Source organism: Arthrobacter sp. BK1 (assembly GCF_056680055.1).
Genome location: NZ_CM155263.1, coordinates 3,247,109 through 3,304,312, shown reverse-complemented (window position 1 = coordinate 3,304,312; position 57,204 = coordinate 3,247,109). Strand labels below are relative to the sequence as shown.

The 57,204-nt window shown below is 61.1% G+C and carries 51 protein-coding genes and 4 pseudogenes (1 of these 55 running past the window's edge); 22 read left to right on the top strand and 33 right to left on the bottom strand.

The genetic code is table 11. From position 1 onward, the window contains the following. Window positions 1-94: 94 nt before the first annotated feature. The 4 genes from AC1MCA_RS15075 to AC1MCA_RS15060 form a co-directional block, all read right to left on the bottom strand. A complete protein-coding gene (locus AC1MCA_RS15075) occupies window positions 95-1,243 on the bottom strand; it encodes an acyltransferase family protein (RefSeq protein ID WP_479798780.1) in 1,149 nt (382 codons plus the stop codon). Window positions 1,244-1,428: 185 nt separating this feature from the next. Next, the gene (locus AC1MCA_RS15070; RefSeq protein WP_479798778.1) at window positions 1,429-2,859 is read right to left on the bottom strand and encodes a dihydrolipoamide acetyltransferase family protein; all 1,431 of its coding nucleotides are present in this window, start codon (window positions 2,857-2,859) and stop codon (window positions 1,429-1,431) included. Between the two features lie 2 nt (window positions 2,860-2,861). Continuing rightward, on the bottom strand, window positions 2,862-3,974 hold the full coding sequence (locus AC1MCA_RS15065; RefSeq protein WP_479798773.1) for an alpha-ketoacid dehydrogenase subunit beta: 1,113 nt from the start codon (window positions 3,972-3,974) through the stop codon (window positions 2,862-2,864). Beyond that, complete coding sequence (locus AC1MCA_RS15060) at window positions 3,971-5,188, bottom strand: thiamine pyrophosphate-dependent dehydrogenase E1 component subunit alpha (protein ID WP_479798769.1); 1,218 nt, start codon at window positions 5,186-5,188, stop codon at window positions 3,971-3,973. Before AC1MCA_RS15060 ends, AC1MCA_RS15065 begins: the two co-directional genes overlap by 4 nt. A 160-nt stretch (window positions 5,189-5,348) precedes the next feature. Between AC1MCA_RS15060 and AC1MCA_RS15055 the strand changes: the two genes are divergently transcribed. From AC1MCA_RS15055 to AC1MCA_RS15035, 5 genes are all read left to right on the top strand, one after another. After that, a complete protein-coding gene (locus AC1MCA_RS15055; protein WP_479803416.1) occupies window positions 5,349-5,813 on the top strand; it encodes an Lrp/AsnC family transcriptional regulator in 465 nt (154 codons plus the stop codon). 1,109 nt (window positions 5,814-6,922) lie between these two features. Further along, entirely contained in the window at window positions 6,923-8,176 is a 1,254-nt protein-coding gene (locus tag AC1MCA_RS15050; protein ID WP_479798766.1) for a polysaccharide biosynthesis protein, read from the top strand. Between the two features lie 164 nt (window positions 8,177-8,340). Continuing rightward, window positions 8,341-9,549 carry a hypothetical protein gene (locus AC1MCA_RS15045; RefSeq protein ID WP_479798760.1) on the top strand — a complete coding sequence of 403 codons (1,209 nt, stop codon included), beginning with the start codon at window positions 8,341-8,343 and terminating at the stop codon, window positions 9,547-9,549. A 430-nt stretch (window positions 9,550-9,979) separates the two neighbouring features. Then, on the top strand, window positions 9,980-10,213 hold the full coding sequence (locus AC1MCA_RS15040) for a hypothetical protein (protein WP_479798756.1): 234 nt from the start codon (window positions 9,980-9,982) through the stop codon (window positions 10,211-10,213). A 252-nt stretch (window positions 10,214-10,465) separates the two neighbouring features. Next, window positions 10,466-11,167 carry a transposase gene (locus AC1MCA_RS15035; protein ID WP_479798753.1) on the top strand — a complete coding sequence of 234 codons (702 nt, stop codon included), beginning with the start codon at window positions 10,466-10,468 and terminating at the stop codon, window positions 11,165-11,167. Window positions 11,168-11,573: 406 nt separating this feature from the next. On the opposite strand, the gene AC1MCA_RS15030 is transcribed toward AC1MCA_RS15035, so the two are convergent. Further along, window positions 11,574-11,678 carry a transposase gene (locus tag AC1MCA_RS15030; RefSeq protein WP_479798750.1) on the bottom strand — a complete coding sequence of 35 codons (105 nt, stop codon included), beginning with the start codon at window positions 11,676-11,678 and terminating at the stop codon, window positions 11,574-11,576. Then, a pseudogene (locus AC1MCA_RS15025) lies at window positions 11,672-12,085 on the bottom strand (transposase). Before AC1MCA_RS15025 ends, AC1MCA_RS15030 begins: the two are co-directional and overlap by 7 nt. Before the next feature lie 590 nt (window positions 12,086-12,675). On the opposite strand from AC1MCA_RS15025, the gene AC1MCA_RS15020 reads away from it, so the two are divergent. The 5 genes and pseudogenes from AC1MCA_RS15020 to AC1MCA_RS15000 all read left to right on the top strand — a co-directional run. Beyond that, window positions 12,676-14,280, top strand: coding sequence for a tyrosine-protein kinase domain-containing protein (locus AC1MCA_RS15020; RefSeq protein ID WP_479803414.1), 1,605 nt, complete (start codon window positions 12,676-12,678; stop codon window positions 14,278-14,280). Window positions 14,281-15,030: 750 nt separating this feature from the next. Continuing rightward, window positions 15,031-15,429, top strand: coding sequence for a hypothetical protein (locus AC1MCA_RS15015; RefSeq protein WP_479798746.1), 399 nt, complete (start codon window positions 15,031-15,033; stop codon window positions 15,427-15,429). Next, window positions 15,426-16,664, top strand: coding sequence for a glycosyltransferase family 4 protein (locus AC1MCA_RS15010; RefSeq protein WP_479798744.1), 1,239 nt, complete (start codon window positions 15,426-15,428; stop codon window positions 16,662-16,664). The genes AC1MCA_RS15015 and AC1MCA_RS15010 overlap by 4 nt, the downstream gene beginning before the upstream one ends. 283 nt (window positions 16,665-16,947) lie before the next feature. Then, window positions 16,948-18,235: pseudogene (locus tag AC1MCA_RS15005) on the top strand (ISL3 family transposase). A 732-nt stretch (window positions 18,236-18,967) separates the two neighbouring features. Next, window positions 18,968-20,065: pseudogene (locus AC1MCA_RS15000) on the top strand (IS110 family RNA-guided transposase); the annotation flags it as partial. Here AC1MCA_RS15000 and AC1MCA_RS14995 read toward each other — a convergent pair. After that, complete coding sequence (locus AC1MCA_RS14995; protein ID WP_479798740.1) at window positions 20,044-21,333, bottom strand: ISL3 family transposase; 1,290 nt, start codon at window positions 21,331-21,333, stop codon at window positions 20,044-20,046. The pseudogene AC1MCA_RS15000 and the gene AC1MCA_RS14995 overlap by 22 nt on opposite strands. A 115-nt stretch (window positions 21,334-21,448) precedes the next feature. Between AC1MCA_RS14995 and AC1MCA_RS14990 the strand changes: the two are divergent. Further along, a pseudogene (locus AC1MCA_RS14990) lies at window positions 21,449-21,658 on the top strand (IS110 family transposase); the annotation flags it as partial. A 437-nt stretch (window positions 21,659-22,095) separates the two neighbouring features. Here the strand turns inward: AC1MCA_RS14990 and AC1MCA_RS14985 are convergent. From AC1MCA_RS14985 to AC1MCA_RS14965, 5 genes are all read right to left on the bottom strand, one after another. Further along, window positions 22,096-23,301: a glycosyltransferase gene (locus AC1MCA_RS14985; protein WP_479798738.1), complete on the bottom strand. Its 1,206-nt coding sequence runs from the start codon at window positions 23,299-23,301 to the stop codon at window positions 22,096-22,098. Then, on the bottom strand, window positions 23,288-24,202 hold the full coding sequence (locus AC1MCA_RS14980) for an aldo/keto reductase (RefSeq protein ID WP_479798736.1): 915 nt from the start codon (window positions 24,200-24,202) through the stop codon (window positions 23,288-23,290). Before AC1MCA_RS14980 ends, AC1MCA_RS14985 begins: the two co-directional genes overlap by 14 nt. A 49-nt stretch (window positions 24,203-24,251) precedes the next feature. Further along, complete coding sequence (locus tag AC1MCA_RS14975) at window positions 24,252-25,676, bottom strand: GMC oxidoreductase (RefSeq protein ID WP_479803412.1); 1,425 nt, start codon at window positions 25,674-25,676, stop codon at window positions 24,252-24,254. A gap of 118 nt (window positions 25,677-25,794) precedes the next feature. Next, on the bottom strand, window positions 25,795-26,595 hold the full coding sequence (locus AC1MCA_RS14970) for a glycosyltransferase family 2 protein (protein WP_479798733.1): 801 nt from the start codon (window positions 26,593-26,595) through the stop codon (window positions 25,795-25,797). Window positions 26,596-26,655: 60 nt separating this feature from the next. Then, window positions 26,656-27,225: an LbetaH domain-containing protein gene (locus AC1MCA_RS14965; protein WP_479798730.1), complete on the bottom strand. Its 570-nt coding sequence runs from the start codon at window positions 27,223-27,225 to the stop codon at window positions 26,656-26,658. On the opposite strand from AC1MCA_RS14965, the gene AC1MCA_RS14960 reads away from it, so the two are divergent. From AC1MCA_RS14960 to AC1MCA_RS14925, 8 genes are all read left to right on the top strand, one after another. Further along, window positions 27,203-28,540 carry a glycosyltransferase family 4 protein gene (locus tag AC1MCA_RS14960; protein ID WP_479798727.1) on the top strand — a complete coding sequence of 446 codons (1,338 nt, stop codon included), beginning with the start codon at window positions 27,203-27,205 and terminating at the stop codon, window positions 28,538-28,540. The genes AC1MCA_RS14965 and AC1MCA_RS14960 overlap by 23 nt on opposite strands. Before the next feature lie 35 nt (window positions 28,541-28,575). After that, the gene (gmd, locus tag AC1MCA_RS14955) at window positions 28,576-29,604 is read left to right on the top strand and encodes a GDP-mannose 4,6-dehydratase (protein ID WP_479798725.1); all 1,029 of its coding nucleotides are present in this window, start codon (window positions 28,576-28,578) and stop codon (window positions 29,602-29,604) included. Then, window positions 29,604-30,578 carry a GDP-L-fucose synthase family protein gene (locus AC1MCA_RS14950; RefSeq protein WP_479798723.1) on the top strand — a complete coding sequence of 325 codons (975 nt, stop codon included), beginning with the start codon at window positions 29,604-29,606 and terminating at the stop codon, window positions 30,576-30,578. Before gmd ends, AC1MCA_RS14950 begins: the two co-directional genes overlap by 1 nt. After that, window positions 30,542-32,041, top strand: coding sequence for a sugar transferase (locus tag AC1MCA_RS14945; protein ID WP_479798720.1), 1,500 nt, complete (start codon window positions 30,542-30,544; stop codon window positions 32,039-32,041). The genes AC1MCA_RS14950 and AC1MCA_RS14945 overlap by 37 nt, the downstream gene beginning before the upstream one ends. Window positions 32,042-32,090: 49 nt before the next feature. Continuing rightward, window positions 32,091-33,404, top strand: coding sequence for a UDP-glucose dehydrogenase family protein (locus AC1MCA_RS14940; RefSeq protein ID WP_479798716.1), 1,314 nt, complete (start codon window positions 32,091-32,093; stop codon window positions 33,402-33,404). Between the two features lie 103 nt (window positions 33,405-33,507). Then, entirely contained in the window at window positions 33,508-35,277 is a 1,770-nt protein-coding gene (locus tag AC1MCA_RS14935) for a DUF4012 domain-containing protein (protein WP_479798711.1), read from the top strand. 176 nt (window positions 35,278-35,453) lie between these two features. Then, the gene (locus tag AC1MCA_RS14930; protein WP_479798709.1) at window positions 35,454-36,083 is read left to right on the top strand and encodes an LPXTG cell wall anchor domain-containing protein; all 630 of its coding nucleotides are present in this window, start codon (window positions 35,454-35,456) and stop codon (window positions 36,081-36,083) included. A 110-nt stretch (window positions 36,084-36,193) separates the two neighbouring features. After that, window positions 36,194-36,691 (top strand): VanZ family protein, encoded by a 498-nt coding sequence (locus AC1MCA_RS14925; RefSeq protein ID WP_479798707.1) that lies wholly within the window; start codon window positions 36,194-36,196, stop codon window positions 36,689-36,691. A gap of 20 nt (window positions 36,692-36,711) precedes the next feature. Here the strand turns inward: AC1MCA_RS14925 and galU are convergent, their stop codons facing one another. The 14 genes from galU to AC1MCA_RS14855 all read right to left on the bottom strand — a co-directional run bounded on the left by galU (window position 36,712) and on the right by AC1MCA_RS14855 (window position 48,989). Beyond that, window positions 36,712-37,602, bottom strand: a complete 891-nt coding sequence (gene galU, locus AC1MCA_RS14920; protein ID WP_479798705.1) for a UTP--glucose-1-phosphate uridylyltransferase GalU — start codon at window positions 37,600-37,602, stop codon at window positions 36,712-36,714. 39 nt (window positions 37,603-37,641) lie between these two features. Continuing rightward, a complete protein-coding gene (locus AC1MCA_RS14915) occupies window positions 37,642-38,421 on the bottom strand; it encodes an enoyl-CoA hydratase/isomerase family protein (RefSeq protein WP_479798703.1) in 780 nt (259 codons plus the stop codon). A gap of 32 nt (window positions 38,422-38,453) precedes the next feature. Next, window positions 38,454-39,680, bottom strand: coding sequence for a 1,2-phenylacetyl-CoA epoxidase subunit PaaE (gene paaE / locus AC1MCA_RS14910; protein WP_479798701.1), 1,227 nt, complete (start codon window positions 39,678-39,680; stop codon window positions 38,454-38,456). A 10-nt stretch (window positions 39,681-39,690) separates the two neighbouring features. Beyond that, window positions 39,691-40,221 carry a 1,2-phenylacetyl-CoA epoxidase subunit PaaD gene (gene paaD, locus AC1MCA_RS14905; RefSeq protein ID WP_479798699.1) on the bottom strand — a complete coding sequence of 177 codons (531 nt, stop codon included), beginning with the start codon at window positions 40,219-40,221 and terminating at the stop codon, window positions 39,691-39,693. Continuing rightward, window positions 40,218-41,093: a 1,2-phenylacetyl-CoA epoxidase subunit PaaC gene (paaC, locus tag AC1MCA_RS14900; RefSeq protein WP_479798697.1), complete on the bottom strand. Its 876-nt coding sequence runs from the start codon at window positions 41,091-41,093 to the stop codon at window positions 40,218-40,220. The genes paaD and paaC overlap by 4 nt, the downstream gene beginning before the upstream one ends. Beyond that, entirely contained in the window at window positions 41,090-41,476 is a 387-nt protein-coding gene (gene paaB / locus AC1MCA_RS14895) for a 1,2-phenylacetyl-CoA epoxidase subunit PaaB (RefSeq protein ID WP_479798695.1), read from the bottom strand. Before paaB ends, paaC begins: the two co-directional genes overlap by 4 nt. After that, window positions 41,473-42,447, bottom strand: coding sequence for a 1,2-phenylacetyl-CoA epoxidase subunit PaaA (gene paaA / locus AC1MCA_RS14890; RefSeq protein WP_108599344.1), 975 nt, complete (start codon window positions 42,445-42,447; stop codon window positions 41,473-41,475). Before paaA ends, paaB begins: the two co-directional genes overlap by 4 nt. A 301-nt stretch (window positions 42,448-42,748) precedes the next feature. Further along, window positions 42,749-43,114, bottom strand: a complete 366-nt coding sequence (locus AC1MCA_RS14885) for a hypothetical protein (protein WP_479798691.1) — start codon at window positions 43,112-43,114, stop codon at window positions 42,749-42,751. A gap of 384 nt (window positions 43,115-43,498) precedes the next feature. Continuing rightward, window positions 43,499-44,404 (bottom strand): nucleotidyltransferase family protein, encoded by a 906-nt coding sequence (locus AC1MCA_RS14880; RefSeq protein ID WP_479798689.1) that lies wholly within the window; start codon window positions 44,402-44,404, stop codon window positions 43,499-43,501. Between the two features lie 8 nt (window positions 44,405-44,412). Continuing rightward, complete coding sequence (locus AC1MCA_RS14875; RefSeq protein ID WP_479798687.1) at window positions 44,413-46,011, bottom strand: tyrosine-protein kinase domain-containing protein; 1,599 nt, start codon at window positions 46,009-46,011, stop codon at window positions 44,413-44,415. 90 nt (window positions 46,012-46,101) lie between these two features. Next, window positions 46,102-47,292 carry an ATP-binding protein gene (locus AC1MCA_RS14870; protein WP_479798681.1) on the bottom strand — a complete coding sequence of 397 codons (1,191 nt, stop codon included), beginning with the start codon at window positions 47,290-47,292 and terminating at the stop codon, window positions 46,102-46,104. 36 nt (window positions 47,293-47,328) lie between these two features. After that, window positions 47,329-47,607, bottom strand: coding sequence for a PqqD family protein (locus AC1MCA_RS14865; RefSeq protein ID WP_479798678.1), 279 nt, complete (start codon window positions 47,605-47,607; stop codon window positions 47,329-47,331). A 2-nt stretch (window positions 47,608-47,609) separates the two neighbouring features. Beyond that, window positions 47,610-48,194, bottom strand: a complete 585-nt coding sequence (locus AC1MCA_RS14860) for a hypothetical protein (RefSeq protein WP_479798672.1) — start codon at window positions 48,192-48,194, stop codon at window positions 47,610-47,612. A gap of 576 nt (window positions 48,195-48,770) precedes the next feature. Then, entirely contained in the window at window positions 48,771-48,989 is a 219-nt protein-coding gene (locus AC1MCA_RS14855) for a three-helix bundle dimerization domain-containing protein (RefSeq protein WP_479798669.1), read from the bottom strand. 341 nt (window positions 48,990-49,330) lie between these two features. Here AC1MCA_RS14855 and AC1MCA_RS14850 point away from each other — a divergent pair, with 341 nt between their 5' ends. From AC1MCA_RS14850 to AC1MCA_RS14840, 3 genes are all read left to right on the top strand, one after another. Further along, window positions 49,331-49,564, top strand: coding sequence for a hypothetical protein (locus tag AC1MCA_RS14850; RefSeq protein ID WP_479798668.1), 234 nt, complete (start codon window positions 49,331-49,333; stop codon window positions 49,562-49,564). Window positions 49,565-49,726: 162 nt separating this feature from the next. After that, window positions 49,727-49,984: a hypothetical protein gene (locus AC1MCA_RS14845; RefSeq protein ID WP_479798665.1), complete on the top strand. Its 258-nt coding sequence runs from the start codon at window positions 49,727-49,729 to the stop codon at window positions 49,982-49,984. Then, window positions 49,984-50,433 carry a hypothetical protein gene (locus tag AC1MCA_RS14840; protein WP_479798662.1) on the top strand — a complete coding sequence of 150 codons (450 nt, stop codon included), beginning with the start codon at window positions 49,984-49,986 and terminating at the stop codon, window positions 50,431-50,433. The genes AC1MCA_RS14845 and AC1MCA_RS14840 overlap by 1 nt, the downstream gene beginning before the upstream one ends. A 389-nt stretch (window positions 50,434-50,822) precedes the next feature. On the opposite strand, the gene AC1MCA_RS14835 is transcribed toward AC1MCA_RS14840, so the two are convergent. The 7 genes from AC1MCA_RS14835 to AC1MCA_RS14805 form a co-directional block, all read right to left on the bottom strand. Then, window positions 50,823-51,503, bottom strand: a complete 681-nt coding sequence (locus AC1MCA_RS14835; RefSeq protein ID WP_479798659.1) for a class I SAM-dependent methyltransferase — start codon at window positions 51,501-51,503, stop codon at window positions 50,823-50,825. 13 nt (window positions 51,504-51,516) lie between these two features. Then, window positions 51,517-52,560 (bottom strand): NAD(P)-dependent alcohol dehydrogenase, encoded by a 1,044-nt coding sequence (locus tag AC1MCA_RS14830; protein ID WP_479798657.1) that lies wholly within the window; start codon window positions 52,558-52,560, stop codon window positions 51,517-51,519. Window positions 52,561-52,602: 42 nt separating this feature from the next. Further along, window positions 52,603-53,442 (bottom strand): DeoR/GlpR family DNA-binding transcription regulator, encoded by an 840-nt coding sequence (locus tag AC1MCA_RS14825; protein WP_479798655.1) that lies wholly within the window; start codon window positions 53,440-53,442, stop codon window positions 52,603-52,605. A 46-nt stretch (window positions 53,443-53,488) separates the two neighbouring features. Further along, a complete protein-coding gene (locus AC1MCA_RS14820) occupies window positions 53,489-54,277 on the bottom strand; it encodes a triose-phosphate isomerase family protein (protein ID WP_479798653.1) in 789 nt (262 codons plus the stop codon). Between the two features lie 30 nt (window positions 54,278-54,307). Continuing rightward, window positions 54,308-54,778 (bottom strand): ribose-5-phosphate isomerase, encoded by a 471-nt coding sequence (locus tag AC1MCA_RS14815; protein WP_479798648.1) that lies wholly within the window; start codon window positions 54,776-54,778, stop codon window positions 54,308-54,310. Continuing rightward, on the bottom strand, window positions 54,771-56,504 hold the full coding sequence (locus tag AC1MCA_RS14810; protein ID WP_479798645.1) for a dihydroxyacetone kinase family protein: 1,734 nt from the start codon (window positions 56,502-56,504) through the stop codon (window positions 54,771-54,773). The genes AC1MCA_RS14815 and AC1MCA_RS14810 overlap by 8 nt, the downstream gene beginning before the upstream one ends. Before the next feature lie 111 nt (window positions 56,505-56,615). Next, window positions 56,616-57,204, bottom strand: partial view of a substrate-binding domain-containing protein gene (locus AC1MCA_RS14805; protein ID WP_479798641.1) — the 3' portion only. Its footprint extends 395 nt past the window's final position; 589 of the gene's 984 nt are visible here — the last part of the coding sequence; its start codon lies off the right edge, out of view — the gene reads right to left on this strand; the stop codon is at window positions 56,616-56,618.

Genomic DNA, 57,204 nt, shown 5'->3' with positions numbered 1-57,204 from the left:
ATTCGAGCAACCCCCGCAGTCCCATGGCTCCAACCTACATGGCCTTGTGGGGTGTCAGGGCTGACGTCGTCTCGGCGCTGCCTTGCATCTCGCGTCAGCGGGAGTGCTCAAGCCGTCCAGCTATCTCCGCCTCCTGCTCCCGTTCGGGGACGGAACGGCCGACGGCGGGCTCAAGCCTTTCGGAGGCCCAGCGGCGGAGGGGCCGTTCCACGAACCGGAAGGACAGGTAGGCCATCAGCACCGTCAGGTCTGCCGCCAGCGGCACGCGGACCCAGAGCGACGGGACAAGCGGCTTCAGCAGGAGGTAGACGGGCAGGTGCCATAGGTAGGCGGCGTAGGAGAGGTCGCGGCCGGGGTTGGCCAGCCAGGGGTGGCTCAGGATTCTAGAGGCGGGACCGGCCGGCCGAAGGACAAGCGATCCGATGACCACCCCTGCCAGCAGTGCCAAAACGGTGGGGCCAAAGGTCCAGAAGACGCTGAACCACGTCCCGGGCGTACCCGGCTCGTGGAGGGCGAACACTGCGGCCGCCAATGCCAGCCCGGCGACCGGACCGGCCCAGCGCGCGGCGGATTGCAGGGAAGCATGGGCCCGGGAACCGGGAGTGACCGAGGCGAACACGAGGGCCAGGGTGCACCCCAGCAGCAGCTGGTCTGCCCTGGTGTCCGGCCCGTTGTACAGCCGGGACAGGGGCGCACCCGTTGATACCAGGACGAACCGTGACACCAGGAACCCTGCCGCCAGGGCGGCGGTCAGCCATGCCACTGTGCGGACCTTCCAGAACCGCAGCATGCCCAGCAGCAGCACCGGCCACACCAGGTAGAACTGTTCTTCAACGGCCAGGGTCCAGGTGGGGCTCAGCGCGTTGCCGCCGGTGGAGGAACCGAAGACGCCGAAGTTGGCCAGGTTCATCACGTAGGACGCGGCAGGGATGGCGTTGGCTTCCTGGCCTCCCCACCCCGACCGCGGGAAGACAAAGCCCACAGTCACCACCACGGCGCAGACAGCCAGCAGCGCCGGCCAGAGACGGGCGAGCCGCTTGGCGTAGAACACGCCCAGGCGCAGCTGGCCCGTTGCTTGGTATTCCTTCATGATCAGCAGGGTGATCACGAACCCGCTGAGGGTGAAGAACACGTCCACGCCGATGGACCCGCCGGGGACCAGCTCCGTCACGGTATGGAAGAGGAAGACGAACGCCACCGCGACAGTCCGCAGTCCGTCGAGGGCGTGCTTCCGCCCTGACATGAGCCCGTTTCGGGGCGCAGCAGGGCGGTCCGATTTCGTTAAGGTTCCGCTACTTGACCAAGAATTCACCCACCCAGCTTACATAACGTTTCTATAACCCCGCTGGGCGCAGGCTGGGAAAACGCTTGGTCTATCGCCTCCTAAATCCACAGAAAGGGCGTGAAAACCAGCGGGAACTCGGGCCCTTAGATGTCCACGAACAGCGAGCTGGGGTTCTCGATCGCATCAGCAACGAACCGCAGGAACCCGGCAGCTGTGCCGCCATCGCACACGCGGTGGTCGAAGGTTAGAGTGAGTTCGGTGACTTTGCGGACAGCCAGTTCGCCGTCCACCACCCACGGCTTGTCCATGATCCGCCCCACCCCGAGGATCGCCACCTCTGGGTGGTTGATGATGGCTGCGGAGCCGTCCACCCCGAAGACGCCGTAGTTGTTCAGCGTGAATGTGCCGCTGCCCAGTTCCTCGGGCGTCGCTTTGCCGTCGCGTACGCCGGCGGTGAGCCGGCGGATCTCCCCGTCCAGCTCGCGGGCGCTGAGTCTGTCCGCGTTCCGGATGGAGGGAACCATCAGCCCGCGGTCGGTCTGGGCCGCGAAGCCAAGGTTGATCCCCGCGAAGGCGACGATCTCCTGAGATCCGTCCGATGTTGTTTCGATACGGGTGTTCAGCTCCGGGAAGCGTTTTAACCCGGCCGTGACAAAACGGGCGATGAACGCCAGCAGTCCGGGGGTCTTGTGCGGATCGGACTTCTTGAGCCCGGCCCGGAGCTCAACCAGTGCGGTAGCATCGACGTCCACCCAGACGGTAGCTTCGGGGATCTCCGAACGGCTCCTGGCCATGTTGGCGGCGACAGCTTTACGGACACCCTTCACCGGCGTCCGGGCCGAAATGCTTAGGCCGGTGCGGGAGTCAGTTCCTTCGGCGCCCTGCGTCAGCTTGGGTGCCTGAGCCTGAACGGTTGCTGGCGTTTCGACGTCGGTTGAGCCTGCCGTAACCGGCGCCGGGCTGCTGATGGCAGCCTCCACGTCCTTTCGCATGATCAGCCCGCTGTCGCCGGAGCCGTGCACCGCGCCGAGGTCAACGCCGTGTTCCCGGGCCATCCGCCGGACCAGCGGGGAAATGACGGCGCCCAGTTTTCCCGGGACCCTGGTGCGGAGCAGCAGCAGGTCGTCGGCAGCTTTCTCTGCGTCACCCACCGGAGATGCGCTGTCGTTGCCAGAGCTCAAAGAGGCCGCCCGCCGTGGGGCTCGTGTCCGGCCGGTACTGCCACTGCCGCCCAGCGTCCCGTAACCGATCAGCACATTCCCTGAACCGGCTTTCTCCTCTTCGCGGTACGTATCGGCGGCGGCTTCAGCCGCAGGAGCCGGCGCCCCCAAAGGTGCCACCGAGATAAACGGCTTGCCCACCTCGAGCGTCTGCCCGGGTTCGCCATGGAGCACGGTGACAGTGCCTGCGTACGGCGACGGCACTTCCACCACGGACTTGGCCGTTTCCACTTCGGCGATGGGCTGGTCCACCCGGATCTCATCGCCCACCGCCACCAGCCAGTTGAGCAGTTCGGCCTCGGTGAGGCCTTCGCCCAGGTCGGGAAGCATAAATACTTGCAGTGCTGAGGTCATGGTCAGTTCTCCCACTGGAGGTCGTCAACGGCGTCGAGGATGCGGTCCACGCCGGGCAGGTAGTAATGCTCGAGCTTCGGTGCCGGATAAGGGGTATCGAATCCAGTTACACGGCGGATCGGCGCCGCGAGGTAGTGGAAGCAGCGCTCCTGGACCCGGGCCACAATTTCGGACGAAACGGAGGCGAAGCCGTGCGCTTCGGCGATCACCACGGCCCGGCCGGTCTTGCGGACGGACGCGCAGACGGTCTCGTCGTCGAAGGGGACAATCGAGCGCACGTCGATGACTTCCAGCGAGCGGCCTTCTTCCGCTGCCGCCGCTGCAGCAGCCAGTGCCGTGGGAACCGACGGTCCGTAGGCAATCAGCGTCGCGTCGGTCCCGGGACGGGCGACGGCGGCCCGGCCTTCGGAGGAAGTGCCGGCTTCCGTATTGGCTGCGTGCTGTGCCCGGAGGTCCGCCAGGTCCACCACGTCCTTGGACCAGTAGAGCTTCTTGGGTTCCATGAACATAACCGGGTCATCCGAATCGATGGCTTCCCGCAGCATGCGGTAGGCATCGGCGACGGTGGCCGGAGTGAACACCTTTAGGCCGGCGGTGTGCGCGTAGTAGGACTCGGAGGAGTCGCAGTGGTGCTCCACTCCCCCGATCCCGCCGGCGTACGGGACCCGGATGACCATGGGCAACTTCAGGGCGCCCTTGGTGCGGTTATGCATCTTGGCCACGTGGCTGACGATCTGCTGGAACGCCGGATAGGCAAACGCATCGAACTGCATCTCCACCACGGGACGCATCCCGTTCATGGCCATGCCCACGGCCATGCCCACAATGCCCGACTCGGCCAGCGGGGTGTCAAAGCAGCGTTGCTGGCCGAAGGTTTTGGTCAGGCCGTCGGTGATGCGGAAGACTCCGCCCAGGAGGCCCACGTCCTCGCCGAAGACCAGAACGGATGGGTCTGCCTGCATGGCATCGGCCAGGGCAGTGTTGAGGGCTTTGGCCATGGTGATGGCCTGTGGTCCGGTTGCTTCTTCGGCGGCAGCGGCGGATGCAGCGGCCCGTGCGGTTGCGGCGCTGACGTTGCCGTTCGCCTCTGAGGACGTGGTCACGGTGGGACTCATTTGGTGGACTCCTCAGATGACGCTTCGCGGGCCAGTTCATCCGCCAGCATGGCGGACTGTTCCTTCAGCTGGGGTGTGGGTACGGAGAAGACGTGCCGGAACAGTACCAACGGGTCCACGGGGACATCCTCGCTCAGGCCCTCACGGAGCTGGGTGGCAACGGCTTCCGCCTTCGCGGCGATCCGGTCGCTGCCATCATTGTCCAGAATGCCGCGGTCCGTCAGGTAGGTCTTCATTCGGCTGATCGGGTCCTTGGCCAGCCACTCGGCCACTTCACTGTCCGGCCGGTAGCGCGTGGCGTCATCGGCGTTGGTGTGGGCCTGCATCCGGTAGGTGTTTGCTTCCACCAGGAGCGGCCCCGAGCCGTCCCTGGCAAGCTTGACTGCCCGGTCCAGGACGGCAAGAAGAGCCACCACATCGTTGCCGTCCACGCGCTCGCCTGCCATGCCGTAGCCCACAGCCTTGTGGGCGAGCGACGGCGCCACGGACTGCTGCGACAGCGGTACCGAGATGGCGTACTTATTGTTCTGGACGAAGAAGATCACGGGCAGGTGGAAGACTGCGGCGAAGTTCAGGGCTTCGTGGAAGTCGCCTTCACTGGTGGCGCCGTCGCCGCACATCGCCAGCACCACGGTGTCCTCGCCGCGGAGCTTGGCCGCATGTGCCACGCCCACGGCGTGAAGGAGCTGGGTGGTGAGCGGGGTGCATTGGATTCCCACCTTGTGCTTGGCAGGATCGTAGCCGCTGTGCCAGTCGCCACGGAAGATTGTCATGGCCTCCACGGGATCGACTCCCCGTGCCATGACTGCCACTGCGTCCCGGTAGGTGGGAAAGATCCAGTCGCCCTCGGAAAGGCAGAGCGCTGCTGCCACCTGGCATGCTTCCTGGCCGTGGCTGGACGGGTAGACAGCCATTCGCCCCTGGCGGACGAGGGCCGAATTCTGGTCGTTGACCCGGCGCCCCACGACGAGCTGCTCGTAGGCGGCCAGCAGTTCTTCGTCGGCAGGCAACGGGTATTCGTGGCCGGGTTCGGTGCCCTGCTCACTTTCTGCTTTGAGCTGTCCGTCCGGGCCCACCATCTCAATCTGGTGGTGGGCGGGAAGCATGTAGTCCTCGGCAGTGATGCCGAATTTCCGCACCGCTTCCGATACTGCGTTTTCAGCTGGCAGCCGTTGGGCTTGGTCCGGCGCAGAGTGGTCCGCGGAGATCGTCATTGGTCCGTCCTTCTGTAGCCATTAGTCATTCCCAGTATCGTCCCGCAGCACGTTTCGTATCCACTACTTCGTCGAATCGTGGAAGCTACCGCTAAATCGGCCTAGTCTGGAAGACAAATCGTAAGTGCGATCTGGACAACGAGTGGGAGCAGTGGACGAATTGGCAGGACGTGAAGGAGACAGCACCGAGGTGCCGCTGGACGAAGTCGACCGCAGGATCATTGCTGAACTCACTCGGGACGGCAGAATGTCCGTCACACAGGTGGCCGAGAACGTCCATATTTCACGGGCGCACGCCTACACACGCATCGCCAGGCTGACCGGCGAAGGTGTGCTGACCAAGTTCACGGCCCTAGTAGACCCCATTAAGGCCGGCCTGAAGTCCTCCGCCTACGTGACGCTTAAGGTGAGCCAGCATTCATGGCGCGAACTGCGCGAAGAGCTGAAATCGATCCCGGAGGTGCACCACATAGCCCTCGTGGGAGGAGACTTCGATGTAATCCTGCTAGTCCGCGCCATCGACAACACCGACCTGCGCCGGGTGATCTTCGACCAACTGCAGTCAATGCCGGGGGTGCTGGATACGCAGACGTTTCTCGTGTTTGAGGATGTCGATACGCGGTAGAGGATATGACGCCGGCGGTGGCAGCCGGGCGAATCCCGGGCCCCGGCCGTCTGCCGGCAGTTGTCGTGCCGAGATCTTACGCCTTCTGAGCGCCATCCAACCAAGCCACGTGGACGCCCGAACGGCCGCTCGACAGAATAAGACATCAATACAGATAGAGCTGCAGCGCATCGAGACTAGCGGCCCCGCTTCGCCTCGCCTCGCCTCGCCTCGACCACCGAGCTGAGCCAAGACGGCTGCGTTTCTCAAGGCGTAAAGACACTATGCGCCCGCCACTCTTCCATTGTTCGTCGATTGCCTCCAGGCCTACCCCGAAGCAACGCCACGTCTTGATACGCGAGCCCAACCGACCGCGCCGCGTTGCACAGTCCACCTAGCGACGTAATCGCCTTCGTGCAAGTATCAGCGCGCTCCCCTCGAAGAGGATACCGCCGCCCTGCTATGTTGCAGAGAGACCATCATCACCACGGATGCCCTCTGAAACCTGGTCTAAGGCCGTCGCTGCAACCGGCGCGGTGAACGCCACCCTAACGCAAGCAGGGTACATTTATACAGCGGTCGGTCTCCAAAACTGTTCGGGAGTGAACTGATCGCCCTGTCGGCCAAATTCCACAAGGTCACACCGACTGGCTCTCGCCCGGCACGAACGCCGGGGTGATCCTGACGGGCAATGTAGCCGCCTCTGAGACCGCCGGCACCGTGTGGCTCTGGGCTGACCAGGTTGTCTAACGATCACACGATAAGGGAGCAGGCTGGCCCAGCCAGACTTGCTCTGGGGGGAAAATGAGTCAGCAATGGGTATCGGCCGCCGTGGCGGCCAAGCGCACGTCGAGACGTGCCGGACGCGAAGTGTATGTCTCCCGTCGCGCCATCACGAGAGCACAGTATGCGGCCGATTGCTACTGCAGCGGGAATTGGTCGATGATCGGCGAACTCGTCCTTTCTTGGCGTGCATCGACAGCATTCACTGTTGTCCAAGGTGCGCTTCAGTTTCTAGGGATGCGACCTGCGCTGACACGCGGCGACCGAACGCTCGATGCGCCAACTCTCAGGGCTCTACCCGACCGCGGCCGTGAGATTTCATGAGTAAGTTGTGGAGCCCAAAGCAAATGAAGTGGTTAACCCAACTCCTGCGCTACGCATCAGTTCAGGGGCTAAGTCAAGTGATTGCGTTCGCAACCGGGGTATTGGTCGTACGTTCATTTGCCAAAGTCGAATACGCGCACTACTCGTTGTCGATATCGATGATCGCGGCAGTGACGTTCTTAGCGGATTCGGGCATCAACGCAGTCCTCATGTCTCGGGGTGGCGCGCTACTTGACAATCGGAAGGAGCTTGGCGGGCTATTTTCTGACGGGCTCACCTTCCGTCGTAAGTTTGGGTGGATCGTAGTCGCATTTGGAATGCTTGCTCTCGCATGGCTGCTGACTCTCAACGAAACCTCTCCGGCTGAAACCGCAATCTATTGCGCCTTGGTAGTGTTGAACTTTGTGCCAATACTAACTATCGGCATACTGCAGGCCTATCACCGCCTGTCGCTGGACTTCGTTTTGCTTCAACGGACAACCATCGTGGTCGCAATCCTGAGACTTGTTCTGGTGCTCGGCTTCGTGTTATCAGGTCACCTGTCAGTCGTAAGCCTGCTCCTGGCAAATATCGCGTGTTCGTGCCTAACGGCATTTATCCTATTCAGATCGGGTCGCCGAAGCGTCGATCTGCGCTCCGGTCGCGGAGACAATACTTCCGCCTTCCTTGCCAACGTGAAGAGAACATTTCCTATGGTCCTTCTAGTGGTGTCTGGTGAGCAGATATACCTAGCTATCCTGTCGATACGAAGTACTACAGAAATCCTCGCGGAAGCGGCTGCACTGTCTAAGTTCGCTGTTGCCTTCGTGGTTATTAATGCCATTGTGAGCGATATAGCGGCTCCTCTCTTGTCGAGAACCGCACCTTTGCGCTTTCTCTTGGCAAAGAGGATGACGCTAGTGATTGGAGCGTATTTTGCGGCGGGCGCCCTTGTCGTCGTTGCGGTGGCGCTTGTATCCAGCCAGTTACTTGCTATTCTTGGGCCTGATTACAAAGGACTGGAACTTCCCTTAGTGGTCTTTTCTGCTGGGTACGCACTTTCGTATGTGGGATATGCATTTGACACCATGAACCAAGCACGAGGCTGGCTATCACACTCGTGGGTCTACATACCGCTTCTCGGGTTGTGGGTCATCTTTGGCCTGTCTGGACTTGATCTCCTCAAGGTTGAGAACGCGGCTCTACTATTCGCCGCAATGCCACTGCCGATGCTGATCACTCAAGTCGTCAGATTCGGAACTGGCCTGCGATCAATTCCCCAGGGAAAACCAGCGTGAGCAAGCTAGGAGGACCCAGCCTCCGGGGCTCTTGGAGGTCTACGCCCAAAGGTGAGCAAGCAACGCCTGCTCGGCGAATGTTCGCAATTGCGGCAGCCGTCTTCGTGCACCTTTGGATTTTGGAAGGTGCACTACGGAAGTGGGTACCGGGGACAGAGAGCCTGATGTACTTCGCACGCGACATTGTGATCATTCTCGTGCTTATCTTGCTCGGTCTGTTTTTCGCAAAGGGTGAAAAACGCAAGCCGTTCATTGCATTTTGGCTAATTCTTGCCGCACTTACGCTGCTGTCGGTGGTTCAAGTGATCGCCATACCAATTGATGTGCGGGTTGCGATTGTTGGCCTCCGGAGCTATCTGGCTCCGCTTTTTCTCCTTTACGGTGCATTGCGGTATGGCTTTCCGGAGTTATCCACGAGGCTCGCACGCATCATCGTGGCGTACGGACCAGTGCTTGCGCTCCTAGCGATCGTCCAAGTATTGAGCCCCCCGACGAGCGTCATTAATCGGCAGGTGGGATCGGACGAGGCATACTTCATCAACTTTGGCGTAGTGCGAGCGAGCGGCACATTCAGCGCCCCTGCTGGTCTCTCAACGTTCGCGCCGCTCTGCCTAGCCCTTTCGCTCGCTTTGATGAGCCAACCTGCTAGAAGCAAGGACTTCAAAATTGGCGTAGTCGGGTTGCTTTCCAGCCTTGGCATCGTGGCTTTGGGCGGTAATCGTCTCGCAGTTCTTGGTGCCCTCATCGTTGCGGCGATCTATTGTCTTCGCCAACTTAGTTTCGGAAGTTCTCGGGAGACTCGCCGTCTTGCTGGGTTTCTACTTATCATCACATTAGTTGCTGTAGTCGCAGTTGCTGCGTTCCCCTCCGTCCTGAATGCCTTTTCACAGCGCTTCGAGAACGCGTCTCAGTCGGAAGACTCCTCGGCGCGATTAGTCGAGCAGACGTTCGGCTTCCTCACTTATCCGATGTCGTTCTTCGGGCACGGCATAGGAGTCCATAGCCAAGCCGGCATCAGCCTCGGCTCAGGCCGCGCGTGGGTTGAATGGGACACGGAAAAATGGGTGGCAGAACTTGGGATAATTGGGTGGTTTCTCGCCGTTCTTCGCTTGGCGCTTTCGACAGTCCTGATCGGGCGAGTCATGATCGCCCTACACCGGCTGCCGTTACTCGCGGTCATGTCCTTCGCGGCGGTAATTCCAACGCTGTTGTACGGGCAGATAACTCAATTTCCCTCCAATCAGGCGTTCGTGTCGATTGCCGTGTCAATCTTGGTGCTGAGCTGGCCCACCCACTCGGCACACGCCAACGGACAAGAATCTGCTCATGTCTCAGCTCAACTCCCCGTGCGTACGAAATTGGGTGAGTACTGAGGCCCGCTTTGAGCGGCTTGTATCTTTGTAGTACCCCTGTTGAGGAGGGGTGGTCGTCGTTTGCGGTGGCCTTGGGAGGGGCCGGGGTGGTTCCGGTTTTTCGGATGAGCGTCATGGCCCCTGAAAGAGATCGTCGCCCCCGGTCTGTCTTCCAAGCAGACCCGATTGAGGGAATTGGTGGCCGGAAGAGAACGGCGCGCAGCACCGGGTTTCGTCCGGGCGGGCACCGGATCACTGACAAGCGCGGGAACTGTATCCGACGCTTCCTCAGCAGTCGTGGGCGTGTGAGGGAGGTCGCCGCCGGCGCTCAGAATAGTGCATGACGGTTCTCCCCAAGGATGGGGAAGCCCGGCCTGGTGACTCGGCTGGTGGGACCGGCAAAGACGGCTTGTCCCCATCGCCCGTATTCGATGCGGGGAGGAGAACCATCATGCAAAATCAGGATAAACCCGCCGGAGTCGTGCGCGCAGTGGCGGGCATCGACGCGGCCGTCACGGCACGCCACCACATTGCGGTGCGGGAGTTCTTCGACGACGGAACAGAACACCTAAGCCGTTTCACGGTCGACCCGACACTGGCCGGGTTGGAGAGACTCTCGTCGCGGCTAGCGCAGTTCTGGCGCTGGCCCTCGCGGTCGAACGGGCCGGCAGCAATATGGAAATGATCGGTGCCCGGCACTCTGCACGGCTGCGCGGAGCCATCATGGGCAAGAACAAATCCGACGTCATAGACTCCGAAGTCCTCACCCACGCCGAAGAGATCTTCGACCCGCCACCCCTGATCCTTGCATCCTCGGGACAGCTGGCGCTGCGGCGGGCCGTGGTCCGCCGGGCCGGCACCGTGGTTGACGGGAACCGGTACTGGCGGCGGGCGCCGTGCTGGGCCGCTGGCCTCCGTTCCCTGGCATCGGCGCGCGGTGCGACCCGCTGCTGTCGCTGGCGCGAGCTGGGCCTTTCCCGAGGGTGTGGACCGCGTTCGCCGGATCCGAATCGACAGCCCTCTGACGGCTGTGGTCGCCGAGCACACCCGCGATGTCGCCGACACACCCGCCCGCGCCACGGCGATCAAGACCGCAGCCCTAGGATGGGCCGACTTCTGGGACGGTCACCTGGACCTGGACGCGCTGGCCATCGACGTCACCGAACACCTCACCGACCTGCAGGAATCCCGGGCCAGGGTGGATCACTTCACTTCCCACGCACGTCCGTGGTGGGAGCATCTCTACGGCGATGACCCGCTGATCCTGTTCCTGCCAGGTGTTGGCCCGGCAACCGGTCCCTGCATCCGCGCCTACTTCGGCGACGGATCCGGGTTTCGACAGTGCCAAAAAGAAGCCAATTACGCTGGCATTACCCCGTCCAACTGGTCCTCCGGGACGATGAACCAGTCGCGCCGGGCCATCAGCAAGGAAGGACCGGCACCCCTGCGTCTGACTTTCTACCAGGCCGGCAGCGTCGCCCGGACCATGGATCCCCAGCTGGCCGCGTTATATCACCGGCTCATGACCGAACACGGCCACTGCCACACACAGGCCACGATCGCTGTCGCCAGGAAACTGGCCGAAAGAACCTGGAAAACCCTCACCACCGGGCAAATGTATGAGCGGCGGGACCCCTAAGGACAGCCCGTCACCAAACGGGCCGCGAAAGAACTCATGGCCTCCAACTACACCGTCACACCCAAGCAACGCAGCCAGTCGCGGTCCCACACGATCGAAGCGAACCGGGCCCGCCTGACAGGGTAAACACCGATCACCGCCACCCGTTTCTGAGGCCGCTGGCGATCTCCCCGCCCCACCAGCCCGGGGTGCAAACCAGCGACCCAACGACCCGGTCCCGTCCCGATGGACGCACTTCCCGTCACCGCGGAACACAGGTGACGGTGCACTCACCCTGCCTGCCGTGCAGAGCTAAAATGCATTGACAAGCTTTAGGGAATCTCTTCACGGTTCGTGGGGAAATGAATCCCTGCAATGAGCGCCATGCCTCCGTCCGGACGGCACTTCTCAAGAGAATATCCGATTTTTAGTTGGCGGCGTTGCGATAGCCACGGGCCGTGCGCTTGATGTTCTTGACCGCTGTGTCGCTGGCCTCGACCTTGCCGGTCGTAGCGCCGGTGATGATCAGCACCTCGATCTCTTCCCATTACCGGCAAACGGTGCGTAGAGCCTGTTCGTCTCCGGCCGGGCTGCCTTCTTCACCGATTCCTCGAGTTCGTTCTTCGCCGCCGCGGCGTCTTCCAGGGAGCCGGTGCGCAGGAGAACCCGCAGCTGTTCCTTGACGTTCCAGACGGCCTGGAGGGTGCCGGTAGGGTCGTCCGCGTTGAACACTTCCTCGAGCCGGAGGGCGGCCCTGCAGCTGAGGGTGTCGTCGCCGCGCAACAGGAGCATCCGGTGGGCCCAGACTTTACCAACGGCCCGGCCTCGGCGGGCCTTGACCTGCTGGGAGAGGTTCTGCCGGGTCTCGGTCATGGCCTAGTTGGCCAGCGAGATCAGGTGGAAGTGGTCCACCGCGACAGCGGTGCGCGGCAGCCACATCCGCAATGCCTTACGGAACGCCGCGGAGGGGTCGATCGCCAAACCTGCACCCCGAGGCGCCAGGCCAGTGGCCGGGCGAACAGCCAGTCCCCGACGCCCTTGTGGTCACGGCCGTCGACCACGCCAAGGACCTGTCCGGTATCCAGATCCACGATGGTAGTCATCCACGGTTCGAACCGGGTCCACACCCCCGTGGCGGTGTCCTGGAAGAACCGCACGGACCGGGAACGGTGTTCATCAAATACCCCAATCCGGGCTTGTATTTGTTGCTTAGCCTTGGCCAGCGCCCGGGCTTCCTCAAAGGGGAGCATACGGGTGTAGCGAACCAGGATCCGGTGCGGTCAGGAGCGCTTGTCCAGAGCCTACCCCAGGTAGGACTTCCCGGATCCGGTGAGTCCCTGAGACACAACGTTCTGCTGCAGTTCCGTGAAAGAACACGCACCGAGCTGGCCACCGCCCTTATCAAATCAGACATGACAACCACGCCTAGGGCGAAGGTGTCATTGGCCTTATCGGGGCGAAAGAATTCTGCGTCAAAGTCTGCCGATAGATGGTCTAGGGCGCGGGTCGGAAGTGTGACGGTGTCCCTCATGCTGGTCGGCGGGAACACCTTCAAACGCTACAATGGCTGTAAGCAAGCAGACATAGTCGTTCTGGCGGCACGCCAGCCCGGCTGCCCCCGGAAAACGACAGATGGGGGACAAGCCATGGACTTACGGGACTACTTTCAGATTTTGCGCCGCAGCTGGATATTGGTTGTTATGTTCACCCTCGGAGGTTTACTGGCTGCGGGGTTAGCCTCTGTGCTCATCAAGCCAACATACACGTCGGAAACTCAATTGTTTGTCGCGGCTCAAACGAGCGGCACCCTAGCTGAACTCCAACAGGGAAACACGTTCAGCCAGGCTAGGGTGCAGTCGTATGTGAGAACGGTGACAACCCCGATTGTGCTGCAACCGGCTATTGATAGCCTTGGACTCAGCGTTTCGCCCGAGGATCTAGCATCACGGATAAAAGTTAGTGCCGACACTAATACCGTTCTCATTTATATTTCCGTGTCGGATACTTCCCCAGTTCAAGCAGCGGCTATTGCCCAAGCAGTCGCTGTAAGCCTCATTGACGTTGTGGATTACCTAGAAAAGCCAAAATCGGGTGGTGCTTCGGCGGTCACCCTGTCGGTAATTACACCTGCGCAGGCGCCTACTGCTCCTTCTGCACCCAACACGCGCTTAAACCTTATCCTCGGATTACTGCTCGGTCTGGCTCTGGGCGTCTCGGCGGCAATTCTGAAGACGTCCCTCGATAGCCGAGTTCGGAGCGAGGCAGACTTCCGGGGGATGTCCGAAGCGCCGGTTTTGGGAGGCATCGCATTTGACGCAGATGCAACCAAGAAACCGCTTCTAACGCAGGCCCCCACGCAGGGGCCGAGAGCTGAGTCGTACCGCCAGCTGAGAACAAATTTAGGCTTCACGAACCTTTCAGGTAAAGCAAAAACGCTTCTGGTGACATCGTCTCTGCCTGGGGAGGGTAAGACGACCACTGCTACGAACTTGGCCATCGCATTAGCACAGGCTGGTCAGACTGTTTGTTTGATTGACGCCGACCTGCGGAGGCCTATGGTCAGTGAATACCTTGGACTCGATAGGACAGTCGGACTAACAACTTCCTTGGTCGGTGATGCCGACGTTCATGACATATTGCAGCCGTGGGGGGATGACAACCTTTATGTCCTTACATCGGGTAATGTGCCGCCCAACCCGAGCGAGTTGTTAGGCTCTGAGGAGATGCGGCATCTGCTATCCAGGCTTGAGCCCTCGTTTGACACCATCATAATTGATACGCCGCCGCTGCTGCCGGTCACGGATGCTGCTGTACTTTCGCAGCATGTAGGGGGTGTCGTTTTGGTCGTGGGTGCACAAAAACTCAAGACTCAGGATTTGGCAAAATCATTCAAAGCTCTTGAGATGGTGGAGGCGAACTTGTTGGGAGTCGTACTGAACCAGCTTCCCACTAAAGGTTCGGATGCATATGCCTACACTTACTACAACAGGGAGGATTCCTCAGGGAATCGAAATCGTCGGGGTGCAAATTACGATACAGCGGTCGGCGAACCGGAGGCGCTGCCCCAGACGGAATATGATAATGGACTAACGGACGCGGGCATGCGGCCTCCGAAGTCATTTCCGCGTCGTTAGCACTCGACGTTGCGGGGAGGTCCCCTGTCCGGACGACATGTCGCTAGCTCCGATAGGCGAATGTCTTGTTGCGAGAGCGAAAGCTGCAGTGTGACGCCCCGCTGTATCGGCTCTGACAATGATGACTTCAGTCTTGAACAGACTGAAATGCATGAGGCCGCCATCAAGGGCATCCCGTTTACTTGGAGGCACTAACCTGATGGCGATTTACGACTTGATATTTAGTCTGTCGAGGAATGTGCAAGCATCGGCGCGCGGTGTCCGTTCCTTTCCCGGGATAAATATAGAGCCGGGGTCTGGCTGATAAGGTCATGGCATGCAAGGGCATACGACTTCAAACGTCAGACTCTACTGCCACCGGACGCAGACCTCGGATGCCGGGTTTGACAATATTCTGCAATGTGAAGGGCGAGGGCTTTGAGTAAGGGGAATTTGACTCTCTTTGGCGATTCGATCGCGAGCGGGCTGGGCGCGCGCGGACGGTCATATGGTCATCTAGTGGCTGACAGTTTGGGCCTGACCCTTCACGACTATTCCGTGACTGGCAGCACCGTTCAGCAATCCCTTCAGACATTTCGGGAAAACCCCTGTAGATCTGAAATCGCACTAATAGCGCATGGAGTTACCGAGCCAATTATTAGGCCCCGGCCGGAGGTACTTCGCTTACTCCCCCCGCGATGGCAGAGAAGAGGATGGATGGACCCACGGGCCTACTATTCCTCCCGTTTGGTGCGATACTGTCTTGAACGTATGGAATCTGAAATTCGATGGCGAACAAAGAACTTGGCGATCAGGGTCGGCGGCCCACATCAAGTCCTGTCTGCGGCCGACTACACCGTCGGCCTCGCCTCGCTTGCCGCCGAATTGAGCGCAAGTGGCGCCCGTGTAATTGTCTTGGGTCCGCCTGATATCGACGAAACTTTTTTCCCCGGAAGCCCCACTGCCCAACAGGAATACTTTCTCGAAGCAACAAAGATCGGTTTAGAGTCGGTTTCGTTGAACGGCAAGTTAAAGCGTTGGTCCGACTTCAATCTTGATCGCTTTCATCCCAACGATGAAGGCCATACACGCGTGGCTCATATCATCCTGGAGCAAATCATGCATGGCGCCAAACAGCAGAACACATCGATAAGTGAGGGGCTCAAATGACGCGCCATAAACTTCAGGTCGTTCACCCCACCGGAAATCAAAACGTGCGCGAGGTCCTCTCCGCTCTTGTTGAGTCTGACTCCCTCGCTTGCTTCTGGACGACGGTTGCACGTGGACGAGGTCAAGCCCAGCCACGGCTTCCGAAACCACTATCGGTGCTCCTCGCCAAGCGGGACTTTTCGATGGTCGCCTCCGACGACATTCGCACTTGGCCAGCTGACGAAGTATTCCGTCAGGTCGTAAAGAAAATGCCTGCGGCAAGGCTTCGCTCACTTACAGATACCGGAGCGCCACTCGGAATAGGCTGGGTGTCAGATAGGCTCGATCGAAGGGCCGCTCGTTCAATTAATCACGACGCTACGGCCGTATACGGCTATCTCGATCACTCCGTGCACACGTTTAGAGCGGCCAAGAAAGCGGGCCTTAATACCATTCTTGAGGCTCAACACGCGCACTGGCTGTACACGAAGCAAGTTGTAGAAGCGGAAAGAGAACGGAATCCAGCTTGGGCTTCGACGTTACCGCTATCGAGGGAATTTGAAGTCTCTGGTCCCCGACAGAACGATGAAGTAGACCTCGCCGACCTAGTAGTTGCACCGAGTACCCAAGTGGCCGAGAGCATCCTGCATTTCCGCCCAGACGCAAACGTAGTCCAGATTCCCTATGGTGGCCCCGAAGTTGTGCATGATACGCACCCGCATGTCTGGGACGGGAAGCGTCCCTTGAGACTGCTCTATGTGAGCAGACTCCAGGCCCTGAAAGGCGTCGCCGACGTGGCCACCTTGCAGCGGCACTTGGGCAATGAGATCGAACTAACTGTCGTCGGCCATCGCCCCTCCGTTGAAAACAACGAGCTTCAGCGATTCCTATCAACCGCCAACTATCTCGGCACAGTACCTCGGGCTGAAGTGTTGAGACTTATGGCCACACATGATCTCTTGGTCCTCCCCAGTCTGGTGGAAGGGAGATCCTTATCGGTTTTGGAGGGCCTGAGTGTCGGGCTTCCCGCAATCGTCACCCCCGGCTCAGGCACTGACGACATCGTCAGCGAGGGTGGTGGCATCGTTGTACCGAATGCAGCGCCAGGTGCCCTGATTTCGGCCGTCCAATCGGTATTGGACAACCCATGGATGGTTCAAGAAATGAGTGTGACTGCGCTCAGTTCGGCCAGAAGCGCCTCGTGGACGAGATTTCGCGAGCGGATTAGTCATGAGCTAACCCTGCTAAATCTCTGACCTCGATTATTCATGATGTTCGGTGACTGTCGCGATTTTGTGGTTGGGGTGGTCAACAGTTGTTTTCGGTTCTCGGACGCTCTTGTGTGGCCCGTTGGATGGGACTGCCCCGGATTTCTTTGACTCTCGGAGTCGAGTGTCGGCAGAACCTCTCCCAGCAGGTCAAAGGGGCTCTCCGTGGTTCGTGGTGAAACGGATTCCGTTTCTTGAAAGCTGAAGGGCTCGTAGCCCTGCTGTGATGGATGTTCTCTACGCATTCATCAAGAGTCAGGAGCTACGAGCCTTGATTGAGCCTACTTCCCCGCGCCCAGATGCTGCCACCGCCATTTTTAACCTGCCCGACTACCGCGTCACAGACACTGAGATCCTCGCCTTCGGGCAGCGGCGGGTCAGCGTCGAAGCCACTGCCGAGGCCGGGTGCCCATCGTGCGGCGTGATCAGCAGCCGGGTGCATTCCCGCCGCCCACAACGCCTGCGTGACGTCCCTGTCGCCGGGCCGATCGAAGTGATTTGGGCCAAGCGGAGATTCTTCTGCGATGAGTACCTGTGCCCGCGCCAGACATTCGCTGAGGAAACAGCACAGGTCCCGCGCCGGGCTCGGTCCACCCGTCGGCTCCGCGATGCCCTCGTCGCCGCCGTGATCGGATCCGGCAGGGCGGCGGCGGAGGCTGCCTCCTCGTTCGGTGTCTCCTGGTGGCTGGTCCAGCGAGCTCTGGACTCGGCTGCGCTGACGCTACCTGATGTTGATGCGCTGGCCCCGCGGATGCTCGGCATCGATGAACACCGCTACCGGTCCGTGCGGTTCTTCCGCGACCCGGCCACCAAGGCCTGGAAACGCTACGAAACCCTGGATGACCACCATCGTCGATCTGGACACCGGACAAGTGCTCGGGATCGTGGATGGGCGCGACAGCGATGGCGTCGGAGAATGGCTGTTCGCTCGCCCGCTGCAGTGGCGCCTGGGCGTGCAGGTCGTCGCGATCGACCCGTCAGCGGCATTCCGCAAAGCCCTGCGGATGTGGCTCCCACGCACTGCAGTCTCGGTCGATGCGTTCCACCTGGTCAAGCTCGGTGACATGCTCACCGAAGTCCGGCAGCGGCTCACCCAGCAGGTCCATGGCCGGCGGGGACGCTCCATCGACCCGGTCTGGGCCAATCGGCGCCTGCTCCTGCGGGCCGGCGACACACTCTCAGACCGGGCCCGGGACAGACTCAGCACCGTGTTCGCCACCGATGATGCCACCGGAAAATTGCGGGCAGCCTGGCTGGTCAAAGAGCAGCTTCGGACGCTGCTCGCCACAGGGTCCCTCGCCGACGCTGCCGCCGCGAAAGACCGCATGCAGACCTTGGTAGAACAGGCCGCGCAGCCGGAAACCAACCGGCTCTGGCGCACGGTCTGCCGGTGGTGGAGAGAGATCGAAGTCCTCATTGTCACCGGCGCGACAACAGCGAAAGTGGAAGCCGCCAACACCGCGATCAAGCACATAAAAAGGACAGGCCGGGGATTCACCAACGCACGCAACTACAAGACGGGTATCCTGTTGCGCAGTGCCGCCAGAACAGCGGCATGAATATTCATCACGGCAGAACATTCACCACGAACCGTGAAGAGCCGAATCGATGACCGCGTCCACGACATGGTCCCGGAGCCTGGTGTGGAGCGGGCACGACGAGGGACCTGAGTGGTTGATTCGAAGAACGAGAGCCGGGGACAGGCTGCTTCCTCGCAGTGCCAGCGGTTTTGGACCAGAGGACTTCCATGGCGCCGGCGATGGGGATGTCCCGGATCCGCTGAAAGCGGCGTTCCTTCCTCCTGGTCGCGACGACACCGCAGGTAGGGCAGCCGGGTGGCTGGTCCGTCTCCACTATGACCCGGCGGGTGCCGTCAGCGAGGACGGTCGCGGAAGTGACGCGGTAGTCGGGCAGGTTGAAGAGGATGGTGGCAGCGTCAGGCGCCGCCCCGGTAGGCTCAGTCAAGGCTCGTGGTCCTGTTCCTGGTTTGAATGCTTAGCGAGCCAGCGGCCGCGCCGCTCCGTGAGGACCGAAAATGTCCCGGGCTGCTGCATTCCTTTTCTGGTTCCCCGATCGAACCGCGCGCATGATGAGAATGTCCGTTGTGGTTGAAGCCGATGTGTCAATGGTGCCGAGTTTCGGCCCGCTGCTTAGCGTGGCGCGGAGGACCCCACGGGAACCGTGGACTGTTGCTACGAGCACGAGTATTAGATTCCAGATCTATCATCCTGTCCTCCCCATAACGGGCGCCTCTATCACCAGCACAGAGAGAACCCGGGAGGAACAACACCATGGACATCATTTACGACCGCGCGGTGGGGATCGACATATCCAAACGTGACGCCAAGGTTTGCGTGCGCCTGCCATCCGTCCGCAAAGGCCAGTTCAGCTCTACGGTCACAACGTGGGCTTCAACTGCGGAGGCGATATTGAAACTGCGCAGTTTTCTGGAACAGCAGCACGTCACGACCGTGGCCATGGAAGCGACGGGCGACTATTGGAAGCCGTTCTACTACGTGTTGGAGGACACTCTGCCGGTTCTGCTGGTTAACGCTAAGAACGCCCGCAACATCCCTGGACGAAAGACAGATGTCTCTGACGCGGCATGGCTCGCTCAACTCGCCGCTCACGGGCTCCTGCGGCCATCCTTCGTACCCCCGCCACCAATCCGGGAACTGCGTGATCTGACCCGGGCCCGCGCCATCACGGTGCGTGACCGCACCCGGGAGATTCAGCGACTGGAGAAGTTCCTTGAAAGCTCAGGGATAAAGCTTTCTGCTGTGGTTTCGAGCCTGACGGGAGTTTCCTCCAGACAAATACTCGATGACTTGGTTGCCGGCCAACGCGATCCTCGAATCCTGGCGGCCCATGCAAAGGGCAAACTAAGGCAGCGGATCCCTGAACTGACGGCAGCCCTCAAGGGCACGTTCGGCGACCACCATGCGCTGATGGCCAGACTGTATTTGGAGCAGATCGATGCCTACTCTCGTCGGGTACTGACCCTGACCGAAACCATTGAACTGCTGATGCAACCTTTCCGCCCGGCGCGCGAGGCCCTCTGCACCATCCCTGGAGTCTCTCAACTGGTTGCCGACGTCATCATCGCCGAAACCGGCGCGGACATGAGCGTCTTCTCAACGGCTGGCCAACTCGCGTCGTGGGCAGGAGTCTGCCCTGGCTCCAACGAATCCGCCGGACGCATCAAGTCTTCCCACATCCGCCCTGGCAACAAATACCTCAAGGCGGCACTCGGCATTGCAGCGCTGGCAGCCTCCCGAACCAAGGGAACCTACCTCGCTGCCAGATTCCGCCGCATCTCTTCCCGGCTCTTCGCGGTTCGTGGTGAATGTTCTGCCGTGATGAATGTTCATGCCGCTGTTCTGGCGGCACTGCGCAACAGGATACGCGTTTTGTAGTTGCGTGCGTTGGTGAATCCCCGGCCGGTCCTCTTTATGTGCTTGATCGCTGTGTTGTTGGCCTCCACCTTCGCGGTTGTCGCGCCGGTGACAATGAGGACTTCGATCTCTTTCCACCACCGGCAGACCGTCCGCCAGAGCCGGCTCGTTTCGGGCTGCGCGGCCCGTTCCACCAAGGCTTGCAGCCGGTCTTTCGCGGCGGCCGCGTCGGCGAGGGACCCGGTGCCTAATAGCGTCCGCAGTTGCTCCTTGACCAACCAGGCGGCTTGCAGTTTCCCGGTGGCGTCGTCGGTCGTGAACACCGTGCTTAGCCTGTTGCGGGCCCGGTCCGAGAGCGTGTCCCCGGCCCGCAACAGCAGCCGCCGGTTGGCCCAGACGGGATCAATGGAACGCCCCCGCCGGCCATGGACCTGCTGGGTGAGCCGCTGCCGGACTTCGGTGAGCATGTCATTGCCTAGCTTGACCAGGTGGAACGCGTCGACCGAGACCGCGGTGCGCGGAAGCCACATCCGCAAGGCCTTCCGGAATGCAGCTGACGGATCGATCGCGACGACCTGAACGCCCAGGCGCCACTGAAGCGGCCGGGAGAACAGCCAGTCCCCGACGCCTTCGCTGTCACGGCCGTCTACAATCCCGAGCACTTGTCCGGTGTCCAGATCGACGATGGTGGTCATCCACGGTTCGTAGCGTTTCCAGGCCTTGGTGGCCGGGTCGCGGAAGAACCGCACGGACCGGTAGCGGTGTTCATCGATCCCGAGCATCCGCGGGGCCAGGGCATCAACATCAGGCAGCGTCAGCGCAGCCGAGTCCAGAGCCCGCTGGACCAGCCACCACGAGACACCGAACGAGGACGCGGCCTCCGCCGCCGCCCTGCCGGATCCAATCACGGCGGCCACCAGGGCCTCACGGAGCCGGCGCGTGGACCGTGCCCGGCGCGGGACCTGGGCTGTTTCCTCGGCGAATGTCTGTCGCGGGCACAGGTACTCATCGCAGAAGAATCTCCGCTTGGCCCACACCACTTCAATCGGCCCGGCGACAGGGATGTCACGCAGACGTTGAGGCCGGCGGGAATGCACCCGGCTGCTGATCACACCACAGGACGGGCAGCCGGCCTCGGCAGTGGCTTCGATTCTGACCCGCCGCTGCCCGAAAGCGAGGACCTCAGTGTCGGCTACGCGGTAGTCGGGCAGGTTGAAAATCGCGGTGGCAGCATCGGGGCGCGGCGAAGTAGGCTCAATCAAGGCTCGTAGCTCCTGACTCTTGATGAATGCGTAGAGAACATCCATCACAGCAGGGCTACGAGCCCTTCAGCTTTCAAGACACGGAATCCGTTTCACCACGAACCACGGAGAGCCCTCTTCCCGGAGAGGTCCGATGAAGGCGCTTGTCGCCGCTGAGCACTCCATACTGACAGCAGCTTGGAACATGCTCGCCAACGGCGAGTGCTATACCGATCCGGGTCCGGACCACTTCATGCGGCTGGATCCCGACAGAGCAAAGAACCGGGCGCTCCACCAGCTGAAACAGCTCGGCTACCAAGTAACCGTCACGCAACTTCCAGCCTGACGCACCACATTTACGTATTAGACACACTCATCCCAGCAGGGCCACGGGCCCTTCTGTCATCTACGACACGAGATCAATTCCCCACGAACCACGAAGGGCCCATTAAGCGGACCGCGCGAGGGTATCGAAATCCGGACAACTACAAATCGCGTATCCTCTTGAGAAGTGCAGCCCGAATGGCAGCATGAGCATTCATCTCAGCAGACCATTCCCCGGGAACCTTGAAGAGCCCCGAAACCACGACGGAGTCTCAGACTGACCTAACCACGCTCATCTGCGAAGGGCCCCTAAACGACAACCACCCCACGTCAACAGGGCTATTTAAGAGATACAAACCACTTGAGAGACACAAGCCAGCGAACGCGTTTCAGCCGGTCGCAACATGAAAGCACGGACGCAAGGACACGTCTTGGCAATCGTTTTAAAAGATGATTCAACTATTTGTTGTGGCCTCGCCCAGCAATCTCGGCTAAGGCTGATGCTAACGGCTGCCAACTAAGGTTCGCGTCCGCGTAGCCAGCGGCTCGCCGACCCGACTCAGCGGTAACTTCCTCTTTTGTCAAAGCCTCGGATAAAGCGTCAGCCAAGGAGTGGACATCCATATCAGCCAAGACGCGCCCGGATCCGGCATGTATCAAGAATTCACTTGCCGCGACGCCATTGCTCGCTATTACATGGCATCCACCTAACATTGCTTCGCCCACAGTGAGCGCAAAGTTTTCATTTTCAGATGCCAATACGAACGTTCCACAGTTGCGATAAAGCCATGATTTTTCAGGCCCGGTGACTTGACCAGCAAAGATAACCGATTCGGATACGCCGAGAGTGCTGGCGAGTCGCTGCAGTTCGGTTGCCGTGATGTCCTCATCAGGTCCGGCAATGATCAGCACTGAGCCTTCTGTCCGACTGGCCCCAGCCCATGCATGAAGTAGCAAGTCGGGGCGCTTTTTGTGCGTAAGTCTACCAAGGAATAAAACTCTTTCATTTCGTTCTGTCTTATTGAATAGATTTGAAAGCGAGGAAACAGATTTCTCCGGAGGCAAACTCGCACCCAGCGGAACAATAACTTCCTGGTCAGGTCGCACCACGTCCCTGGCTCTCTCCGCCTCAGAAGCTGAAGCGAAATGGACATAAGTCGCCTCTCGAAGAATGCGATTTCCAATTGCGACATTGTATAGCCACTTCTTAAGACGGGATTTAGCGCGTTGATATGGCTCAAGGCTGCCATGCGGCTGAATGCCATAGGGCACCTTAAACCATCGGGCCACAAAATAGCCGTATACGAGGGGTAGTTGATATTGACCATCCAGATGAAATAAATCAGCCTTTGGGCCAACCCGAATGAGAGACCTCAAGAATCCTCTCCCATTCTGCAATATTGATGGCCATGCGGACTCGAAGAGCTCTATTACGGCTCCGCTTTCCCGATAGCGGGCTTCTTCCGCCTGGCTGAGCCGCGATCCGGGCGACCCGTTTAGATTTGTTGCGTATAAAACTGCGTCTACCCCGATCTCACGCAGTTTTGAATTGAGCGCCACAGAACCTATGGACGGACCGCCATATATCTCTGCAACAACTGAATTTATTTGGCAAATTCTCAAAACCTTGGTTCCGACCTCAGGCGCCATATTAAAATTGTCCATTCCTACCATGTTCGAGAAGATCTTCAACTATCTTTTTATTTTCTACTAATTTCGGGTGAAACCGACTGACACCCGCGCAGAGTGTTTCAATGTGAGTCGGCCGGGTAGAGCCAATGAGCAAAATCGAGGAATCGTCTCGGGACAGCGACAAAGACGCAAGGAAAGAAGCTCTCGATTCGATACTTGAGAGTTCCTGACCTACAATCTCTTCCAATTTATTTTGAACCTTAGAATTTTCATCCAACCAACTTCCTAATGGCGAAAGCGACGTCGACAATAGGCCATACGTAATGATAAGAGCGTCCCTATTGAGGCATGTGTTCGCAACTTCAGAATTGCCAGGCACCTGCAAGACTTTGACATCGTCCAAGAACGATTCGGGATATTCTTTTAGGACTGCAGAGTCACCTGTCACACCAAGTGCCCCGACCTCCGTCATCGCGTCACCGCCGCAAAGCTCTCCCCACAAATCCTGCATCTCCGGCTCCCATGCCATATCGTGCAGCAGGAGAATATCGATGTACTCCAATCCCATAAGACGTAGGCTTCTGCGAAGACTCGCACGAACATCGGCGATCTTTGGAGCCTCGACTGCAACGGCCGACTTCGAATGCTTGCGTGCCATCGTTCGAAGTCGCTCGGAACGGGCCATCAATTGGCGAAGGGGCCGTTGTACTTTGGCAACAACGCGTGAGCCAGGAGAAGGAAGCAATCCGAATTTGGTCGCTACAGTGATGTCACCCCTAGTCCGCGGAATAAGGCGGCCCAATTCGCCCTCAGCAATCCCGAGACCATATAACGGTGCAACATCAAAATGACGGATGCCGGCATCGTACGCAGTATCGAAGAGCCTTTGCCTTCTCGTGCGTGAACCTTCGCGCATGAGAGTCGCTAGTCCCAACCCGATCCTGGATGTGACCCGTCTCGCCGATCCCGGGATAGTTGTCGAGTCAAGTTGATTCAAGGTGCTGAGCCAATCTGTGAGCTAGGGCTAGGGCGGTAAAAGTTGGATTGGCCAGACCTCCGCTAGGAAACACAGAAGCCCCGGCGACATAGACGTTGTCTGTCCCGAACACCTTGAGGTTGGTGTCCACAACACCTTCCATTGGAGACAATCCCATTGGCGTGCCGCCCATCATGTGAAAGATGTCCTTGAAACCAGCATCCGGCAAGAGCTCGTGGGTCACTGCTCCTACATTGATTTCTTCTAAAACGGCAAGGACTTCTCTGCCGAAAGCATTCGCCGAGTCGTTCTCTTCCTCTCCGACTCTCCAATTCAATTGGATTTGAACTCCTTGTGTGCCTGAAGTTTTCCAGGAGAGACGAGACTCGTGTCGCGTAGGTTGCTGAACATCAACCCGCAAATAGACATTAGAAGATTTGAATATGGGCCTCTGACGTTTGATTATGGACCTAGAAACTGACTCCACCAAATTGGGCAGATCTCTGACTGCGGAGTTCAAGACTCCCGACAGTTTCGGTGGCATCACGTTCGATTGTCGGGCCCGTAGAAAATCTCGTGCCTTGCGTGGAAATGACTCTGCAGGCAGTTCAAACTCAAAGTGGGCGTAGCTCGGAAGTAGAGCGCTCTGACGCACGAAGCATTCGGTGGGTACAAGGCGCGGTGAGCATAGAACTCCCTTATAATGCCGGTAACTGGCAAAATCGCGGAATCTCGCCCAGTCCGTAACTGATAAGGCCGCTACGCGCTTCGATACATGGTCGACGAATCCAGAGCCCAAACGGGGAAGACCTGCCGCGATATCGCTGCCCGCTAAGATACGAGTGTTTCCGAACGTTCCCGCAGCAAGGATCACGGTTGTTGCGCGATAGGTTTCGTTCTCTCCTAAACGGTTTATCAAGGCAATCTCTGCAGCTTTACCCAAACTCTCCCGGATCCCGTGAACAACCGCTCCCTCAACAACATGTGCGCCGGACAACCTTCGGCGCAGCAAACGATTGACGCTAAAGTTGCGGGATCTCCAGCCCATCCAGGTCGAAAACTTTATACCCACATTTTCGCTAGGTAAATTCAAGGGCCCAAGAACATGGCGACCCTCATGTATTTCTCGGTGGGCGGCGGACAGGCCTATGCCGTCTAGGACCTTGTCATAGTACGGAAATACTTCATCGAAATCGATGGGCCACTGGCTCAACCCGTCGATAGAGTCCAAACTCATTTCCCAGCGTTCCCATGGCCACAGTTGGCCTCCCCAAATTTGGCTTGTTCCGCCCAGTCCGGTGGTCCAGCCGTCTCGAATGCCAACGTGTTGGCTTACCTTCGCGGCAGCAGTATCCACAAGCGACGTCCGCCCGTCTCCTGCATTGCGTCCAGCCTCGAGCAACAGCACTTTCTTGCCGGGCGCGGCGAGCATTCCTGCCAAGTAGATGCCAAGCGTACCTGCGCCGATAACACAAAAGTCATAGTGCGGATGAACTTCGTTAATTTTGCATCCCCTCAGTGTCTGGTTCCAAATCTGATCTTTGTAAAGTCTAGGAAAACTTTAGTTCCCTAATCTTAAGATCAATTTGCCAGTAGTAAAAAGAAAGAGCAATCGCATAACTCAAACCGGCTGATCCATCTAGAAATCCCAATCGGAAGAAATAGGAGTAAACAAAAAAGACAACGGGTTTAGCAGGTAATTTTACTGCAATACGACCTAACCGGGACCTACTCTGACGGGAAACTGCGTCGCCCTTGTGCAACATGTGCGCCTCCCAGTCACTGTAGCGGTTGTGTCGGCCAAAGTAGTCATACAACCCATCCTCATCCTGATGACCAATGGGCAATTGTCCTCTGGTCACCGATCCTTCGGAGATTTGAGGCTGGTAATGGCCTTCGACTTCCCACATATTTTGTACGTCAAGGTCATCGGGTCTCGGCCAAAATGATTTACTTTTGCGCATTCCGATTCGCTTCGTTACACGGTGACCGTGCTTGAGTTCTCGTCCCACCCAGAAGTATCGAAGTGGAACTTCGTAAGCTGAGGCCGATGTATCGGCCACGGTCCGCATAATATCTTCAATCTGACCCGGTTCAAAGTATTCATCAGCATCTAGATAGAATACCCAGTCCGTTTTCGCATGCGCGAGGCTCCATTCCTTTTTCTTGGGGTACTGACCATTCCAGTTAAACTGCAATACACGAGCACCCGCTTGCTCCGCAATTAGAGCCGTGGCGTCTTCGCTCGCCGAATCAACCACCAGGACGTACCGAAAATCGCGCGCACTTTCGACGGCACGGCGAATATGGCGTTCCTCATTCTTGGTCAGAATTACGACAGTCGCGTCCACTAAAGTAGAAGGCTTCACAATCTCATCTCGATCTACGTTCAATCCGAACAATCACAGCATTCATAACTCGGGAAACCGTTCGCCCGATTTTCGGGCGGGATTGCCTGTGTAAATTCCACCGGCTTCGAGCACCTGATTTGGCCCCGCCACTGAGTTTGGTGTGACTATTGCGGACGTTCCGATAGTCGTTCCACCCAGCACTACCGAACGAACTGTTAGCCATGCGCCCGGTTCGACAATCACCGGCTTGGTTATCAATGCCATGTCACGCCGGTGCGCATGGCTTCCTGTTGTGATAAATGTCTCCTGTGAAACGACAGAATCGTGACCAAGCGTGACATTGTCTTGGTTGTGTATCCAGACTCCGTCGCCAATCCAGGCCCGATCGCCAACATGCAGGTTCCAAGGGAATTTGACTCGCGTCCGAGGACGGAAGATCACGTCACAACCGATTTCTGCACCAAACAAACGAAGCACTTTGATCCTGAGTTGCGAACTGATTTGCCATGCGTTCGTGACAAACAGCAGCTCCGCTGCAGCCCAGAGGTAAACCACGATCTTTGGCCTGCCCCAACTTGTCCGTTCACCCGGAGCGCGGGAAAGGTCGATGACCCGTTGTTCCTTGCTCATGTTCCCCCGATCAGCACAGCGCTTGGGTCAGTCGATCAAGCATCCACTCCCCGACGCTATTCTTGCACTTGTGACTCCACCAAAATTGCGCGTAACTATTCTTGCACTCAACTATGCCCCGGAACCCACGGGCAACGCCCCCTACACTGCCAGCTTGGCGGAGGGACTGGCGGCTGCTGGCCACACCGTTCAGATTATAACGGGGTACCCGCACTACCCTGAATGGCGAAGGCGGGAGGGATACGACGGCTGGTCGCGAGATGAACTCATCAACGGCATCAGGGTACGACGGCTTCGCCATCACGTCCCGCGGAGACCCAACACAATCCAACGAATGCACATGGAGTTGAGTTTCGGAATGCGGGCGATATTCGCCGACTGGGGTAGGCCAGATGTCGTGCTGTTGGTAAGCCCGGCGCTCTTTTCTAGTGGACTCGTCATGCTTCGGGCGCGCGTCCAACTGCGTCGCCCCGCGATCGGTATATGGGTCCAAGACATTTACAGCCGAGGGCTAATAGAGACTGGAGCTGGCGGCAGTCGGGCTGCGGGGATCGTAGCTCGCATTGAATCAAGGATCCTCCGATCGGCTGATGGCGTAGTCGCAATCCATGAACGCTTCCGGGAACACATCGTTAGTTCCCTTGGCGTATCAAGGGGCGCCGTGGCTGTAATCCGCAACTGGACGCACCTGCCTGCTTCCCCGACGGAGGGGCGGGAGGCGTTTCGTCGAGACTTCGGTTGGGATGCCGACGATATCGTTGTACTGCATGCAGGAAACATGGGTAAGAAACAGGGGCTCGAAAATGTGATCAAGGCTGCACGGATTGCTCAGTCACGCCAGAGCCGCGTGCGTTTCGTTCTTATGGGAGACGGGAACCAGCGTGGGCATCTTGAATCACTAGCGAACGGTGTCGGCAATCTGGACTTCGTGGATCCGTTGCCTGGGAACGAATTTCAGTTGGCGCTTGTCGCAGCCGACGTCTTGCTTGTCAATGAGCTGCCTGGGGTTAGGGACATGGCGGTCCCGAGTAAACTAACGTCATACTTTAACGCCGGCGTGCCGGTGCTGGCAGCCACAGATGAGGGAAGTGTCACTTCGTTCGAAATCGCCGCCTCCGGTGGCGGTGTTCGCGTAGATGCCGCCGACCCGGTGGCCCTCGTTGACGCTGCCCAAGCCCTCGGTCAGGACTCAATCGCTGCCTCGGAACTAGGAGCAAGCGGACTTCGCTTCAGTCGCGACACATTGTCCGAGTCCGCCGCTGTAGACCATTATGATGTGTTCATTACGAGTCTGGCATCGTCGCGCAGCCATTAGGCGACGCGACTCTTTTTTCGCTTCACGGGGGCAAAATGACAAAGCGCGCACTTATAACTGGGATCACCGGACAGGATGGCTCGTACCTAGCCGAGCTGCTGCTCGGCAAGGGTTATGAAGTTCACGGCCTTATCCGCCGCGCATCCACCTTTAACACGGCACGCGTGGATCACCTTTACGTAGACCCTCATGACACCAAGGCTAGGCTCTTTCTACACTATGGCGATCTGAGCGACGGTGCCCGATTGGTAACTCTTCTGGCTCAAATAAAGCCGGATGAGGTCTACAACCTAGCCGCGCAGTCACACGTCCGAGTCTCTTTCGACGAGCCCGAGCACACAGCGGACACAACCGGCGTTGGAACCATTAGGTTGCTTGAAGCCGTCAGGATGTCCGGCATCGAAACTCGGTTTTACCAGGCTTCATCCTCAGAGATGTTTGGCGCTACCCCTCCGCCGCAAAACGAAGAGACGCCGTTCTATCCGCGTTCTCCTTATGGAGCTGCAAAGGTTTACAGCTACTGGATTACAAAGAACTACCGCGAGGCTTACGGAATGTTTGCCGTCAACGGCATCCTGTTCAACCACGAATCACCCCGACGAGGTGAGACGTTTGTGACCCGCAAGATTACACGGGCCGTAGCCGCCATCAAGGCTGGCAAGCAGGACCTGCTGTACATGGGTAACCTGGATGCAGTTCGGGACTGGGGATATGCCGCAGAGTACGTTGAAGGTATGTGGCGGATGCTGCAGGCTGATGAGCCCGACGACTTCGTGCTTGCAACAGGTGGCAACTACACCGTTCGTGACTTTCTCCAGATTTCATTTGAACACGCGGGTCTGAACTGGGAGAACCACGTCCGTTTTGACGAGCGCTACCTCCGTCCGACTGAAGTGGATGCACTTGTCGGTGACGCATCCAAAGCTCAGGAAAAGCTCGGCTGGAAGGCCTCGGTCCACACGCCGGAACTGGCTCGGATCATGGTCGATGCAGACATCGAGGCCCTCAGGCACGCCGGCAATCACTGGATCGACAACGTGGAGCTCGAAAGCTGGAAGAAGTAGTGTCCGAGGACGTCTCGTTCGAACCCGCCGCCCTTGACCGTTCCTCAACTTTCTACGTCGCTGGCCATCGTGGACTTGTGGGCTCCGCTATCTGGCGGACGCTGGACAGCGAAGGCTTCCAGGATCTCGTCGGGCGCAGTTCATCTGAACTCGATCTGAAGAACCGCGACGCGGTTTTCAACTTCTTTCACGAAACGAAACCCCGTTACGTCGTCCTCGCCGCCGCCAAAGTCGGCGGGATCCTCGCCAATAGCACATATCCCGTGGACTTTCTCAGCGACAATTTGAGGATCCAGGTCAATGTCCTCGACGCGGCCCGCGAACACGGCGTCGAGCGTCTGCTCTTCTTGGGATCGTCCTGCATCTATCCAAAGTTTGCCGAACAGCCAATTCGGGAAGACTCCCTGCTCACTGGGCATTTGGAACCAACCAACGATGCGTATGCGATTGCCAAGATCGCCGGAATCATTCAGATCCAGGCGGTCCGGCGTCAATACGGACTTCCTTGGATCTCCGCCATGCCGACGAATTTGTACGGCCCTGGCGACAACTTCTCACCAACCGGTTCGCATGTCTTGCCTGCGCTGATACGCCGCTATGACGAAGCAGCGAAATCTGGTGCCAAAGTGGTCACAAACTGGGGAACGGGGTCACCGCGGCGAGAGTTCCTGCACGTGGACGACATGGCGGCGGCCTGCCTCCACCTGCTGGAGAACTATGACGGGTCTTCGCAGGTGAATGTGGGGACAGGCAACGATGTAACCATTCGTGAGCTTGCCTTACTCGTGGCAGCGGCGGTCGGCTACGAAGGCGAAATCGCTTGGGATACCACCAAGCCGGACGGCACCCCGAGGAAGCTGCTCGATGTCTCCAAACTGACCCACGCTGGCTGGTCGGCTGCAATTGGACTCGAAGAAGGAATTCGCAACACCGTCGAGTGGTTCAGAGGGAACTCTCTGTCGGTTCGCGGCTAAGCAACAGACGGAAATGGGGGAATTCGGTGAGTGAAGACGCTGACTGGCGCCGGCGTTCTTCACGGCGTTTAAGGATTGTCGATGCCTTCGTCGTTACTTGGGCAGTGATGGGTGCGTTCTTGATACGTTTCGGACTGGACCCGGAATTCAGTTCCGTAGGCGAAGACGCGCCGTACGTTTGGCTTTCCGTGGTCCTCGCTGCCGCCTGGTGGTTGATGCTGGGAGCTTGGAACAGCCGCCAGAGCCGAATCCTCGGGTCCGGACCAGACGAGTACAAGCGCGTGGCCGCGGCGTCCCTGTGGCTATTTGGCCTCGTGGCCATAGTTTCGTATGTTCTTCGAATTGACACGGCACGTGGGTACGTGGGGCTTGCTCTCCCCGTAGGCCTCCTGGGCCTTTTGCTTGGCCGATGGTTGATGCGGCAGCACCTAAGCATTAGGCGCGGACAAGGCCGGAGTATGTCTAGGCTGCTTTTGCTCGGCGGACCTGGTGCTGTTGCACACTTGGCCGCGTCCTTGCAGAGGGCGAAGCACGCTGGCTACCTTCCCGTCGCCGCATACATTCCCGGACAAGAAGCAGGCATGGGGGTCGAGCCACACTCGGGACTTAGGATCGTCGGACACAAACCCGATCCCCAATCCATAGTCAACGCCTTGGAGGCTTGCGGCGCCGACGCGGTAGCAGTGTCCGCTGGCGTTCAACTGCACCCTCAAACGCTGCGTCACTTGGGCTGGGAGCTGGCCGCTCGGAACATCGGGCTAATAATGGCCCCGGCGCTCACAGACATTGCTGGGCCTCGAATCCATACTCAGCAGGTGGCAGGTCTACCTCTGATCCATGTCACGACGCCGACGCTCGAAGCCGGCCAACGTGTCGCCAAGCGGCTCTTTGACCTTTTCGCGGCAGGCTTTCTGCTCCTCCTCGCGTCACCTGCAATGCTCCTCGTAGCCACCTTGATAAAGCTCGACAGCGCTGGCCCGGTCTTTTTCCGTCAGGAACGAGTGGGGATGGAGGGGAACCATTTTCTCATGCTGAAGTTCCGTTCCATGGCAGTCGATGCCGAAGCGCACCTTGCCGAGCTGGCACGGCAAAACGAAGGCAGCGGCCCGCTCTTCAAGATGAAGAACGATCCACGTGTGACACGGATAGGCGGCGTCCTGAGGCGATTCAGTATCGATGAATTACCTCAGCTGTTAAACGTCCTCAGTGGATCAATGAGTCTGGTTGGCCCACGCCCTCCTCTTCCCAAGGAAGTCGAAGCCTACGAAAGCGACGTACGGCGACGTCTCCTCGTCAAGCCTGGGCTTACGGGCCTGTGGCAGGTCAGCGGACGCTCGAACCTGTCATGGCAGGACTCAGTCCGCCTGGACTTGTACTACGTGGAAAATTGGTCTCTGGCCGGCGATCTGGTCATCGTCCTTAGGACCGTCCGCGCTGTCGTTGGCAGCACGGGCGCCTACTAATAGCATGATCGCCGCGAACAACACACCCCCCGGGGAAGGAACCATCACAATGCGCATAACTGTAATCGGCTGCGGCTATCTGGGTGCCGTTCATGCTGCCTGCATGGCCAAGCTGGGCCACGAGGTGGTCGGCATTGACGTGGATGCCCGAAAGATTGAAGAACTATCCGCAGCGCGTGCCCCCTTTTATGAGCCAGGACTTGAAGACCTCTTGCGGGAGGTCCAGGAAACAGGCCGGCTGTCCTTTACAACGGATATCTCCGCTGCGGAAGGAAGCGCGGTCCACTTCATCTGTGTGGGCACCCCCCAAAAGAAGGGCGAGAACGGCGCAGATCTGACATTTGTAGATGCAGCCACAAGAGACCTCCTTCCTTTCCTATCCCCCGGAGATGTAGTAGTTGGAAAGTCCACGGTGCCGGTGGGTACGGCATCCCGGCTAGCAGCCCTGATCCAGTCAGTACAACCAGACACGCATTTGGTGTGGAATCCCGAATTCCTCCGTGAGGGGCACGCTGTTGAGGATACGCTACGCCCGGACCGATTCGTTTACGGAGTCAGTGATGGTTCCGAGGAGCATCCTGCCGTCTCCGTTGTGGACGAGGTTTACTCGATTCCCCTCGCAGCCGGTACAGCCCGAATCGTTGCCGACCACCCGACTGCGGAACTGGTTAAGGCGGCAGCAAACTCGTTCCTTGCTACCAAGATTTCCTTCATTAACGCCATGGCCGAAGTCTGCGAAGCATCGGGTGCGGACGTCACCCAGCTCGCTGATGCCATTGGCATGGACGATCGAATTGGCAGGAAGTTCCTCAATGCGGGCATCGGCTTTGGCGGAGGCTGCTTACCCAAGGACATCCGTGGATTTATGGCGCGGGCAGGAGAACTGGGGGCGGACCAAGCCCTTACGTTCCTGCGAGAGGTCGATGCAATCAATATGCGTAGGAGAACACGGGTGGTGGAGCTTGCGCGCGACTTGTGCGGCGACTCCCTGCTGGGCAAACGAGTAACTGTGTTAGGCGCTGCATTCAAGCCTGAGAGTGATGATGTTCGGGATTCCCCTGCCCTTAGCATCGCTGCTCAGCTTCAATTGCAGGGGGCGATAGTGACGGTGACGGACCCTAAGGCGCTTCCAAACGCTGCACGCAGATTCCCTGAACTGCAATACGAGGGCGATACCTCCGTGGCCGTACTGAAGGCGGATGCTCTGCTCCTACTTACGGAGTGGGAGGAATACCGCGATTTGGACCCTTACGATTTGGGAAGCGCTGTTTCTTCGCGTCGGATCCTTGACGGCCGCAATGTTCTGGACCCTGCCAAATGGCGTGCAGCAGGTTGGATCTACCGGGGGCTGGGCCGACCCTGACATGGCCGAGAATCAAGCAAAGGCGCAAGCAAAAGATGTCCCCGGGGTTGCGCGCTTGGGATCCCACCAGACGGGTCGTCGCCGTCCTCTCAAGGTTGCACTGTTGTGCTTTGCAGCGCTGGTTCTCATAGCCGTGGTTAGCCTGGCTTGGCTCGCAAGCAAGGCGAGCACAATAAACACCGAGCTCAATTCGGCGAATCTCTTGATCGGGAAGCTGAAAGAGAACATTACGAGTGACGACGCGGGTCAAGCTTCCGAGACGGTAGAACAACTTCGCGCCCACACCAATGCCGCGAAGGCCGCTGCCAATGATCCCGTCTGGACCCTGGCTTCGAGCCTGCCCGGCGTTGGTACGAACTTGAGCGCGGTTGCGGAGGTAGCACGTTCGGCCGACGATGTTGTTAACCTCGGTCTCGGCCCACTCGTCGGGGTATACGGCTCCCTTGACTGGAAAGCACTGCTCCCCAACAACTCAGGTACTGATCTGGCGCCTCTACAGGTAGCCTCTCCAAGGATTTCGGCCGCTGCGCAGGCCGTTCGGCTGTCCGCCAATAGGCTGAATCAGATCGATGCCACCAAGTTGCTCCCGCAGGTGGGCGACCCCCTGGCCCTTGCCAGGGATCAGCTCAACGATGTAACCGGTGCACTGGATGCAGCCGCGGACGCTGCGAGCATGGCGCCCGGAATGCTCGGGGCACAAACCCCACGAAACTATCTCCTTATGATTCAAAACAACGCCGAGTCCCGAGCCTCGGGCGGCATACCCGGGGCACTTGCGGTCCTAAGTCTCAACAAGGGAAAGCTGACGCTTGGGGCTCAAAGCAGCGCTAGCGCAGTCGGTGTCATGTCTCCAATCGTGCCCTTTGACCTCGAACAGCAATACATCTACTCGGCGCGCGCTGGCAAGTTTATGCAGGACGTGAACCTGACGCCCGATTTTCCGACGGCAGCCAGCACGGCTCAAACAATGTGGGAGAGGAAGACCGGACAGCGCGTTGACGGCGTAGTCTCGATCGACCCGGTGGCGTTGGGCTACATACTGGATGCCACAGGTCCGGTGAACCTCCGTGACCCTGAACTAGTGGCACTAGCAACTGTGGGCTTGCCTACTGAATTGACCGGGCAAAATGTCGTCAAGACTCTGCTTTCTGATGTATATGCCAAGATCGAAGAGCCCGGCCTCCAAGATGCCTACTTCGCGGGCGTTGCACAAGAGATTTTCGCTTCCTTGGCTGATGGAAAAGGGAACGCTAAGGGCCTGATCGAAGGGCTTACCCGCGGCACTTTTGAGGGGCGTGTCCTGGTCTGGTCGGGTCAGCCCGTGGAACAATCCATCTTGGCCCAGTACCCGCTAAGCGGTTCGATTGCCGGACCCAGCATTTCCCCCGCCCAGTTCGGTGTGTACTTCAACGACGGCACCGGGGCAAAGATGGACTACTACGTCAAGCGGACAGTCCAACTGATAAAGGAATGTCCCGCGGATGGCTACGAGCAAACAACGGTACGCATCACCAACACCAACACCGCACCGGCCGACGCGGCTACTTCCCTCCCGGCCTACGTAACAGGTGAGGGTGTCCATGGCGTACCCCCTGGGTCTGTCCAGACAAACATCGTGGCGTATGGGCCTGTTCAAGCCAACGCGGAGACTGCGAAAGTGGACGGCGTGCGGACCGACTTTGCCCCGTACGTCCACAGCAACCGGCCCGTGGGTCTCCTGGCTATCAAGCTCGCGCCAGGGGAAAGCCGAACAGTGGAGTTCACGTTCGGGAAGATTGTGCAACATACGGAACCTAACTTGGCCGTCACTCCTACTGTCCAGGCGGTCAAAGATGTGATCTTGCCCACAAAAATTGCCACCTGTGACGAATAGTTGTAGACAACGCGTTAACACTATGTAAACCGATTGGATTCGGATTGCTGGTTGCTCGTTAGGGGTGGTAAGTTCTTGGTGGGATAAATGTCCGGGATTTCCGCACAGGTCTCTTGCGGAGAGGAAAACTCCTCAATCGGGTACACCAATAACTTAAAGTCTCCGGGGGGACAATAATGAAAAAAGCACTCGCAGCACTCGCACTAGCGGGCTCACTTGCTCTGGTAGGTTCAGCGCCGGCAGTAGCAGCGCGATACCCATCCATTCCGCCGCAGGCGGCTGTTTCTGACGGCACTGTCGGCCCGGGCGAGCAGTTCAGGTTCAGCGGACAGGGTCCGTTCCAAAATCAGCCCCTCACCATCCGAGTCACACCAGGTAACGCACCCGCTTCGGGTGGCGCCAGCATTTCTGGCGGACGGTCACTCTCCGGCAAGATCAGCGTTTTCCTAGAAGCGCAGACCCTGACCACCCAGGCTGACAGCGAAGGTAAGTTCTCTGTCCCTGTCACTATCAACGAATCGGGATCCTACGTCCTCACGGCCACCAGCGACGTGACGGGCTACACGGTAGGTCCCGTCCGCGTTGTTGTAGCCCCTGGCTTCGCCAACAATGGGGCTGCAGGATCAAATGCCGGTGGCAACAACGGCGTACCTGCGTCACTCACCAACTCTGGTACGGCCCTAGCCAACACCGGTGCTGACTCCGGTCTGGTCCTCTGGACCCTGGTTGGAGCTGGCGCACTTGCCGCCGGCGCAGCCTCTGTAGTTGTAGTACGCCGCCGCGCCAAGACCGAGGCAGCAGCGTAACCACAGCACCCACAAGCACCAAAGAGGGTGGGTGGTTCTCCGGAAACGGAGAACCACCCACCCTCTGCATTTAAGCATGTGGTAACTATTAGACTCATGGGGGGGAAGCAATGGCACAACACACGGTGGCAGTTCGTCCGCCCCGACCACCTGAAGGCGCCTTGAAACACCTCGAGAACCATAGGCTTTGGAGTGCGTTTCTTGTGGCCATGCTGTTATCGCTGGCTCTGGTGGCTTATTGGCCCAGCCCAGTCGATGCTCCAGTGCAGGGCCAACTCTCCGGCCTCCTAAAGTTCCTCCACGCCCGCGGAATTCCCGGTTGGCTCAATTACCAGTTTGTGGAGGCCGCGGCTAACGTCGTGCTCTTCATTCCACTGGGGACTGTGGCATTCTTGGCCTTCCCTGAAAAACGTTGGTGGCAAATTGGTGCATTTGGGCTGATCGTGTCCGGGGTTATGGAACTGGGTCAGCTGCTGTTTCTTCACAACCGATTCGCGAGCCCGCTGGATCTTGTCACTAATACGGGGGGTGCTGTCATAGGGGCCCTGATGGCCGCTGTGGCGCTTAAACGCCTACGGGCCCGCCACCTTCCCATGTCGGGCCCGTAGGGCGTTAGAACGATCAGCAGTTAGCCGACGAAGGCCTTCATCCAGGTCTTCAGATCCTCGCCGAACTCAACGCGCTCCGATGCGAGGGTGATGACGGCCTTGAGGTAGCTCAGCTTGTCGCCGGTGTCGTAGCGCCGGCCCTTGAAGACCACGCCGTACACGCCGGAGCCTTCGCCCTCACCGGCGGCGAGGGTCTGCAGGGCATCCGTCAGCTGGATCTCTCCGCCGCGGCCCGGCTCGGTGTTTTCCAGGACGCCAAACACCGACGGGTGCAACACGTACCGGCCGATGACGGCCAGGTTGGACGGCGCCTCGCCCGCAACCGGCTTCTCCACCAGGCTGTTCACGCGGACGTAGTCCTCGCCGTCAATGGCTGAGATGTCAGCACAGCCATAGGCGCTGATCTCGGAAGGATCCACCTCGATCAGGGCGATAACGGAACCGCCCGTCTTCTGCTGCACCTCCATCATGGTCCCCAGCAGGGTCTCTGCCTCGTCGATGAGGTCGTCACCCAGCAGGACCGCAAACGGCTCGTTACCCACGTGCTGCGCAGCGCACAGCACGGCGTGCCCCAGGCCCTTGGCCTCGCCTTGGCGGACATAGTGGATGGGGCCCAGTTCGGACGCTTCCTGCACCAGGTCCAGGCGGCCCTGATCGCCCTTCTTCTCGAGCGCCTGCTCCAGCCCCGGCTCACGGTCGAAGTGGTCCTCCAGGGCGCGCTTGTTGCGGCCCGTGATCATCAGCAGGTCGGTCAGGCCCGCATTAACAGCCTCCTCCACCACGTACTGGATGGCCGGCCGGTCAACCACCGGCAGCATTTCCTTCGGCATCGCCTTGGTGGCGGGCAGGAAGCGAGTCCCCAGGCCGGCAGCAGGAATGACGGCTTTGGTAATAGATTTCCCCATTGTCATAGCTGAACCCTACAAATCAAGCCCTGCAGATAGCAATTTCTAGCCCGTAAACTTTGGCTCACGCTTCTCCTGGAAGGCCCGGAAGCCCTCGGCATAGTCGTCCGTCTTGCAGAGGCGGGCCTGCTCGGCGTTCTCCTCCGTCATGGCGGACCAGAGGCCCAGCCGCTGGTCGCGGATGTGCGCCACCAGCTCCTTGCTCGCCTTGAAGGCACCCGTCGCCCCGGTGGCCACCTTCGAAACAATTTCCCGGGTGTTGTCCAGAAGTTCATCCGCGGGCATGGCCCGGCTGAACATCCCCTGCGCCACGGCCTCGGCGCCGGAGATGAGCTCCGCGGTGTAGATCAGGTCCAGCGTCCGGTGCATGCCCAGCCGCTCGGTGAAGTACCAATGCCCACCCGAATCCAGCGTCGCCCCCAGCTTCGCGAACGGCGAGCCGAACTTCGCGTTCTCCGCCACGTACACCACGTCCGTGGCCAGCAGCAGGCCCAGCCCCACGCCCAGGCACGCCCCCTGGGCGGCCGCGAACGTGGGGGCGGGGAACGCTGCCATCTTCTGCAGCAGCGGCTGCACGAGCCCTTCCAGGTACGCCTGGGCGTCGTCGCTCTCCGGGGTGACGTTCTGGATGTCCCGGCCCGCGCAGAAGGCCCGCCCCTCTCCCCTGAGCAGCAGCGCCCGCACCTCACCGCGAGAGGCGGCGGCAGCGGCGTCGTCGTACGCCTGGGTTAAATCCGCGAGCGCCTGCTCGTCCAGTGAGTTCAGCTTGTGCGGGGCGTTCAGGACCACTTCGGCGACGCCGTTGGCGATGGAGAGGGAAATCATGGGGCTCCTAGATCTGGGGTGAAGAAAGCTTCTTAGACGTCGAAGTCGACGGTGACTTCCTTGCTGGTGGGGTGGCTCTGGCAGGTCAGCACGTACCCCTTGTCGAGTTCATCCTGCTCCAGCGCGTAGTTTTCGTCCATGTTCACGGTGCCGGTGACCAGCTTGGCGCGGCAGGTGCCGCACACTCCCCCGGCGCACGCGAACGGCACGTCCGGGCGGACCCGCAGTGCGGCGTTGAGGATGGATTCGCGTGCGTGGGTGGGGCTGGCCACCTCGCCCTGCAGGCCGTCCAGCTTGAACGTGATCTTGTACGTCTCCTTGGACTCGTCCACCAGCACGGGACGGCCGGCGTTGCCCTCGGGGCGGTCCGGCTTGCCGGAGGTGAACAGTTCGAACCGGACATGCTCGGGCTTTACGCCGCGCTCGGCCAGGGTGTCCCGGCACAGCTGCACCAGCTCGAACGGCCCGCACAGGAACCACTCGTCCACATCGTCCGCGTGGATGGCGGTGCCGAGGAGCTGCTGCAGCTTCTCCGAATCGATCCGGCCGGAGAGGAGCGGCGCGATCCGCTGCTCGCGGGACAGCACGTGGTGGATGGCCAGGCGCTGCGGGTACTTGTCCTTCAGGTCCGCCAGCTCCTCCAGGAACATGACGTCCATGGCGGCCTTGTTGGCGTAGATCAGGTCAAAGCGGGTCTCCGGGTGGGCGGCCAGCAGCGTGCGGGCTATCGCGATCACCGGGGTGATTCCGGACCCCGCGGCGATGGCCACAAAGCTGCCCGGCTCCCCCGCCAGATCCTCGGGGTGGTTCATGGAGTTCATGACGTTCTGGTCCACCGGCTTGCCGTCGCGGCCGTGCTTGGACACAAACGCGCCCATGGGGCTCATGACCTCCAGCGTGTCCCCGGCCTTCAGCTCGGAGTTGGCCCAGGTGGAGAACAGCCCGCCCAGGTCCTTCTTCACGGCCACCCGGATCTCGCTGCTGCCGTCCGGGAAGCTGCGCGGCTCGGCGCAGATTGAGTAGCTGCGGCGCACCTCGTGCGGCTCGCCGGTCTCATCCGGCAGGGTGGTGCGCAGGGCCACGTACTGCCCGGGCAGGTAATCGAACTGTCCGGCGAGCGCCGGCGGGACAGCGAACGTCACCTCGATGGCATCCTCGGTCAGCCGGCGAACCTCGCCGACGGTGAGGGTGTGGAAAGAGGGACGACGGCGGCCGGTGGCCTGCGCCGTTTCTGCGGCGGTCTGGCGGACAACAGGCATGGGGGCTTCCTTACAGGACTTTAAAGTAGTCGAACGGTTCCTTGCAGTCCTGGCAGACGTACAGCGCCTTGCAGGATGTGGAACCGAAGCGGGTGAGTTCCTTGGTGTTCAGGCTGGCGCACTGGGGGCATTTCACGGCCATGGTCAGCCGGATGGGGCCGGCGTGCCGTGCAGCGTCCGAGCGGCCCGTGGGCGGCGCGATGCCGTACTCGTTGAGCCTGGCCTTGCCGGACTCGGTCATCCAGTCCGTGGTCCAGGCCGGGGCGAGCACCAGGTCAACCTCGACGCCGGTGTAGCCCTCCTTTTTGAAGGCTGTCTGGAGGTCGTCACGGATCGCGTCCATGGCCGGGCAGCCGGAGTACGTGGGCGTGATGGTGACCCTTACCCTGCCGTCCTCTTTTACGTGCACGTCCCGGAGAATCCCCAGGTCAGCGATGGTGAGGACCGGAATTTCCGGATCGCAGACCGTGGACGCGATGTCCCACGCCTTCTGGTCAGCGGCGTTCCGTTGCGTTGCCTGCTCGAAGGCCACGGCGGTCACCAGCTTGCTCCGGGATGCTCGCGGGCCAGCACCTGCATCTCCGCGAGGATGTAGCCGAGGTGCTCGGAGTGCTTCCCCTGACGGCCGCCGCCGGGGGCAGCCGGAACGTCCGGCACCTCCAGCTCCGCTTCCGCCAGGACAGCGCCGATCAGCCGGTCGAACTCGGGCCGCAGCGAGGAAGGCTGGACGGCGGCGCCGGCTTCAGCCAGGCGGGCAGTCAGTTCGTCGTCGCGGAAGAGCTCTTCCACGTATGGCCACATCAGCTTCAGGCCGTGGATCATGCGGCGGCGGGATTCGTCCGTGCCACCGGCGAGTCGCAGGACCCACTGGACGCTGTGGTCGCGGTGGTAATCCACTTCCTTAACGGCCTTGGCAGCGATCGCCGCCAGGGTGGCATCGGTGGACTTGGTCAGCCTGCTGTACAGCTCGAACTGGTAGTGGCTCACCACAAACTGCCGGGCGATGGTGGCCGCGAAGTCGCCGTTGGGCTGTTCGAAGATCTGGATGGAGCGGAACTCGGTTTCGCTGCGGAAGTAGGCCAGTTCGTCCTCGGTCTTGTCCCAGGCGCCGCCGGCGTAGGTGAGGAAGGAACGGGCATGGCCCAGCTGGTCCAGGGCGATGTTGCCCAGGGCGATGTCCTCTTCCAGTTCAGGGGCACGGGAGATCCAGTGGCCCAAGCGCTGGGCCAGGATCAGGGCGTCATCCCCTACCCGGAGAGCGAACTCGGCCACGTCCTCGGTGGGCCTGGCCAGGCCGGTCCGGACTTCGAGGGCGATGTCCTCGGGGCGCAGGGCGTTGCCGGGCGTGATGCGGGTGGCGGAAGCGTTGCTGTCACCGGCCACGCCGGTGGAAATGTCGCTGTGGCTGCTCACAGGTGCTTCACCCCTTCGCTCTTGGTGTAGTACGTGGCGTGGCGGTAGTCCTTGCCCTGCGGGGATTCGAAGAACGCGCCCTTGGAGTCAGGATCGCTGGCGGCGATGGCGTCAGCCGGGACAACCCAGATGGACACGCCCTCGTTGCGGCGGGTGTAGAGATCGCGGGCGTTGCGCAGGGCCATGGCGGCGTCCGGCGCGTGCAGGGAGCCGGCGTGGACGTGGCTCAGGCCGCGGCTAGAGCGGACGAAGACCTCCCAGAGGCCCCAGCCCTGCCGGTTGGTGTGCGTTTCGGCGGCGGGGCCTGCCGAAACTTTTTCTGCTCCGCGGTTGATATCGGTGGCTGAACTGGCCGGGACTTCCGGGTTGCCGTGAGGGCTCATGCTGCGTATTCCTTCGTCTCCATTGACTCTTTTGCCATCTGTTTTGCCGCATAAGCGGCGGCTGCCTCGCGGACCCAGGCGCCGTCGTCGTGCGCTTCCCGCCGGCGTTCCAGCCGCTGGGAGTTGCAGGGGCCGCGTCCGGCCAGGACCTCGTGGAACTCGTCCCAGTCCAGCGGGCCGTGCTCCCACTTCTTGGTCTCTTCGTTGAAGCGGATCTGGTCATCCGGGAGCTTGAGGCCCAGGACCTTGACCTGCTCGGCCATCATGCCCACGAACCGGTGGCGGAGTTCATCATTGCTGAAGCGCTTGATGTTCCAGGCCATGGACTGCTTGGAGTTGGGCGAATCGTCATCCGGCGGGCCGAACATCATCAGCGCCGGGGCGTACCAGCGGTTCACGGCGTCCTGCGCCATCTCGCGCTGCTCCGGGGTGCCGTTGGCGAGTTCCAGGAGGATCTCGAAACCCTGGCGCTGGTGGAAGGACTCTTCCTTGCAGACCCGGACCATGGCGCGGCCGTAGGGGCCGTAGGAGGCGCGGCACAACGGCACCTGGTTGGCGATGGCAGCGCCGTCCACCATCCAGCCGATGGCGCCCATGTCCGCCCACGTGCGTGCGGGGTAGTTGAAGATGGACGAGTAGCGGGCCTTGCCGGCGATGAGCGCGTCCATCATGTCGTCGCGGCTTTGACCCAGGGTCTCGGCGGCAGAGTAGAGGTACAGCCCGTGGCCGGCCTCGTCCTGGACCTTGGCCATGAGGATGGCCTTGCGCTTCAGGCTCGGTGCGCGGGAGATCCAGTTGGCCTCCGGCTGCATGCCGATGATCTCCGAGTGGGCGTGCTGGGAGATCTGCCGGAGCAGGGTCTTGCGGTAGGCCGGCGGCATCCAGTCTTTGGGTTCGATTCGTGAATCGTCGGCGATCACACGGTCAAAGTTGGCCTGGCCTTCGGCATCGCGCAGGGCGGTGGCTTCCATGATTGCTCCTATGCACGGTCATCGTGGACTGAATTATTTACCGACCGTTCGTTCAGGATATGCGGAAGCCGCGGAAAGCGTCAAGCAATAGGCGTGTGTCGTGTGCTCGGACGCTCTCGCACTTGATGTGGGTTTTTGGTCAACGCTCTCGCACTTGATGCGGGTTTCTCGGCAACGCTCGCTCACTTGCCCCTGGCCTTCGCCGCTCTCCGGCGGTCCCTTGCCGCTGAAATATGGCGGCAGCCCTCTTGCCCGTCAGGACCGTGGCCGGTTCCCATTGCGGGCCGGAGAGGGTGTTGGGCTAAGCGAGGCCTCTGCGGCCTTTGCGGCCCTTCACAGGCGCGGTGACGTAGCTAGTGCTACCGGACCACATAAAGAAACCGGCAGCCACCATGGCCAGCCCGATCGGTATAACCAGGAGGACAGCCGCCGTCTGGTCGTTGGCGGCCACAAGGGCGATTGCGCTGACGCTGAAGAAGTTCCCGAGCCATCTGGGGAGAACGCCGGAGCGAACGATGAAGATCCCGATGAGCAACAGTCCGACCACCACCCCTAAGAGGCCCGGGAGGACGACGAAGGGCATCCCGGGGAAGTCGCCGTTGAAGAGGAAGTTTTGAATCAGCCCGCCCGCCAGCAACAAGGCGAATCCGACTGCCAGAAGAATCATTCCGACAGTCGCCATCCTGGGATGGCGGCCGGACCGCCTTGCCAGCATCATCAGACCTGCAATCCCCACCAAGATCAGAACGGACGCGGCCGAGCCCGCCAGCGTAACAACCGGATTCGTTGACCGGACCGAGCCCTGGCAGTCCCAACCCATGCATCCTGCTGGTTGCAGGTTGTGAAGGAACGCGGCCAGGACGCAGAGCACCCCTCCCAGCATCGCCGCGGCCCCGGCCAATTTTGGGAACTGCACCGTCCAGAAACTGTTGTCATTTCCCCGGACCATGATTAACCGCCATCTCTCAGGCGACCGCCACCAAGTCCTTACATGCTGGACCGGCCCAGAACGGCCGTCAAGGGGTTAGGGGGCCGGCGGGCGACCAAGCCATCAATGGCGGCGTGGGCTGAGGTCCCGCAAGATTTTCGGCGCCGCACGCAGGAACCGAACCCACCTGTCGCGGTGTTGCCGAAGCCTGCCACGGAAGGACATGTCCGCGTAGATATTCCGTCCCAAGAAGGCTTCCGGCTGCGGGAAGACCGCACGGAACAGCATTCTTGGCTTGTCCTTCAGCGGCGCCTGGGCAAGGGCAATGAGCCGGGCGCTCCCCGGCTCTTTGCTCATGACACGGTTGCGCCACTCGGTGGACGGCTCCGGCCAGTCCACGGCGGTGGTTAGGGGAAGGAGGTTCTCGAGGAAAGGGCGCATGGCGGCAAGTGAGCCTGTTGCACTAGCCATGTCCAGGATGGCGGCGCCATACGCTTCCCGTTCTGTGAGGTCCGCAAGGAACTCGAGCTCCTGGCTGCAAGCCGGCAGCTGGGGTGAGCGCAGGGCATGCAAAGCAAGGATCAAGATTCCCAGCGGCGTTGAGGGGACCCGCACCACCTGCCCTGCGACTTCAAGGTCTTCGGTGTTGGACCACATCAGTTCGAAGGCGTCACCAGCATTGCTTTCCATGCCGGGGAACCGGTAGTGGACGTCGATGCAGCAGGGCCATTCCGGGTGGTCGACGGTGACCGAGTGCTTGGGAAAGGTCCTGCTGTCCGGATCCACGGGGCGTTCCCGCCATCCCCGCTCCCGGAGTCCTTGGACGATAGCGTCCAGGTCAGACGGGGCTACGAAAACATCCACATCCGCCGAAACTTTGGGCATCCGGAGGCCCTGAATCACACTCGCCGGGCCCTTGATGAAGAACGCGCGGATCCCCCTTCCGGCCGCCACCCGCGACACCAGGGCATGGCCCAGGAGGACAGCCTCAGGAATGCTTAGCTGGGTCTTACCGGCTTGGTCTTCCACGCGTTGACCTAACCGCGTACCCGGCGGCCGGCGGCAACGGACTCAGGCACTTGGACGCTTTCACCCGGTCCCTCCCAAAACGGTCCGGTGAGGTCGGCTTCAGCCACAGCAGCCGGACCGGGCGCTGAGGTGGGCGCTGAGGTGTAGGTGCCGTAGTAGGAGTAGGCGTCCGTTCCCTTGGTGGGCACGTAGTTCAGGACGGCGCCCAGGATTCGGCCCTTGACCTTGTCCAGGTTCCCCAGCGACTGGGCCAGTTGCTCCTGGGTGGTCCTGCCGGTCCGAATGACCACAATGGCGCCGTCGGCAGCGCGGGAAAGGACCGCGGCATCCGTGACCGGAAGCAGCGGCGGGGCGTCGATCAGGACGATGGCGTTCTCTGCCAGGGCGTTGAGCATGTTCTTCATGGCCTGGGACCCCAGCAGTTCGCTGGGGTTCGGCGGAATGCGGCCGGAGCCGAGGACCGAGAGGTTCGGGAGGGCGCCCCAGGGCTGCAGCACATCAGCGAGCTCTGCGGTGCCGGTGAGAACATCGGTGACCCCGACTCCCGGAACAAGGTTGAAAACGTCCACGAGGGTGGGGCGGCGGAGGTCGCCGTCGACCACTACAACGTTCTCTCCGGCCGCGGCCAGGGTGACCGCCAGGTTGGCCGTCACTGTGGATTTGCCTTCTGCCTGCACGGAGCTGGTGACCACGATGATCCGCGGCGGCTGGTCCACGTCGAGGAAGCTGAGGTTGGTGCGCAGTTCGCGGAGGGCCTCGGCCATCGCGCCGCCGGCGTCGTGGACTTCCGCTGCGGTGCCCGCGTCCAGGATGGTGCTTCGTTCGTCCAGACGGTGGTCCACGGGCAGTGTGCCGATCACGGGGACGCCGAAGAGCCGCTCGATTTCTGCTGCTCTGCGGATGCGCCGGTCCAGGTGCCGGCGGACCAGTGCATAGGCCACGCCCAAGGCCAGGCCAACTAGGGCACCGAGGGCCAGGGTGAGCTTGACGTTGGGTGAGACGGGGCTGGTGGGGAGGACTGCCTTGCCCAACGGGAGCACCCGCACAGCCGACGCCGGGACGGCGGCTGGAGTGCCGGCGTCGGGCGTTGCTGCGGTGCCCGGCTCAACAACTGTTGCGGCGGGGGGCGCCGTCTCGATGGCTTCCACCTGGGCGGCGAGGCCGTTGACCCAGGCATCGGCCACGCGCTGCGCGGTGGCCGGATCCGTGGACTGGGCGGTCACGCGGATCTCGGCGGTGTCCAGCGGGACTTTCACGCTGATGGTGCCGAGCAGGGCGTCCGCTGTGGTTTTCAGCTCCAGCGAGGCGATGACCCGGTCTGCCACGAGCCGCGACTTGGCCACGGACTCGTAGTTCTTGACCTTTGCCTTGGCCAGGCTGTCGCCGGCGAGTGAAAGGCTCACGTTGTCCGATCCCGGCGTCACCACAATCCCGCTGGAATCTGAGGAGTAGATCTTGGGCTGGACCACGGTCCAGCCGAACGCCGCCAGCGTGGCCAGCAGCGTGAAGGCGGTGATCGCCTTCCAGTAGACCCGGACCACCCGGAGGTAGTCCGATAGGTCAAGGCCGGCGGGGGCATCCGCGGGGGTGGCTGTGGTGACGCTCAAGGTGGTTTCCTTCCAATTCAAGTTCGTGTGTTCCGGCCCGGTCTTCGTTGCCGGGTCATTGCTTCGAGTGGTCCCCCACGCGATTGGCGGCTAGCGGCCGCTGTGTTTCAAGACTGCTTTGTTGATGAGCTGTTCGACGGCCGTTGCGACGGCGGCCCGGTAGCCTTCCGGCCTGCCGTGCACTTTGGCGACTTCTTCTGCGAGCTGGTCCGGCGTTACTGCGTTTTTGGTGGCTTCCCAGATGGCCGGGCCGATCCCGCTCAGCCGCACGATCTCGTCCTCCAGCATCAGCAGCAGGTCGCCGTCGATTTCCACGGCGTCCTTTGGTGCTGCGCGCCGAATGTATCCGTTCGGGGTGGGCCCGGGTTCTTCTGGTTCAGCGGCTGACCATTCTGGCTCCGACCGGGGTTGCTTCCGGAACAGCGGTACCAGTGCCGCCGGCAGGTCCGCCGCTTCGGAATAGGTCACCTGCCAGACGCCCCCGACGCTGTCGATCAGGTGGCAGAGCGACTGCAGTGGCTCCGCGATCTCGCCCTGCGAGGACGAATCCGGGATCAGGGCGAGCACCGCGTCGGCCAGCGGCACTTTGGTCAGCGTTGGTACGTGGCTGCCGGCTTCAACCCGGTCCAGCAGCACGATTGCCTGGATGAAGGGGTTTTTGGGCGCCGGCTGGAGTCCAAGCTCGTCCGGTCCCACCTGGCGCTTGGGTTTGCCGGGCACCTGCTTCACGGACAGCGGTTTTGGATACGGAACCACCGAGCCGTCAGGCCGGATGGCTACGGTTTCGTCCGTGACGTACCCGTAGGTCTTGGCCAGCAGCGAGGCCGCGGTGGTCTTGCCGGTGCCCGACTTGGCCACGAGCGCCACCACAGCACCCGTGACCGGATCTGCCAGGCCACAGGCGTGGAGCATCGTGAACTCCCCCGCGTTCGCCAGGATGGCGGCAACGGTGAGCCGGGAAGTGAGGTTCTCAGCCAGCTCCTCAAAGGAGGCGGCCTGCAGCGCGAACGTGCCGCCGTCGTGCATTGGGGACACAACGGAGGCGGTGTAGGGCTGGTTCTTCGTGGGCTCGGCCGGAAGTGCCGGAACGAACGGCTCCCCACTGCTGGCGCAACGGGTCCAGGCCGAGCGCACGCTCTCCCGCTGCTCCCAGGTGACCCCGCGGCCCCAGCGAACCGCGAACTGCATGCCCAAGACGCTGACTTCCAGCAACTCCGTGCTGCTGAGCATTTCCTCCAGCACCGGCGACGCACGCGCCAGCTGTGTGTTCCCGCCGCTCATGAATCCCCCCGGATCTGGCGTAGTGGTTTGAAATTGCTAGTTCGTACTGCCGACCGGTTCAATCAGGCGCTGCGCTTCCAGACTGGCCAGGAAGGCCTCGACCTGCCGCACCAACTGGCCGGCCGCGTCCTCGAATGCTGCTTCCAGTTCGGCGATAATATCCGCCTGGTCGCGACGGCCGTCCAGCAAATCCCAGATGGTTGCCGCAGTGCCTTCCAGAACCACCGGCTGGGTTGCGTCCAGGTGAAGCAGCGCAACCCGGCCGGTTGATTCAGTGCGGACTTCTGCGACCAGGTTGGAGTGGTGCCAGATCATAGTCAGTACGTGATCGTGACGGTGTCGGTCAGAGTCCGAGTGGTGTTGTCGGGAAGCCGAAGGGTGATGAGCAGCGTGTACGAGTACAGCGAGCCCTTCTTGGGAGACGGGTTCACACTTTGGTATTGGAACGCCACGGGGAAGCTGGCGCTCTGACCGCTCGCGATATTGACCGTGGACGTGAAAGAGCCGCTGTAGACATGCGCAGCCGAATACGACGGCTGAGTCGGCGCTACCTGTGAAATGGACTGGACACCGACACCAGCGTCCACGGTGCCAAGCGGGGTGATGCTAATAGTCCCGCTGATCGCTCCGGTAAAGGCAGCGCCCGCATTCAGGATGCGGAATGCTGCGGGCCCTGTGCCAGTACGGTTGGTTCCGGAACCCGTACCACCCGAGCTGACATAGGTCGGAGCGGCGCCATAGACCCACTCTGTCGTTGCGCTAATCCCCGACACCGCTGCAGCCGGTGATGCAATAGCGGTAACGATAACCGGTACTGACCACGCCACACCCTTGACAACCCTGCGGCGACTGAACCCGCCTTCTTCGTTGCTTGTGACCTCTGCGTTCAGAACCTCAGACAATTGCGCCCCCGTATCGTTTCAACTCCAGCCGGCCCTATTGGGCGGGCAGCGTGCTATGACCGCGTTTTCCCGGCTGTGCCCACTCTCACGGACGCGACTTAAGGTTCCGTCAACCTCATTGCAAGATTGCGTCAATATCCGCTGTGAAGGGTTCTTGAGGGTGAATCGCAGCGATGAATGGCGGCGTTTCGCAGCGCTCAGTCACCCTTGGCGCTCATGGGGACGGGCTACAGCCCCATGCCTGATCGGAAGGCCGTGGTTTGGCCGGGAGTACAGCTGCGCGGGCCTCGTCCGGCTCCGATTCGGTCAGGTAAGTGGCCGGCTCCACAACGCACACACCAGGTGCAGGCCCAATCCTGCGGGGAGAGGCTGCCGCGCGGACTGGCTGCTCGGAGAGTCTCGTTCTCGACACGGGCACGTCCCGGCTCTGCATCGCGGCCGGGCTTACTCCTGCCAGAGCAGTACGTCCAGGCGCGGATGCCGGGGCACGACAGAATAAAATTCGTACCCACCTGGCGCTCGCGGCGTTCGCCCCGCTTGTGCCACCTGTCCTATCAGCTGCTCCCCACGGCCGGTTTATCCGTCGGCAGAGCTGCTCTTTAGTGCACGGTGCAGCCGCGTGCGGGCACCGTTCTCGACCAGAGTCGGCACGTAGGCCCGGATGCGCCCCCCGTCCAGCCCATGGTATTCCTCGCCGACGATCGCAGTGATAAGTGCACGGGGCGCCTCAGGGTAACGGGCCGCAAGCCGCTCCTCGACACGTTCAACGAGATGTTCCTCAGTTTCGTCGTCCATCAGCCCAGTGTGATTCGGGCCGTTCAGAACGTCAAGAACATGAGGCGGCCGGGGGCACGCACAAGCCCCGCCGGTTGGGGCCTGCGATCGTTAGATCGCCGACACCAAACGTTTACGTGCCAATCCTTGCACCCGGAGTAATTGATCAGCCAAACTGACTACAGATCCGCAGGAGATGCCTCCGCGATCTAGGTTCGCCGGCCCTTTGCCGGCCAACGCCCCATCAAAGAATGCCGGGCACCCTCTCTCAAATCACAGCGTTCAGCCTCCCCAGGCGTGCCCGGCCAGGAGCCGGCGTCTGCCAAATTCTTCGGCATTGAACCCTCAGAGAAAGAACCACCATGATCAAGCGCCACTCTGACCTCATCCTGGAAATCACCGCCCACGACCCTCACACCATTGAAAGCGACCTCAATACCGCTGTGGACCTAGCCCGCCAGCACGCCATCCTCGAAGGCCGCCACGGGATCCTGGTCACCCAACACGGCTACACCAGCTATACCGTCGCCGTCAGCCGCGACGTCCCATTCGGCCAGACACACGAGCGCCGTGAACTCGGACAAAGCGCGGGCTGACAACGGGCCGGCCTCTGTACAAGCGCCGAGCAGTGGATGTAAATTCAATTCACGGGACTTAACCGCACACGCGGCGTCCCCGTACCCGGTCCATCTGCATAGACCGCGGGAAGCTGCTGTAGCATCGCGGCGGCACAGGATGCAGGCACGGAATGAGCCAAGATGTCCACCTCGCATTACCAGCATTTCCTTGATGAAGCCACCATTTTTGATCCCACCAGCGACTGCCCCTTGGGCCCTGACTGCCTGTATGGGCTGTACGTCAGCTGGTGCTTCCTCAAGGGTTTCCAACCGCACTCCGACGCGGCCTTCCGCGCCGCCATGCAGCGGTGCGGGATCGACATGAGCAACAGCAAACTCATGATGCACGGCCCGGCCGCGGCCGAATACATCCTGGCCAGCTACCCGGCAGTGGCCTGATGACCGTCAGGGCGGACGACGACACCCTGTCGCAGAGTCCGCCGCCGGACCCGCTGAGATGCACGGCCTGCGGGAACGGCGACACTCTGGAGATCACCGCCATAGACGCGCTCGACGCCGGCTCCCCCTTCTGGGGTTCGCCCTTCATGGTGGCGGTGACGTTCACCTGCAGTGAGTGCGGGGTTCCCAGCACCCGGGCTGCCGACGTCGCGGAGGTGGCCCGGATCCTCAACCGGCCAGGCGCCACTCCTGAAGTGCTGGTGTTCGGCAACCACTACATTCATTGCGGCCAGCCCATGGCCGCGATGGGCACCGAACTGCGGAGCATCCACAGCAGCTACTCCTACCGTCAGGTCCCGGAGGCGCTGAGCGTCTACCTGTCCACCAGGGTTCTCCGGTGCCGGTGCGGGTTCCAGATGGAAATCCCGGACGCACCGGCCCTCCGGTAGCCAGGCCTCCCCGCGGACAAGTCTCCAGCCGGAAATTACCTGGGGGCTAGAACATGCTGCGGGGGAAGGCAGTGTCGCCAGGGTCGGTTGGCCGGTCGCGTGCGGCCAGGCGGCCACCAGAGCTGTGGGCGTATTTTCCGCAATGGATGCAGTGACGGCGTATATCGCCGGACTGGTCCGTTTCGGCCAACCAGTGGTGCCCCAGGTTCAACGTGCAAAGCAGCTTCTTGATCATGATGGATCACGCCCTTAGGACCAGGCAGGCAGCGAGCGCGGGACCCGCACCAGAGCCGGTTGAATTCTACTGCGCGCGATCCCCGACAGCCACGAAATTTTTCGTTTCCACCCCAGCCGGGCGGCCGGGGGTGCCGCCCGCTGTCCGGGAAGCGTCAGGGGGCTGTCGCGTGGCCAAGAATGTGGGCTACCGGGGGCGCCAACGGGTGGACCGAAAAGCCGAACCGGCGGGTGTCCCGGACCACGAATCCGGCGGCGGTGATGGCCTGCAGGGTGTCACGGTTGGGGTGGCAGCCGCCGGCCACCTGCTGCCACACAGGCGTCAGCAGGTCCTCCGCCGTGGCAAGGAATTTATTCTCGGAACGGACATGCTCATAGAAGGCCAGCGTCCCGCCCTGACGCAGGACCCTGCGCGCCTCCGCCAAGGCAGCAGACTGGTCCGCAACGCTGCACAGGACAAGACTGGTGACCACCACATCGACACTGGCATCCGGAGCCGGGACCGCCTCCGCTGAACCCGCAACCACCCGCACCGGAACCACGGCCGCCTCAGCGGCTGCCTTTGCCAAAGCCCTCAGGTCATCATCAGGCTCCACCGCCAGAACACCGGTTACAGTACGGGGGTACAGACCGAACGAGGACCCGTCACCGGCGCCGATCTCAACTACGCTCCCACTCAGGCCCTGCAGCAAAGTCCGGCGGTGTTCAGTCGCGCCCCTGCTGTTCATCCCCTTCACGGCCCGTGCGTACGCGCGGGCAAAACGCGGATGCTGCAGCTCTGCCGGCCCCGCCCCGGCCTCGGGGTCCGGGCCGGTCGCTGCAGCGCGGCGGGTCACGCGATTCACCCGTCTACGGGACGATCACGGACTTGATGGCGTGCGGATCCGTGCTTCCGGTCAGCAGCGCTTTTTCGACGTCCTCAAGTCCAAAGCGGTGGGTGACCAGCGAGTCCAGATCCACCAGGCCGGAGGCCACGAGGTTGATGGCCATGGGCCACGTGTTCGTGTACCGGAAGATTCCCGTCAGTTCGATCTCACGGTTCTGGATGAGCGACACAGGCAACATCACGTCGTCGGCCCCCATCCCCACGAGCACTACCCTTCCGCCGGGCTTCACGGCACGAATGCCGGCCTGGATGGCAGGCGGGGCCCCCGAGGCGTCCACGAAGACGTCAAACAGCCGGCCGGCCGGGTCCAGGCCACCGCTGAGGGGGTCCACCGCCTGTGTTGCGCCGGCACCTAGGGCAAACTCGCGGCGGTGCGGGGCCGGATCAGAAACGACTATGTCCGTTGCCCCGTAGATCCCTGCGACCTTTGCCACCAGCACCCCAATGGGCCCGGCACCGGCAATGAGCACCCGCGATCCGGGCTGGACGGCGGCTTTGCGGCAGGTGGCGATAGCCACCGAGAGCGGCTCCATCAGGGCCGCCGCCTCATCGCTGACGTGATCAGGGACGGGGTAGGCGAAGTCGGCTTCAATGGCCGCGTACTCGGCGAAGGCACCGTGGATGGGAGGTGCAGCATAGAACTCGATCTGCGGGCACAGGTTGTACTGGCCGCCCTTGCAGTATTCGCACATCCGGCAGGGCTTTTGCGGCTCGATGGAGACGCGCTCCCCTACCCGGTCAGCGGAGACATCGGCTCCCACAGCCACGATGGTGCCCGCTGATTCGTGCCCGAGGATCAGGGGTTCCTTGACCACCATGTCGCCGATGTGGCCTTCCTGGTAGAAGTGCGTATCGGACCCACAGACACCGACAGCGGAGATCCTGACCAGGACCTGGTTATTGCCCAGGGTGGGGAGCTGGACGTCCTGCACTTCAACGGTGCCAGGGCGGACCAGCACGCTGGCCCGCATGGTCGGCGGGGCCTGGAAAGTGCTCGTTGCAGTCATGCTGTGGATTCCTCCGCGTTGAGGTTGATGGGTGTCTAACTGTCAGGCCTGGCTGGAATGGTTGCTCTCGCCGTTTCCTCCATGGCCGGCCGCCACAACAACGTGCACGTTGTGGGAGCGGAGCCGGCGGAGGTCTTCGGGCGTCGTTCTGGAATCGACAATTACCACGTCGAAATCGGCGAGGTGTGCCAACGCATAGAGTGCCCGTTTCTCGAATTTTGTGTGGTCGACCAGAAGGATTCGTTTGGCCGCGGCGTCGAACATGGCCCGCTTGATGTCCACCGTGGCCTGGCTCTGGAAGAAGCACATGTCATCAGTGATCGCTGCCGTGGACATGATGAACACATCTGCCCGGAGCCTGCTGATCGCTTCAATGGTGGTTCCCCCCATGAAGGAACTGCACCAGTTGTAGTACTTTCCCCCCAGAGCCACCAGGGAGACTCCCCGGGTTCCCTTAAGTTCGTTCATGAGGGTCAGCACATTGGTGATGACCGTCAGCGGGGTCCGTGACGGGATCAGCCGTGCCATCTCGTGGACAGTGGTGGAGTCATCGAGGAAGATCGCCTGCCCGGGCTCGACAAATTCGATGGCCGCACGCGCGATTTCCCGCTTTTCCCACCGCTGTTGCCCACTGCGGAAGACATCGCTGGATTCAACCAGGCTGGATGACAAGGCGGTGGCCATTCCCCGTGATTTCCGGAGGAGGCCACGGGCCTCCAGCTCATCCAGGTCTCGGTGGACCGTCATCTGGCTGGTTCCGAAACGCTCAGCCAACTCATCGATGCGCACAGCTCCTTCGGCCATAACAGCCTCGGATATTGCGCGCTGCCTGTCGCTTCGGCGGGAAAGCCGCGATTCGTTGGCCGCGGCCGCTGAGTTCATTTCTGCTCCTGAAGCTTGTGTCTTGCCGGCGATTGGCGTTGCCTCTCTATCCGGTCTTCGAGCTCCGCACTGGGCGTGCAGCTTCCCTAATGATGTCTGAAAGTGCCTCAACCTTGTGCGCGAACCTCCCGAGGAACAGGCCGTCGACGTCAGATCCGAGTTCCGTCAGCAACCCCGGCCCGGCGCTTCCCCCGTAAATCACGGACCACTGGGCAAAACGGTTCTGGCTGCTGAGCCACTCCCTGAGGAACGTGCAGACAGCACTGATGTGCTTCGACGAGGCAGGGTGCCCGGCGCCGATGGCCCACACGGGTTCATAAGCGACGACGACGGGAACGTCAGCGGTCTCGGTGGCCGCCAGTGCCGATTGGAGCTGGACGATGCAGAAGGCAGCGGCTTCCGCTGCCGGGCCTTCTTCGCTTTCACCGACACAGATGACAGGGACCAGGCCATTGCGCAGGGCGGCAGCCGTCTTGGCCGCCACCACCGAATCGTCTTCACCGAAGAAACGCCGCCGCTCCGCGTGGCCCACCTCGACGTACCGGCAGCCGGCCTCGCTCAGGGCCACACCGCTGACCTCACCGGTGAACGCGCCCCGGTCCTCCCAATGAAGGTCTTGCGCCCCGATACTCACCGGAGTGTCGGCAAGAATCTCGGCCGCCGGTACAAGGGCCTGGAAGCTCGGGAGCACGAAGAGCTTAACGGTTCCGTCCTGCAACGCCCGGTGCTCCCGGGCCATGTCCGCCACCTGCCGGCACCAGTCCAAGGTTTCCTGGTGGCCGAAGTAGAGCTTGAGGCTGACCCCCAGGAGGGCGGGTTTTGACCGTTCCCTCATGGGGTCACCGCGAAGCCGCCCCAGCCACTTTCACGCATCGCGTTTTGCCTCGTAAGCCTCCACCAGCCGCACCTTTTCCGCCGAGGGGGAACCGTCGTCGAACGTGTACGTGAGCCATTCCCGCGCGAGCCGCCGGGCGAGTTCGAGCCCCACCACGCGCTGGCCGAAAGTGAGCACCTGGGCGTTGTTGCTGAGGACTGAACGTTCAACGGAGTAACTGTCATGCGCTGTTACAGCGCGGATCCCGTCCACCTTGTTCGCCGCGATGGCAACGCCAAGGCCGGTCCCGCAGACCAGCAAGGCCCGGTCGGCATCCCCCTTCGCGATCATTTCCGCTGCGGCTATGGCGATGGTGGGGTAAGCGGTGTGGCCCGTATTGTCGACGCCGACGTCCTGGACGGACGCCACCAGATCGCTCTTTTCGAGGTCGGCCTTGAGCGCCTCCTTGTAGTCGTAGCCGGCATCGTCGCTGCCGACAACAATTCGCAGTCCATTACCCATGTGCGTTCTCCTTTGCTGCCAAGGCACGTTCAAGCGCCTTGATGATCATTGCCATGGAAACGGCGCCCGGGTCCGGGCTTCCCATGCTTTTCTCCACGTGCGGACGTGCGCGGCCGATCTTCGGAACGAGCGAGGCAGTCGACGTGGCGGCCCGGTCAGCGGCGTCCGCCGCCTTGTGCCAGGCCTCCTCCAGGGAGAGCCCCGATTGGATCCCCTCCGTGAACGCCTGGCCAAACGGAATCAGGACATCCACCAGGGTCTTGTCACCAAGTTCAGCCTTGCCGAAGTCCATGACCCGTTTCCCGGCCTGTGAGATGCCCCGGGAGATACTTTCCGCACCGGGCGCCTCGCTGTCGCCGACAGATTCGCCCAGGGTTTTGACGATGACGCCCCACAGCGCTCCGGATGTTCCGCCCGCGCGGTCGGCCCAGGCGTCGCCGGCCAGGGACAGCAGGGTCCCCGCTCCGGCACCGGCGCTGAGCGCCTTCTGTCCGGCCTCCGCCGCAGCGCTGACCCCACGCTGCATTCCGATGCCGTGATCGCCGTCGCCCGCGATGGCGTCCAGTGCGCCGAGATCGTCCACGTTTTCGTCGATCACGCGCTGGGCTGTGACCAGGAGCGCCTGGACCGTTTCTGCCGCCTGCCGGGACGCAGCCGAGGCGCTCGGCATTTCGTCGCTCGCCGCCTGGTCCGCCTCCGCGCTGGCGTAACTGGGGCCGGCATCCTGGACCGCACCTTTTCGGAAGGCGGGGGTGCTCGCTGGCGCCCGCCAAAACTTTTCGAGTTCATCGTCCAGCCAGAACAGGCTCAGGGACACGCCGGCCATTTCAAAGCTTGTCACCAGCTCTCCAATTTCGGGCTCCACAACAGTGATCCCTGCCCAGTCCAGGAGCTGCGCAACTTTTCTGTAGACGACAAAGAGTTCCTCGGATTTCACTGCTCCGAGTCCGTTGAGGATGAGGCCCACACTGCTGCCGGTCACGTCTTCGGGCGCCTCGGCGAGCAATGCACGGACCATGAGCTCCGCGGCGCCGTCGGCTGTGGGAATGTCCTGTTCACCGATGCCGGGCTCGCCGTGGATTCCCATACCCACTGCCATCCGTCCCTCCGGGACGGTGAACAGCGGCGCCCCGGCACCCGGAAGGGTGCAGCCGGAGAAGGCGATGCCAAAGGACCGGGTTCTGCTGTTGGCAAGGGACGCCGCCTGGAAGACTTCATCCAGGCTTGCCCCTGCATCGGCGCAGGCGCCCGCGGTTTTGAAAACTGCCAAATCTCCGGCGATGCCCCGCCTCTTACCGGTTTCGGCTGCCGACGCGCTGGAAATATCGTCGGTCACGGCCACCATCAGGGTACGGATGCCTTCGCCGTTCAAGCGTTCCTGGGCCTGGGTGAAGTTGAGGACGTCGCCGGCGTAGTTGCCGTAGGTCAGCAGGACTCCGCCGCCCGCGTGGGCAGCTTTGGCCACAGAGTAGATCTGCTGTGCGGAGGGCGATGCGAAGATGTTACCCATTGCCGCGCCGTGGGCGAGTCCCGGGCCAACCAGCCCTGCAAACGCCGGGTAATGGCCGGATCCCCCACCCGTGACGACGGCGACGTGGCCCGGGGCGGTGCCGGTGCTGCGGACCACTCCGCCAGGAACCTGGCGGATCCACCCGGGGTAGGCCGCGGCGAGTCCCTCGGTGAGCTGCTCGGCAAAGTCGAGCGGGTTGTTGAACAGATATGCCATGGTTCTTTGTCTCCTTGCCCGGAAGGGCGTGTGGATGCTGGGCCATAGGGGCCGGCCGCTCGGAAGATCCCTCTTGGCCGGCCCCTACTCATGTGTTCTGCCCTGAGCTGGCTACTGTGAAAGCGTGAACGGGGACGTGAACTTGGAAACGTTCTCCTTGGTGATCAGCGTGCAGTCAAACGCCTGCTTCTCTTCGCTGGCACCGGTCTTGCCGGTCTTGATGAACGAATCAGCCTGCTGAACGGCCTTCTTGGCGAATTCGGCAACCGGCTGAAGAACCGTGTACGAGAGGGACCCTGCCTTGACCGCTTCGGCTGCGTCCGGTGCGCCGTCGAACCCGCCAACCTTGACCGATTCCAGCTTTCCGGCTTCCTTCAGCGCGGCGATCGCGCCGAGGGCCATCTGGTCATTGCCGGCGAGTACGCCCTGAAGGTCAGGGTGTGCCTGCAGCATGGACTGCGTCTTGTCGTGGCCTTCCTTCTGGTCCCAGTTGGCAACCTGGGCGTCCAGGAGCTTCAGATCGGGGTACTGGGAGAGGACCGTGGCGTAACCGTTGGAGCGGGTGGCTGCGTTGTTGTCCGAGGGCGCGCCCTTGAGTTCGACGTAGGATCCCTTGCCGCCCATTGCCTTCACGAATTCCTGGGCACCGAGGGCTGCACCCTGGGCGTTATTGGATACCAGCTGCGCTTTCGCCAGCCCC

What these genes read in the sequence shown, in the direction of transcription:
- AC1MCA_RS14820 (WP_479798653.1), bottom strand. Translation starts at nt 54,277, where the DNA reads ATGAGGGAACGGTCAAAACCCGCCCTCCTGGGGGTCAGCCTCAAGCTC.
- paaA (WP_108599344.1), bottom strand. Translation starts at nt 42,447, where the DNA reads ATGGAAGCCACCGCCCTGCGCGATGCCGAAGGCCAGGCCAACTTTGAC.
- AC1MCA_RS15015 (WP_479798746.1), top strand. Translation starts at nt 15,031, where the DNA reads ATGGAATCTGAAATTCGATGGCGAACAAAGAACTTGGCGATCAGGGTC.
- AC1MCA_RS14810 (WP_479798645.1), bottom strand. Translation starts at nt 56,504, where the DNA reads ATGGCATATCTGTTCAACAACCCGCTCGACTTTGCCGAGCAGCTCACC.
- AC1MCA_RS15060 (WP_479798769.1), bottom strand. Translation starts at nt 5,188, where the DNA reads ATGACGATCTCCGCGGACCACTCTGCGCCGGACCAAGCCCAACGGCTG.
- paaE (WP_479798701.1), bottom strand. Translation starts at nt 39,680, where the DNA reads ATGCCTGTTGTCCGCCAGACCGCCGCAGAAACGGCGCAGGCCACCGGC.
- AC1MCA_RS14985 (WP_479798738.1), bottom strand. Translation starts at nt 23,301, where the DNA reads ATGGACAATTTTAATATGGCGCCTGAGGTCGGAACCAAGGTTTTGAGA.
- AC1MCA_RS14825 (WP_479798655.1), bottom strand. Translation starts at nt 53,442, where the DNA reads ATGAACTCAGCGGCCGCGGCCAACGAATCGCGGCTTTCCCGCCGAAGC.
- AC1MCA_RS15050 (WP_479798766.1), top strand. Translation starts at nt 6,923, where the DNA reads ATGAAGTGGTTAACCCAACTCCTGCGCTACGCATCAGTTCAGGGGCTA.
- galU (WP_479798705.1), bottom strand. Translation starts at nt 37,602, where the DNA reads ATGACAATGGGGAAATCTATTACCAAAGCCGTCATTCCTGCTGCCGGC.
- AC1MCA_RS14815 (WP_479798648.1), bottom strand. Translation starts at nt 54,778, where the DNA reads ATGGGTAATGGACTGCGAATTGTTGTCGGCAGCGACGATGCCGGCTAC.
- AC1MCA_RS14960 (WP_479798727.1), top strand. Translation starts at nt 27,203, where the DNA reads ATGACCCGTTGTTCCTTGCTCATGTTCCCCCGATCAGCACAGCGCTTG.
- paaB (WP_479798695.1), bottom strand. Translation starts at nt 41,476, where the DNA reads ATGAGCCCTCACGGCAACCCGGAAGTCCCGGCCAGTTCAGCCACCGAT.
- AC1MCA_RS14940 (WP_479798716.1), top strand. Translation starts at nt 32,091, where the DNA reads ATGCGCATAACTGTAATCGGCTGCGGCTATCTGGGTGCCGTTCATGCT.
- AC1MCA_RS14915 (WP_479798703.1), bottom strand. Translation starts at nt 38,421, where the DNA reads ATGATTTCCCTCTCCATCGCCAACGGCGTCGCCGAAGTGGTCCTGAAC.
- AC1MCA_RS14855 (WP_479798669.1), bottom strand. Translation starts at nt 48,989, where the DNA reads ATGGACGACGAAACTGAGGAACATCTCGTTGAACGTGTCGAGGAGCGG.
- AC1MCA_RS14925 (WP_479798707.1), top strand. Translation starts at nt 36,194, where the DNA reads ATGGCACAACACACGGTGGCAGTTCGTCCGCCCCGACCACCTGAAGGC.
- AC1MCA_RS14850 (WP_479798668.1), top strand. Translation starts at nt 49,331, where the DNA reads ATGATCAAGCGCCACTCTGACCTCATCCTGGAAATCACCGCCCACGAC.
- AC1MCA_RS14975 (WP_479803412.1), bottom strand. Translation starts at nt 25,676, where the DNA reads ATGCTCGCCGCGCCCGGCAAGAAAGTGCTGTTGCTCGAGGCTGGACGC.
- AC1MCA_RS14840 (WP_479798662.1), top strand. Translation starts at nt 49,984, where the DNA reads ATGACCGTCAGGGCGGACGACGACACCCTGTCGCAGAGTCCGCCGCCG.
- AC1MCA_RS15010 (WP_479798744.1), top strand. Translation starts at nt 15,426, where the DNA reads ATGACGCGCCATAAACTTCAGGTCGTTCACCCCACCGGAAATCAAAAC.
- AC1MCA_RS14965 (WP_479798730.1), bottom strand. Translation starts at nt 27,225, where the DNA reads ATGAGCAAGGAACAACGGGTCATCGACCTTTCCCGCGCTCCGGGTGAA.
- AC1MCA_RS14845 (WP_479798665.1), top strand. Translation starts at nt 49,727, where the DNA reads ATGTCCACCTCGCATTACCAGCATTTCCTTGATGAAGCCACCATTTTT.
- AC1MCA_RS14930 (WP_479798709.1), top strand. Translation starts at nt 35,454, where the DNA reads ATGAAAAAAGCACTCGCAGCACTCGCACTAGCGGGCTCACTTGCTCTG.
- AC1MCA_RS14885 (WP_479798691.1), bottom strand. Translation starts at nt 43,114, where the DNA reads ATGATTCTTCTGGCAGTCGGATTCGCCTTGTTGCTGGCGGGCGGGCTG.
- AC1MCA_RS15065 (WP_479798773.1), bottom strand. Translation starts at nt 3,974, where the DNA reads ATGAGTCCCACCGTGACCACGTCCTCAGAGGCGAACGGCAACGTCAGC.
- AC1MCA_RS15020 (WP_479803414.1), top strand. Translation starts at nt 12,676, where the DNA reads ATGCTGGTCGGCGGGAACACCTTCAAACGCTACAATGGCTGTAAGCAA.
- AC1MCA_RS14830 (WP_479798657.1), bottom strand. Translation starts at nt 52,560, where the DNA reads ATGACTGCAACGAGCACTTTCCAGGCCCCGCCGACCATGCGGGCCAGC.
- AC1MCA_RS15045 (WP_479798760.1), top strand. Translation starts at nt 8,341, where the DNA reads ATGTACTTCGCACGCGACATTGTGATCATTCTCGTGCTTATCTTGCTC.
- AC1MCA_RS15070 (WP_479798778.1), bottom strand. Translation starts at nt 2,859, where the DNA reads ATGACCTCAGCACTGCAAGTATTTATGCTTCCCGACCTGGGCGAAGGC.
- AC1MCA_RS15075 (WP_479798780.1), bottom strand. Translation starts at nt 1,243, where the DNA reads ATGTCAGGGCGGAAGCACGCCCTCGACGGACTGCGGACTGTCGCGGTG.
- AC1MCA_RS14865 (WP_479798678.1), bottom strand. Translation starts at nt 47,607, where the DNA reads ATGATCTGGCACCACTCCAACCTGGTCGCAGAAGTCCGCACTGAATCA.
- gmd (WP_479798725.1), top strand. Translation starts at nt 28,576, where the DNA reads ATGACAAAGCGCGCACTTATAACTGGGATCACCGGACAGGATGGCTCG.
- AC1MCA_RS15040 (WP_479798756.1), top strand. Translation starts at nt 9,980, where the DNA reads ATGCAAAATCAGGATAAACCCGCCGGAGTCGTGCGCGCAGTGGCGGGC.
- AC1MCA_RS14870 (WP_479798681.1), bottom strand. Translation starts at nt 47,292, where the DNA reads ATGAGCGGCGGGAACACACAGCTGGCGCGTGCGTCGCCGGTGCTGGAG.